The sequence below is a fragment of the Escherichia sp. WS2035 genome (assembly GCF_046487065.1).
GTDB classification, from domain to species: Bacteria; Pseudomonadota; Gammaproteobacteria; order Enterobacterales; family Enterobacteriaceae; genus Escherichia; species Escherichia coli.
Genome location: NZ_JBJQKD010000006.1, coordinates 57,672 through 115,342 on the forward strand (window position 1 = coordinate 57,672; position 57,671 = coordinate 115,342).

Annotated in this window: 48 protein-coding genes (2 of these 48 cut by a window edge); 30 read left to right on the plus strand and 18 right to left on the minus strand. The window is 51.9% G+C overall.

Annotation, left to right across the window (positions count from 1 at the left end; all coding sequences use genetic code 11):
* The 12 genes from dnaB to ACJHX4_RS11995 form a co-directional block, all read left to right on the plus strand.
* Window positions 1–1,215, plus strand: the 3' portion of a protein-coding gene (dnaB, locus tag ACJHX4_RS11940) for a replicative DNA helicase (RefSeq protein ID WP_001296639.1). 201 nt of this gene lie to the left of the window's left edge; 1,215 of the gene's 1,416 nt are visible here — the last part of the coding sequence; its start codon lies off the left edge, out of view; it ends in the stop codon at window positions 1,213–1,215.
* Between the two features lie 52 nt (window positions 1,216–1,267).
* Window positions 1,268–2,347, plus strand: a complete 1,080-nt coding sequence (alr, locus tag ACJHX4_RS11945; protein WP_001147314.1) for an alanine racemase — start codon at window positions 1,268–1,270, stop codon at window positions 2,345–2,347.
* Between the two features lie 22 nt (window positions 2,348–2,369).
* Entirely contained in the window at window positions 2,370–2,927 is a 558-nt protein-coding gene (gene pnuC / locus ACJHX4_RS11950; protein WP_000122237.1) for a nicotinamide riboside transporter PnuC, read from the plus strand.
* Complete coding sequence (locus ACJHX4_RS11955; protein WP_001523669.1) at window positions 2,924–3,928, plus strand: AAA family ATPase; 1,005 nt, start codon at window positions 2,924–2,926, stop codon at window positions 3,926–3,928. The genes pnuC and ACJHX4_RS11955 overlap by 4 nt, the downstream gene beginning before the upstream one ends.
* A gap of 81 nt (window positions 3,929–4,009) precedes the next feature.
* Window positions 4,010–5,203: an aromatic amino acid transaminase gene (gene tyrB, locus ACJHX4_RS11960; protein WP_000486956.1), complete on the plus strand. Its 1,194-nt coding sequence runs from the start codon at window positions 4,010–4,012 to the stop codon at window positions 5,201–5,203.
* 181 nt (window positions 5,204–5,384) lie between these two features.
* The gene (locus tag ACJHX4_RS11965) at window positions 5,385–8,129 is read left to right on the plus strand and encodes a 2-oxoglutarate dehydrogenase E1 component (protein ID WP_001296640.1); all 2,745 of its coding nucleotides are present in this window, start codon (window positions 5,385–5,387) and stop codon (window positions 8,127–8,129) included.
* Between the two features lie 32 nt (window positions 8,130–8,161).
* The gene (gene odhB / locus ACJHX4_RS11970) at window positions 8,162–9,316 is read left to right on the plus strand and encodes a 2-oxoglutarate dehydrogenase complex dihydrolipoyllysine-residue succinyltransferase (RefSeq protein ID WP_000570223.1); all 1,155 of its coding nucleotides are present in this window, start codon (window positions 8,162–8,164) and stop codon (window positions 9,314–9,316) included.
* Window positions 9,317–9,327: 11 nt separating this feature from the next.
* Window positions 9,328–10,746 (plus strand): dihydrolipoyl dehydrogenase, encoded by a 1,419-nt coding sequence (gene lpdA, locus ACJHX4_RS11975; protein ID WP_000103921.1) that lies wholly within the window; start codon window positions 9,328–9,330, stop codon window positions 10,744–10,746.
* 21 nt (window positions 10,747–10,767) lie between these two features.
* Complete coding sequence (sucC, locus tag ACJHX4_RS11980; RefSeq protein WP_001048626.1) at window positions 10,768–11,937, plus strand: ADP-forming succinate--CoA ligase subunit beta; 1,170 nt, start codon at window positions 10,768–10,770, stop codon at window positions 11,935–11,937.
* Window positions 11,938–11,949: 12 nt separating this feature from the next.
* A complete protein-coding gene (sucD, locus tag ACJHX4_RS11985; protein WP_000114645.1) occupies window positions 11,950–12,822 on the plus strand; it encodes a succinate--CoA ligase subunit alpha in 873 nt (290 codons plus the stop codon).
* Window positions 12,823–13,033: 211 nt separating this feature from the next.
* Entirely contained in the window at window positions 13,034–14,533 is a 1,500-nt protein-coding gene (locus tag ACJHX4_RS11990; protein WP_001304712.1) for a DASS family sodium-coupled anion symporter, read from the plus strand.
* Window positions 14,534–14,544: 11 nt separating this feature from the next.
* On the plus strand, window positions 14,545–15,618 hold the full coding sequence (locus ACJHX4_RS11995; RefSeq protein ID WP_000058085.1) for an Ldh family oxidoreductase: 1,074 nt from the start codon (window positions 14,545–14,547) through the stop codon (window positions 15,616–15,618).
* Here the strand turns inward: ACJHX4_RS11995 and ACJHX4_RS12000 are convergent.
* Window positions 15,607–16,965 (minus strand): sigma-54-dependent transcriptional regulator, encoded by a 1,359-nt coding sequence (locus tag ACJHX4_RS12000; protein ID WP_001060180.1) that lies wholly within the window; start codon window positions 16,963–16,965, stop codon window positions 15,607–15,609. The two genes, ACJHX4_RS11995 and ACJHX4_RS12000, sit on opposite strands and share 12 nt — an antisense overlap.
* Window positions 16,958–18,778, minus strand: a complete 1,821-nt coding sequence (locus ACJHX4_RS12005; protein WP_000704416.1) for an ATP-binding protein — start codon at window positions 18,776–18,778, stop codon at window positions 16,958–16,960. Before ACJHX4_RS12005 ends, ACJHX4_RS12000 begins: the two co-directional genes overlap by 8 nt.
* Window positions 18,779–19,054: 276 nt before the next feature.
* Here ACJHX4_RS12005 and aphA point away from each other — a divergent pair, with 276 nt between their 5' ends.
* The 3 genes from aphA (at window position 19,055) to ACJHX4_RS12020 (ending at window position 20,655) form a co-directional block, all read left to right on the plus strand.
* Complete coding sequence (aphA, locus tag ACJHX4_RS12010; protein WP_001226933.1) at window positions 19,055–19,768, plus strand: acid phosphatase AphA; 714 nt, start codon at window positions 19,055–19,057, stop codon at window positions 19,766–19,768.
* Window positions 19,769–19,878: 110 nt separating this feature from the next.
* The gene (locus ACJHX4_RS12015) at window positions 19,879–20,295 is read left to right on the plus strand and encodes a secondary thiamine-phosphate synthase enzyme YjbQ (RefSeq protein WP_000270369.1); all 417 of its coding nucleotides are present in this window, start codon (window positions 19,879–19,881) and stop codon (window positions 20,293–20,295) included.
* 3 nt (window positions 20,296–20,298) lie between these two features.
* Window positions 20,299–20,655, plus strand: coding sequence for an MmcQ/YjbR family DNA-binding protein (locus ACJHX4_RS12020; RefSeq protein ID WP_000153726.1), 357 nt, complete (start codon window positions 20,299–20,301; stop codon window positions 20,653–20,655).
* Between the two features lie 34 nt (window positions 20,656–20,689).
* Here the strand turns inward: ACJHX4_RS12020 and uvrA are convergent, their stop codons facing one another.
* Entirely contained in the window at window positions 20,690–23,512 is a 2,823-nt protein-coding gene (gene uvrA / locus ACJHX4_RS12025) for an excinuclease ABC subunit UvrA (protein WP_000357755.1), read from the minus strand.
* A gap of 254 nt (window positions 23,513–23,766) precedes the next feature.
* Between uvrA and ssb1 the strand changes: the two genes are divergently transcribed.
* Window positions 23,767–24,303 carry a single-stranded DNA-binding protein SSB1 gene (gene ssb1 / locus ACJHX4_RS12030; RefSeq protein ID WP_000168305.1) on the plus strand — a complete coding sequence of 179 codons (537 nt, stop codon included), beginning with the start codon at window positions 23,767–23,769 and terminating at the stop codon, window positions 24,301–24,303.
* A 98-nt stretch (window positions 24,304–24,401) separates the two neighbouring features.
* Here ssb1 and ACJHX4_RS12035 read toward each other — a convergent pair whose 3' ends face one another.
* Window positions 24,402–24,683: a YjcB family protein gene (locus tag ACJHX4_RS12035; protein ID WP_001296643.1), complete on the minus strand. Its 282-nt coding sequence runs from the start codon at window positions 24,681–24,683 to the stop codon at window positions 24,402–24,404.
* A gap of 428 nt (window positions 24,684–25,111) precedes the next feature.
* On the opposite strand from ACJHX4_RS12035, the gene pdeC reads away from it, so the two are divergent.
* Window positions 25,112–26,698, plus strand: a complete 1,587-nt coding sequence (gene pdeC / locus ACJHX4_RS12040; protein WP_001296644.1) for a c-di-GMP phosphodiesterase PdeC — start codon at window positions 25,112–25,114, stop codon at window positions 26,696–26,698.
* 2 nt (window positions 26,699–26,700) lie between these two features.
* Here the strand turns inward: pdeC and soxS are convergent, their stop codons facing one another.
* A complete protein-coding gene (gene soxS / locus ACJHX4_RS12045) occupies window positions 26,701–27,024 on the minus strand; it encodes a superoxide response transcriptional regulator SoxS (protein ID WP_000019358.1) in 324 nt (107 codons plus the stop codon).
* Between the two features lie 85 nt (window positions 27,025–27,109).
* Between soxS and soxR the strand changes: the two genes are divergently transcribed.
* The 3 genes from soxR to ACJHX4_RS12060 all read left to right on the plus strand — a co-directional run bounded on the left by soxR (window position 27,110) and on the right by ACJHX4_RS12060 (window position 31,270).
* Window positions 27,110–27,574 (plus strand): redox-sensitive transcriptional activator SoxR, encoded by a 465-nt coding sequence (gene soxR / locus ACJHX4_RS12050; protein WP_000412431.1) that lies wholly within the window; start codon window positions 27,110–27,112, stop codon window positions 27,572–27,574.
* Window positions 27,575–28,120: 546 nt separating this feature from the next.
* Complete coding sequence (ghxP, locus tag ACJHX4_RS12055) at window positions 28,121–29,470, plus strand: guanine/hypoxanthine transporter GhxP (protein ID WP_000106892.1); 1,350 nt, start codon at window positions 28,121–28,123, stop codon at window positions 29,468–29,470.
* A 150-nt stretch (window positions 29,471–29,620) separates the two neighbouring features.
* A complete protein-coding gene (locus ACJHX4_RS12060) occupies window positions 29,621–31,270 on the plus strand; it encodes a Na+/H+ antiporter (protein WP_000402206.1) in 1,650 nt (549 codons plus the stop codon).
* Window positions 31,271–31,305: 35 nt separating this feature from the next.
* On the opposite strand, the gene ACJHX4_RS12065 is transcribed toward ACJHX4_RS12060, so the two are convergent.
* Window positions 31,306–32,190: a LysR family transcriptional regulator gene (locus ACJHX4_RS12065; RefSeq protein ID WP_000354953.1), complete on the minus strand. Its 885-nt coding sequence runs from the start codon at window positions 32,188–32,190 to the stop codon at window positions 31,306–31,308.
* A 103-nt stretch (window positions 32,191–32,293) separates the two neighbouring features.
* On the opposite strand from ACJHX4_RS12065, the gene ACJHX4_RS12070 reads away from it, so the two are divergent.
* Window positions 32,294–32,704: a CidA/LrgA family protein gene (locus ACJHX4_RS12070; RefSeq protein WP_001143718.1), complete on the plus strand. Its 411-nt coding sequence runs from the start codon at window positions 32,294–32,296 to the stop codon at window positions 32,702–32,704.
* Window positions 32,697–33,386 (plus strand): LrgB family protein, encoded by a 690-nt coding sequence (locus ACJHX4_RS12075; protein ID WP_001273403.1) that lies wholly within the window; start codon window positions 32,697–32,699, stop codon window positions 33,384–33,386. The genes ACJHX4_RS12070 and ACJHX4_RS12075 overlap by 8 nt, the downstream gene beginning before the upstream one ends.
* 38 nt (window positions 33,387–33,424) lie before the next feature.
* On the opposite strand, the gene actP is transcribed toward ACJHX4_RS12075, so the two are convergent.
* The 3 genes from actP to acs form a co-directional block, all read right to left on the minus strand.
* Window positions 33,425–35,074: a cation/acetate symporter ActP gene (gene actP, locus ACJHX4_RS12080; protein WP_000832548.1), complete on the minus strand. Its 1,650-nt coding sequence runs from the start codon at window positions 35,072–35,074 to the stop codon at window positions 33,425–33,427.
* Complete coding sequence (locus ACJHX4_RS12085; RefSeq protein ID WP_001296646.1) at window positions 35,071–35,385, minus strand: DUF485 domain-containing protein; 315 nt, start codon at window positions 35,383–35,385, stop codon at window positions 35,071–35,073. The genes actP and ACJHX4_RS12085 overlap by 4 nt, the downstream gene beginning before the upstream one ends.
* A 209-nt stretch (window positions 35,386–35,594) precedes the next feature.
* Window positions 35,595–37,553, minus strand: coding sequence for an acetate--CoA ligase (gene acs, locus ACJHX4_RS12090; protein WP_000078193.1), 1,959 nt, complete (start codon window positions 37,551–37,553; stop codon window positions 35,595–35,597).
* Between the two features lie 391 nt (window positions 37,554–37,944).
* Between acs and nrfA the strand changes: the two genes are divergently transcribed.
* The 8 genes from nrfA (at window position 37,945) to gltP (ending at window position 45,976) form a co-directional block, all read left to right on the plus strand.
* Entirely contained in the window at window positions 37,945–39,381 is a 1,437-nt protein-coding gene (gene nrfA / locus ACJHX4_RS12095; protein WP_000196879.1) for an ammonia-forming nitrite reductase cytochrome c552 subunit, read from the plus strand.
* 44 nt (window positions 39,382–39,425) lie between these two features.
* Window positions 39,426–39,992, plus strand: coding sequence for a cytochrome c nitrite reductase pentaheme subunit (gene nrfB, locus ACJHX4_RS12100; RefSeq protein WP_001296647.1), 567 nt, complete (start codon window positions 39,426–39,428; stop codon window positions 39,990–39,992).
* Window positions 39,989–40,660, plus strand: a complete 672-nt coding sequence (nrfC, locus tag ACJHX4_RS12105; protein WP_000220293.1) for a cytochrome c nitrite reductase Fe-S protein — start codon at window positions 39,989–39,991, stop codon at window positions 40,658–40,660. The genes nrfB and nrfC overlap by 4 nt, the downstream gene beginning before the upstream one ends.
* Complete coding sequence (gene nrfD / locus ACJHX4_RS12110; protein WP_000195167.1) at window positions 40,657–41,613, plus strand: cytochrome c nitrite reductase subunit NrfD; 957 nt, start codon at window positions 40,657–40,659, stop codon at window positions 41,611–41,613. The genes nrfC and nrfD overlap by 4 nt, the downstream gene beginning before the upstream one ends.
* 19 nt (window positions 41,614–41,632) lie before the next feature.
* Window positions 41,633–43,351 carry a heme lyase CcmF/NrfE family subunit gene (locus tag ACJHX4_RS12115; RefSeq protein ID WP_071550262.1) on the plus strand — a complete coding sequence of 573 codons (1,719 nt, stop codon included), beginning with the start codon at window positions 41,633–41,635 and terminating at the stop codon, window positions 43,349–43,351.
* Window positions 43,344–43,727 (plus strand): heme lyase NrfEFG subunit NrfF, encoded by a 384-nt coding sequence (gene nrfF / locus ACJHX4_RS12120; protein ID WP_001032537.1) that lies wholly within the window; start codon window positions 43,344–43,346, stop codon window positions 43,725–43,727. The genes ACJHX4_RS12115 and nrfF overlap by 8 nt, the downstream gene beginning before the upstream one ends.
* Entirely contained in the window at window positions 43,724–44,320 is a 597-nt protein-coding gene (nrfG, locus tag ACJHX4_RS12125) for a heme lyase NrfEFG subunit NrfG (protein WP_000812986.1), read from the plus strand. Before nrfF ends, nrfG begins: the two co-directional genes overlap by 4 nt.
* Window positions 44,321–44,662: 342 nt before the next feature.
* Window positions 44,663–45,976: a glutamate/aspartate:proton symporter GltP gene (gene gltP / locus ACJHX4_RS12130; RefSeq protein ID WP_000789588.1), complete on the plus strand. Its 1,314-nt coding sequence runs from the start codon at window positions 44,663–44,665 to the stop codon at window positions 45,974–45,976.
* 488 nt (window positions 45,977–46,464) lie between these two features.
* Here gltP and yjcO read toward each other — a convergent pair whose 3' ends face one another.
* The 9 genes from yjcO to mdtO form a co-directional block, all read right to left on the minus strand.
* Window positions 46,465–47,154, minus strand: coding sequence for a Sel1 family TPR-like repeat protein YjcO (gene yjcO / locus ACJHX4_RS12135; protein WP_001296650.1), 690 nt, complete (start codon window positions 47,152–47,154; stop codon window positions 46,465–46,467).
* A gap of 110 nt (window positions 47,155–47,264) precedes the next feature.
* Complete coding sequence (locus ACJHX4_RS12140) at window positions 47,265–47,969, minus strand: ABC transporter ATP-binding protein (protein ID WP_000156927.1); 705 nt, start codon at window positions 47,967–47,969, stop codon at window positions 47,265–47,267.
* On the minus strand, window positions 47,956–48,792 hold the full coding sequence (locus ACJHX4_RS12145) for an ABC transporter ATP-binding protein (protein ID WP_000132446.1): 837 nt from the start codon (window positions 48,790–48,792) through the stop codon (window positions 47,956–47,958). Before ACJHX4_RS12145 ends, ACJHX4_RS12140 begins: the two co-directional genes overlap by 14 nt.
* On the minus strand, window positions 48,785–49,618 hold the full coding sequence (locus ACJHX4_RS12150) for an ABC transporter permease (protein ID WP_001131975.1): 834 nt from the start codon (window positions 49,616–49,618) through the stop codon (window positions 48,785–48,787). The genes ACJHX4_RS12145 and ACJHX4_RS12150 overlap by 8 nt, the downstream gene beginning before the upstream one ends.
* Complete coding sequence (locus ACJHX4_RS12155) at window positions 49,618–50,667, minus strand: ABC transporter permease (protein WP_001296651.1); 1,050 nt, start codon at window positions 50,665–50,667, stop codon at window positions 49,618–49,620. The genes ACJHX4_RS12150 and ACJHX4_RS12155 overlap by 1 nt, the downstream gene beginning before the upstream one ends.
* A 99-nt stretch (window positions 50,668–50,766) precedes the next feature.
* Window positions 50,767–52,335 (minus strand): ABC transporter substrate-binding protein, encoded by a 1,569-nt coding sequence (locus ACJHX4_RS12160; RefSeq protein ID WP_000592283.1) that lies wholly within the window; start codon window positions 52,333–52,335, stop codon window positions 50,767–50,769.
* Window positions 52,336–52,709: 374 nt separating this feature from the next.
* Window positions 52,710–54,857, minus strand: coding sequence for a formate dehydrogenase H subunit alpha, selenocysteine-containing (locus tag ACJHX4_RS12165; RefSeq protein ID WP_011076734.1), 2,148 nt, complete (start codon window positions 54,855–54,857; stop codon window positions 52,710–52,712).
* A 197-nt stretch (window positions 54,858–55,054) separates the two neighbouring features.
* Window positions 55,055–56,521 (minus strand): multidrug efflux transporter outer membrane subunit MdtP, encoded by a 1,467-nt coding sequence (mdtP, locus tag ACJHX4_RS12170; protein ID WP_332279029.1) that lies wholly within the window; start codon window positions 56,519–56,521, stop codon window positions 55,055–55,057.
* Window positions 56,518–57,671, minus strand: partial view of a multidrug efflux transporter permease subunit MdtO gene (mdtO, locus tag ACJHX4_RS12175; RefSeq protein ID WP_001275227.1) — the 3' portion only. The gene runs 898 nt beyond the window's last position; only the last 1,154 of its 2,052 coding nucleotides appear in the window; its start codon lies beyond the right edge, outside the window — the gene reads right to left on this strand; its stop codon occupies window positions 56,518–56,520. The genes mdtP and mdtO overlap by 4 nt, the downstream gene beginning before the upstream one ends.

Consider the following 57,671-nt stretch of genomic DNA (forward strand, 5'->3'; position numbering starts at 1 on the left):
ATCTTTACTGAAATGGCGCGTTTGCAGGAAAGCGGTAGTCCTATCGATCTGATTACCCTTGCGGAATCGCTGGAACGCCAGGGGCAACTCGATAGCGTCGGTGGTTTTGCTTATCTGGCAGAGCTGTCAAAAAATACGCCAAGTGCGGCGAACATCAGTGCCTATGCGGATATCGTGCGCGAACGTGCCGTTGTCCGTGAGATGATCTCCGTTGCGAATGAGATTGCCGAAGCCGGTTTTGATCCACAAGGGCGTACCAGTGAAGATCTGCTGGACCTTGCTGAATCCCGCGTCTTCAAAATTGCCGAAAGTCGTGCAAACAAAGACGAAGGGCCGAAGAACATCGCCGATGTGCTCGACGCAACCGTGGCGCGTATTGAGCAGTTGTTTCAGCAGCCACACGATGGCGTTACCGGGGTAAACACCGGTTATGACGATCTCAACAAAAAAACCGCTGGCTTGCAGCCGTCGGATTTGATCATCGTTGCCGCGCGTCCGTCGATGGGTAAAACGACATTTGCGATGAACCTCGTCGAAAACGCGGCGATGTTGCAGGATAAACCGGTACTTATCTTCTCGCTGGAGATGCCATCAGAACAGATTATGATGCGTTCTCTGGCGTCGCTGTCGCGTGTTGACCAGACTAAAATCCGTACCGGGCAGCTCGATGATGAAGATTGGGCACGCATTTCCGGCACCATGGGTATTTTGCTCGAAAAACGCAATATCTATATCGATGATTCCTCCGGCCTGACGCCAACGGAAGTGCGTTCCCGCGCACGCCGTATTGCCCGTGAACACGGCGGCATCGGGCTTATCATGATCGACTACCTGCAACTGATGCGCGTACCGGCGCTTTCCGATAACCGTACGCTGGAAATTGCAGAAATCTCCCGCTCGCTGAAAGCACTGGCGAAAGAACTGAACGTGCCGGTGGTGGCGCTGTCCCAGTTGAACCGTTCTCTGGAACAACGTGCCGACAAACGCCCGGTCAACTCCGACCTGCGTGAATCTGGCTCTATCGAGCAGGATGCGGACTTGATCATGTTTATCTATCGTGATGAGGTGTATCACGAAAACAGTGATTTAAAAGGCATCGCGGAAATTATTATCGGTAAACAACGTAACGGCCCAATCGGGACGGTACGCCTGACCTTTAACGGTCAATGGTCGCGCTTCGACAACTATGCGGGGCCGCAGTACGACGACGAATAATAATTATTTTATGAATTAGGTAATTAAAGCAAACACTTATCAAGGAACACAAATGCAAGCGGCAACTGTTGTGATTAACCGCCGCGCTCTGCGACACAACCTGCAACGTCTTCGTGAACTGGCACCTGCCAGTAAAATGGTTGCGGTGGTGAAAGCGAACGCTTATGGTCACGGTCTTCTTGAGACCGCGCGAACGCTCCCCGATGCTGACGCCTTTGGCGTAGCCCGTCTCGAAGAAGCTCTGCGACTGCGTGCGGGGGGAATCACCAAACCTGTACTTTTACTCGAAGGCTTTTTTGATGCCAGAGATCTACCGACGATTTCTGCGCAACATTTTCATACCGCCGTGCATAACGAAGAACAGCTTGCTGCGCTGGAAGAGGCTAACCTGGACGAGCCGGTTACCGTCTGGATGAAACTCGATACCGGTATGCACCGTCTGGGCGTAAGGCCGGAACAGGCTGAGGCGTTTTATCATCGTCTGACCCAGTGCAAAAACGTTCGTCAGCCGGTGAATATCGTCAGCCATTTTGCGCGCGCGGATGAACCAAAATGTGGCGCAACCGAGAAGCAACTCGCTATCTTTAATACCTTTTGCGAAGGCAAGCCTGGTCAACGTTCCATTGCCGCGTCGGGTGGCATTTTACTCTGGCCACAGTCGCATTTTGACTGGGTGCGCCCGGGCATCATTCTTTACGGCGTATCTCCGCTGGAAGATCGCTCCACCGGTGCCGATTTTGGCTGTCAGCCAGTGATGTCGCTAACCTCCAGCCTGATTGCCGTGCGTGAGCATAAAGCCGGAGAGCCTGTCGGTTATGGTGGAACCTGGGTAAGCGAACGTGATACTCGTCTTGGCGTAGTCGCGATGGGCTATGGCGATGGTTATCCGCGCGCCGCGCCGTCCGGTACGCCAGTGCTGGTGAACGGTCGCGAAGTGCCGATTGTCGGGCGCGTGGCGATGGATATGATCTGCGTAGACTTAGGTCCACAGGCGCAGGATAAAGCCGGGGCCCCGGTCATTTTATGGGGCGAAGGTTTGCCCGTAGAACGTATCGCTGAAATGACGAAGGTAAGTGCTTACGAACTTATTACGCGCCTGACTTCAAGAGTCGCGATGAAATACGTGGATTAATATTCGTCTCCAGGGAGGGACAATGTCTTATTCAGAAATCGCCGCGTGTCTGGCATACGCGGTTTCCGTCTGGCTGGCTGCCAGAAACAATGTGCATACATGGTGGATCGGCATAATTGGCAGCATATTGTACGGCTGGGTTTTTTGGTCCGTGCAACTCTATGCCGACGTTACGCTCCAGTTATTCTTCATCGTGACCAGCATCACTGGCTGGATCCACTGGCTGAAAGGTCAGGGTGGCGACATCTTGCCGGTGCGCCGAACGCAAGCCAGTCACTTTTTCCTTTTGTTGCTCTGTGCTGTCGTCGTGGCAGGCGGTTACGGCTTTTTACTCCACACCTTTACCAATGCTTGGGCACCCTGGCTGGATTCGTTGATTTTGACCTTCAGCGTTCTGGCACAATTCATGTTGATGGGAAGACGTATCGAAAACTGGTACGTCTGGTTAGCGGTGAATACCCTGGCGGTGCCACTGTATATGACGCGCGGTTTAAACCTGACCGCTGGCTTATATTTCCTGTTCTGGATTAACGCCTGGTATGGTTTGTATCAATGGCGCAAAGAGTTGCAAACATCATGAAGCCTTTTGCAACGGGTCTGGTGGTTGGTAAATTCGCGCCTTTGCATTGTGGTCATGAAAAGTTGATCAATACCGCACTGGCGCAATGTGAAGAACTGTTCATCATCAGTTATTCCGTGCCGGAAATGCCTGACTGTGAACCTGAAAAGCGCCTGACGTGGCTGCAAGTGCGCTTCCCGCAAGCGACGTTTTTGGTACTGACGCCAGAGCTTGTTGCGCGTTATAACTTACCTGCTATCCCGCATAACAATGCTGATGCCGACATCCACCGTCATTATGTGGCGACGCTATGCTTGCAGATATTACGTTGCCGCCCACACGCTGTATTTACTGCAGAAGACTATGGCGATGGCTTTGCTAACGTGCTGGCGCGGCGTTTTGCCCAACCCGTTGAACACGTTCGAATGGCGCGCCCAGTTGGCGATGAAGCGCCTTCGGGAACGCTTATTCGTTCCGATGTTCACCGCTATCGCTACATGTTGGCGAATGATGTTTATTACAGTTTCGTTCGCCGTATCTGTCTGCTTGGTGGCGAATCTACCGGTAAAAGCACGCTTTCAAAAGCGCTGGCGGGCGTGCTTGATACGGTGTATGTCGCTGAATTTGGCCGCGACTATTGGGAAGAAAAAAACGGTATCTTAACTGCGGATGATTTGTTGCATATCGCCTGCGAACAGGTACGCCGGGAACAACAAGCAGAAGCTAATCACTATCTTATATGTGACACGTCGCCACTCACGACCTTATTCTATGCCCTTGATCAATATGGTCATGCTCCGCAAGAACTTCACCAACTGGCGGAGCGGGAATACTCTCTGGTAGTGCTTTGCGGCGCAGAATTTCCCTTCGTGCAGGATGGCACCCGGCAAGGAGAGGTATTTCGCGCACGGCAACAGGTGTGGTATGAACAGGAATTGTCGCGCAGGAACATTCCTTATCTTTCGGTTTCGGGGCCACTGCAAGAGCGAGTGGAGCAAATTCTTCGCCAACTTCCCGACTGACTTTGAACATCCTCTCGATCTTCGCCTTCTTCCGGTTTATTGTGGTTTAACCACCTGCCCGTAAACCTGGAGAACCATCGCGTGTTTCAAAAAGTTGACGCCTACGCTGGCGACCCGATTCTTACGCTTATGGAGCGTTTTAAAGAAGACCCTCGCAGCGACAAAGTGAATTTAAGTATCGGTCTGTACTACAACGAAGACGGAATTATTCCACAACTGAAAGCCGTGGCGGATGCGGAAGCGCGCCTGAATGCGCAGCCTCATGGTGCTTCGCTTTATTTACCGATGGAAGGGCTTAACAGCTATCGCCATGCCATTGCGCCGCTGCTGTTTGGTGCGGACCATCCGGTACTGCAACAACAGCGCGTAGCAACCATTCAAACCCTTGGCGGCTCAGGGGCATTGAAAGTGGGCGCAGATTTCCTGAAACGCTACTTCCCGGAATCAAGCGTCTGGGTCAGCGATCCTACCTGGGAAAACCACGTAGCAATATTCGCCGGGGCTGGATTCGAAGTAAGTACTTACCCCTGGTATGACGAAGCGACTAACGGCGTGCGCTTTAATGACCTGTTGGCGACGCTGAAAACATTACCTGCCCGCAGTATTGTGTTGCTGCATCCATGTTGCCACAACCCAACGGGTGCCGATCTCACTAATGAGCAGTGGGATGCGGTGATTGAAATTCTCAAAGCCCGTGAGCTTATCCCATTTCTTGATATTGCCTATCAAGGATTTGGTGCCGGTATGGAAGAGGATGCCTACGCCATTCGCGCCATTGCCAGCGCTGGATTACCCGCTCTGGTGAGCAATTCGTTCTCGAAAATTTTCTCCCTTTACGGCGAGCGCGTCGGCGGACTTTCTGTTCTGTGTGAAGATGCCGAAGCCGCAGGCCGCGTACTGGGGCAATTGAAAGCAACTGTTCGCCGCAACTACTCCAGCCCGCCGAATTTTGGTGCGCAGGTGGTGGCTGCGGTGCTGAATGACGAGGCATTGAAAGCCAGCTGGCTGGTGGAAGTAGAAGAGATGCGAACTCGCATTCTGGCAATGCGTCAGGAACTGGTGAAGGTATTGAGCACAGAGATGCCAGAACGCAATTTCGATTATCTGCTTAATCAGCGCGGCATGTTCAGTTATACCGGTTTAAGTGCCGCTCAGGTTGACCAACTACGTGAAGAATTTGGTGTCTATCTCATCGCCAGCGGTCGCATGTGTGTCGCCGGGCTTAACACGCAAAATGTGCATCGCGTGGCAAAGGCGTTTGCTGCGGTGATGTGATTTTAATCAACAGGCGGATCTCTCCGCCTGTTCCTGACTCCAGCCACTCCCTACTATTTTGTCCCTTTTTTCGCCCACTTTTACATCATCTCTTTTCTATAAGTTTTTGAAAATTAGTGTTTTTAACTGTTGGTACGGATTGTGCAGTAATGCAGCTGTCTATGACCATCAGGAGAAAAACATGGAGAACATGACCTCGCCCGGCACGCTGCTTAGTGGAGATAACGCGACCTGGCTTGAAGAGTACTACCAGACCTGGTTGCGTACGCCGGAACAACTCCCGGAAGACTGGCGGCGTTTTTTTCTTTCACCTGAACTGACTGTCCAAAGCGTATCCGGTGATAACAATATCAGCGGTGCGACCTTAAAAAAACAGGCTGCGGTAATACAACTGATCAATGCCTGGCGCACGCAGGGGCATCTGCGCGCAAAGCTTGATCCACTTGGTTTGAATCCCCCGGCTGACGTTCCCTCCCTCCAGCCTGGTTTTTGGGGATTAAGCGAAGAAGACTTGTTGCAGGAGTTTAGCGTCACCTTTGGCGCACACACCACGCAAATGCCACTTAAGCAACTGCTTAACCTGCTGGAGCAAGCCTGGGCCAGTAGCCAGGCTTATGAACTTGCTCATCTGGAAAATCGTGAAGAAATCAACTGGTTGTTATCACGGATTGAGAGCAGCAATGCGCCACAAGCTGATGCCCAAACCTGTATTGCTCGTTTTGAAAAACTGATGGCGGCAGAGACGTTAGAGCGTTATCTGCATACCCGTTATGTTGGGCAGAAACGGTTTTCTCTGGAAGGGGGCGAAAGTGCAATCCCGGCGCTCGATACGCTGACAAAACGCCTGCGTGCGCAAGGTGTGGAGGAAATGGTCATTGGCATGGCGCACCGGGGAAGACTTAATGTTCTGGTTAATCTGTTGAATAAAGACCCGGCACAGCTTTTTGCTGAGTTTGAAGGCAAGCAGACGATCGGCAGTGGTTCAGGCGATGTGAAATACCACATGGGGTATTCCAGCAATCTGGAAACACCTGCCGGTTCGCTGCATGTGGCGCTGGCGTATAACCCCTCACATCTGGAGATCGTGAATCCGGTGGTGCTGGGCCAGGTGCGAGCCAGGCAGGAACGCCGTGGTGAGGATGGTCAGGCAAAAGTGGTGGGCGTACTTATTCATGGGGATTCCGCGTTGGGCGGCCTCGGCGTCAACCAAACCACGTTTAACTTATCGCAGACTCAGGGCTACGGCACTGGCGGTACGCTACATCTGGTGATTAACAATCAGATTGGCTTCACCACTTCCCGCTTGCAGGATATGCGTTCTTCACGGTACTGCACCGATATTGCCAAAATGGTAGCGGCCCCAATTATCCACGTTAATGGCGATGACGTTGACGCTGTTTGCCAGGTAATGGAACTGGCGTGCGAATGGCGAGACACCTTCCGGCGTGACATCATCATCGATATTTGCTGCTTCCGTAAGCACGGACACAACGAAAGCGATGAGCCACGTCTTACCCAGCCACAAATGTATCAGGCAGTGGATGCTCACCCTGGTACGCTCGCCCGTTATGGTGAATCTCTTGCCCGCCGCGGCCTGTTAACTCAGGCGCAACAAGATGAGATGACGGCACGCTATCGCGACTGGCTGGATAGCTGCCAGAAACGTGAACCGCAGCCTCTCAAACCTGCAATTCACTCTTTTAGCGCTAACTGGTATGGGTTGACCAACCCTCACTGGAGCGCCCCGGTATCTACGGCATTGCCTCGGCAAAAGCTGGCAGCGTATGGTGAAATCATTTCTACACTGCCACCCGATGTGGTCGCACATCCTACCATTAAACGGCAACTGGCGTTACGCCAGGATATGGCCGCAGGTACTCAGCCAGTAGACTGGGGAATGGCTGAAATGCTGGCCTATGCATCGCTTGTGGATGCGGGTGTTGGTGTGCGTCTTTCTGGTGAAGACTCAGGGCGTGGCACGTTCAGTCATCGCCATGCAGTGGTACATCATCAAACGGAAGCCCGTCGTTATCTGCCGTTACAGCATATCCGCGCTGGTCAGGCATCTTTCGATGTTTATGATTCGGTGCTTAATGAAGAAGCGCTCTTAGCCTTTGAATATGGCTATTCAACGTCTGCGCCTCAGCAACTGGTTATTTGGGAAGCACAGTTTGGTGACTTTGCCAACGGCGCTCAGGTTGCTATTGACCAATTTATCTCGTCTGGCGAAACCAAGTGGGATCGCTATAGCGGTTTAACCATTCTTCTGCCGCATGGCTATGACGGACAAGGGCCGGAGCACTCTTCCGCACGTCCTGAGCGCTGGCTGCAACTGTGCGCAGAAAACAACATGCAGGTGGTGATGCCCAGTGAGTCAGCACAAATGTTCCATTTGTTGCGCGGTCAGGCATTACGCCCAATGCGCAAACCGTTAGTGATAATGATGAGTAAGCGTTTACTTCGGTTTAAAGGCGCGATGAGCGAGCTTTGTGAATTCACTGATGACGCTTATAAACCGGTAATCACCGATCCGCAATTGCATCAGTCCCAGAAAGTTAAGCGCGTTATTTTGTGTAGCGGCCAGGTCTATTACGACGTACTGGAAGCCCGTAAGCAGCGTGAGCATGAAGACGAGGTAGCGATTGTTCGCCTGGAGCAACTCTACCCGTTCCCGGTCGCAGAACTGAATGATGTTCTGGCGAGTTGGCCGAACTGCTGCGAATGGATTTGGTTGCAGGAAGAGCCAGAAAACCAGGGCGCGTGGCGGCAGATTCGTCATGAGCTGGCGGCACTGAAAATTAACACTCCTTACTGGCAGTATGCAGGCCGCCCGGCAGCGGCAGCACCAGCGACAGGGTATGGGCGTGTACATAAACAACAAATCGACGAATTTCTTGCTGCTGCGTTTGCAGATATTCAGCCATGAAAGGCGCACAAAAATAATAAGGAGAACATTTTATGATCGAAATTACTGTCCCTGTATTACCGGAATCTGTCACGGAAGGCACGCTGACAACCTGGTGTAAACAAGAAGGCGAGCACGTAAAACGCGATGATGTGATTGCCGAGCTGGAAACCGATAAAGTCATTCTGGAAATACCGGCCCCGCACGATGGCGTGTTAAGCAATATTATCGTCAGCGAAGGTAGCACGGTCACGTCCGCGCAACTGTTGGCGCATCTTAAGCCGCAAGCTGTCATAGAAGAAACCGTCACACCAGTCACCGAAACCCTGGCGATGCCTTCCGCACGGCTGGAGGCACAGCGTAGTGGTGTCGAACTTGCTGACGTTGCGGGGAGCGGGAGAAATGGACGTATCCTGAAAGAGGATGTGCAGCGCGTTACTCCTGCACCAGCCATTCAGCCTGAACGGGTGGCGGAGATCGCGCCAGCTAAACCCTTGACACCGGGTGCTCGTCAGGAACGTCGTGAGCCGATGTCGCGCTTACGTCAGCGAATTGCTGAGCGTCTGCTGGCTTCCCAACAAAATAACGCCATTCTTACCACATTCAACGAAGTAAACATGCAGAGCGTGATGGACTTACGCGCCCGCTGGAAAGATCGTTTTGCCGAGAAGCACGGCGTGAAGCTGGGCTTTATGTCCTTCTTTGTTAAGGCCGTTACCCGGGCGCTGGAGCGCTTCCCTGTAGTGAATGCCAGCGTCGATGGCAACGAGATTATCTGGCGTGATTATTGCGATATCGGCATTGCAGTGAGCAGCAACCGCGGCCTGGTAGTGCCTGTGTTACGCAATGCGCAATCACTCTCTTTGGTGGAAATTGAACGGCAAATTGCCGAATACGCCACACAGGCACGCAATGGCAAATTGCCGCTGGAGGCGTTACAGGGCGGCACGTTCTCTATCACCAACGGCGGTACTTTTGGTTCGATGATGTCAACGCCAATCATTAACCCGCCGCAGTCGGCCATTCTTGGGATGCATGCCATCACGCCGCGCCCGGTCGCAGAAAACGGTCAGGTTGTTATTCGTCCCATGATGTACCTTGCTCTCAGCTATGACCATCGCATTATCGATGGTCAGGAAGCCGTGCATACATTGGTGGCAATACGTGAGCTACTGGAATCACCGGAACAACTGTTGCTGGATCTTTAAGGAGGGCGCCGATGAGTACAATTTTTGATGTGGCAGTTATGGGGGGGGGGCCAGGTGGTTACGTAGCGGCACTGCGGGCTGCGCAGAATGGGCTTTCCGTAGTATGTATTGATGATGGTGTTAATGCACAGGGCGAACCTTCGCCGGGCGGTACGTGTCTCAATGTCGGCTGTATTCCGTCAAAATCGTTGCTGCAATCTTCCGAACTGTACGCGCAAGTGCAGCATGAGGCGAGCATTCATGGCGTTAATGTTGACGGCGTATCTTTCAATGCAGCTGCGATGATTCAACGTAAAGACGCCATAGTAAGCCGCCTGACAATGGGCATCAGCTTGCTGTTTAAGAAAAATAAAGTGAAGCACCTGTGCGGCCTCGCAACGTTAGAATGTGCTCAGGATGAGATTTGGCAATTACGTGTAAACGATCAACACCTTCACGCCCGTAATGTAGTGATTGCAACAGGTTCTCAGCCGCGTCAGCTGCCTGGCGTTACCATTGATAATCAACAGATCCTCGACAATCGTGGCGCCCTGGCATTGAGCGAAGTGCCGCCGCGTCTCGGTGTGATCGGCGCTGGCGTGATTGGCCTTGAACTGGGGTCTGTGTGGAATCGGGTTGGTTCAGACGTCACGTTGCTGGAGATGGCGCCAACGTTCTTGCCTGCACTGGAAGCTCGCCTGTCGAACGAAGTCCGTAAAGCAATGATTGCCAGTGGGATGAAAATGCAACTGGCAGTAGAGATTGAGGCTATTGAACAACGGGATGACGGTGTGCATGTGCGCTGGCGGCAGGGTGAGAAGCGAGAAGAAAGCCGCTTCGATAAATTAATTCTTGCCATTGGACGTGTACCGCGACTTTCTGGTGTCGATCTCGTGCAACTCGGTCTTGAAGCCGATAACCGTGGCGGTATTGCCGTCGATAACTTATGCCGTACCGGGAAAGCCGGGCTGTGGGCAATTGGTGATGTCGTGCGAGGGCCGATGCTGGCGCATAAAGCGATGGCTGAAGGTGTAGTGGTGGCTGATCAAATTGCCGGACTGGTGGTAGAGCCGATTAATTTTGCGCTGATCCCTTCGGTGATTTACACCCAACCGGAAGTTGCGTGGGTAGGGGAAAACGAGGCCTCACTGAAAGCCGCTGGCAGAGTCTTTAACAAAGGAAATTCTCTGTTTGCCGGTAACGGTCGCGCCTTAGCATTAGGCCAGGAAGGTGGGCGTTGCACGTTATACAGTGATAAACACACTGACCGCGTACTTGGCGGAGCGATTGTTGGCCCGCAGGCATCGGAGCTGATTAATGAAATTGCGCTGGCGATGACTTTTAGCGCCTCTGGCGAGGATATTGCCTGTGCGATCCATGCGCATCCGACATTAAGCGAAGTCATCCACGAAGCAGCAATGGCCTTGAATAATAAAGCATTACACGGATAACACACACCACTGAGGGAATATATGAATTTACATGAGTATCAGGCCAAATCGTTACTGGCTGGCATGGGGATGCCGTGTCCAAAAGAGATAGCTATCCAACAGATTTCGCAACTGGCAGATGCCTGGCAACATATTGCTTGCCCGAGTAAAGGCGCGGTACTTAAAGCGCAGGTACATGCTGGTGGGCGCGGTAAAGCTGGCGGCGTAAAAGTGCTTAAGCAGCTGCCGGAAGCACAGGCTTTTGTACAGCAAATGTTGGGATCGCAACTGGTGACTTATCAGACCGGGCCAGAAGGACAGTATGTCAGCAGTATTTTACTGTGCGAAAACATTTATCCGGTACGCCAGGAACTCTATTTTGGCATGGTGGTGGATCGTGAAAGCCAGCGGGTCACGTTTATTGTCAGCCCGGAAGGTGGTGTGGAAATTGAAAAAGTCGCCCATGAGACACCGGAGAAAATCAGCAGTGTCAGCATTGATCCACTGACAGGCGTGCAGCCTTGCCATATCCGCGAAATGTTTGCTGTTCTGCAACTGGAACACGGACTATTTGCTGCCTTTAGTCGCCTGGTTAATCAGGCGTGGAAAGCCTTTAACGAACTGGATTTTGCCCTGCTGGAAATTAACCCTCTGGTGTTGCGGGAAACGGGCGAATTTATGTGTGCAGACGCGAAAGTATCGCTGGATGATAACGCGCTGTATCGTCACCCGGAACTCCAGGTGCTACGTGATGAAACCCAGGAAGATCCACGCGAAAGCCAGGCAGCGAAGCTTGATCTTAATTATGTCTCGCTGGACGGAAATATCGGCTGCATGGTCAATGGTGCAGGGCTGGCTATGGCAACCATGGACATCATCAAGCTATACGGTGAACAACCCGCAAACTTCCTGGATGTTGGCGGTGGCGCAACCCAGGAGCGCGTCAGTGAAGCCTTTCGGCTGATTGTTTCCGACAGCAAAGTGAAAGCCATTCTGGTTAATATTTTTGGTGGGATTGTCCGTTGCGACATGATCGCCAGAGCCATTATTCATGCTCTGAATGAGGCCAGCATCACCCTGCCTGTCGTGGTGCGTCTCTCCGGTAATAACGCCGCCGAAGGGCAGCGGTTACTGGCAGAAAGTGGTCTGACGGTGGAAGCCGTCGATTCTCTGGATGATGCCGCGAAACGCATCATTGCGTTACTGAATTAACAGGAGGTTAAGATGAGCGTTTTGATCAACAAACACACGCGGGTACTGGTGCAGGGCATTACCGGCAAAAACGGCACATTTCATACAGAGCAGGCTATTGCGTATGGCACGCAGATTGTGGGTGGAGTGACGCCTGGTAAGGGCGGGCAACGGCATCTGGATCGCCCGGTTTTTGATTCAATGAAAGATGCGATGCGACAAACTGAGGCCGATGCCAGCGTGATTTATGTGCCTGCACCGTTTGTGCTGGATTCTGTTGTTGAGGCTATTGAAGCTGGCGTCAAATTGGTTGTGGTGATCACTGAAGGTGTACCGACACTGGATATGGTGAAAGTTCGTCGGCTGCTTGACTGCCACCCGGATGTGCGGCTGATTGGGCCAAACTGCCCAGGAGTTATCACGCCGGGTGAGTGCAAAATCGGGATTATGCCTGGTGAAATCCACCGCCCAGGGCGTATTGGGATTGTTTCCCGCTCCGGTACATTAACCTACGAAGCTGTAGCGCAAACCACGGCGCTGGGACTTGGGCAATCCACCTGTATTGGTATTGGCGGCGATCCGGTTCCGGGGACTAACTTTATTGATGCGCTGCGTTTATTCGAAAATGATCCGCAAACAGACGCGGTAATTATGATCGGTGAAATTGGTGGTAATGCGGAAGAACGGGCCGCGGAATTTATTCGCCATGATATGAATAAACCGGTCGTAGGTTATATTGCCGGTGTTACTGCACCAAAAGGAAAACGCATGGGACACGCCGGAGCCATTATTTCTGGCGGTAGCGGCAGTGCAGAGGATAAATTCCGTGCGTTCGATAAAGCAGGCATGGCATGGACAAGAAACCCGGCGTTGCTTGGCGAAACGTTATGGAATGTTATTAAGTAATCCATAAATGAATATCAAGGGAGCATATCGCTCCCTTTTTTTATCTGTGTGGTAAGAGAATCACCTTTTATTTACTGTGCGGAAAACCGCGCACAAAATAAAAAGAATAAATAATAAAATCATTAAATAACAAAGCATTATTAAAAAATTAAAGATGGCATAGCTCCTGCAATAGCCAGGCAGGTTTTTTATTTTTCACAATGAGGTGAATATGTCATCAATATCACATGGCGCACCACAAAAGCGTCGAATTATCCCTAATCCCGGCCTGTGGTTGGCGATCATTGCCGGAATTATTATTACTCTTCTGCCTCTGGGCGATACCTTGCCCGTCGCCGGACAAAATATGATCGCCATTCTGGTGTTTGCCATTATTGTCTGGATCAGCGAAGCGATGGATTACACCGCCAGTGCAATTGTTATTTCCGCACTGATTATCTTTATGGTTGGTTTTGCCCCGGATATGAATCACCCGGACACGATCCTTGGCACCGCGAAAGCGCTGAAAATGACTCTGTCGGGTTTTTCTAATTCTGCTCTGGCGCTGGTGGCAGCAGCAATGTTTATCGCGGCGGCAATGACCATTACCGGGCTGGATAAACGTATTGCGCTGTTTACTATGTCGAAAATAGGTGCCAGTAGCCGCAGCATTATTATCGGTGCCATTGTGGTGACCATCGTCCTGAGCCTGGTCGTACCCAGTGCCACTGCCCGTACGGCTTGCGTGGTGCCGATTATGATGGGGGTCATTGCGGCATTTAAGGTGGATAAACATTCACGTTTAGCGGCGTCAATGATGATTGTTATCGCCCAGGCGACCAGTATCTGGAACGTTGGTATTCAAACTTCGGCGGCGCAAAACCTGCTTTCTATCGGTTTTATCAATAAAACTTTCGGCGCCGGGCATTCTGTCAGCTGGCTTGACTGGCTGTTAGCGGGCGCGCCCTGGAGCCTCACCATGTCGGTGATCCTCTATTTCCTCGCACGTAAATTGTTGCCGCCAGAAACGGAAGCTGTTGAAGGGGGGAGCGAGGCCATTAAAAAAGCACTCGCAGAGTTAGGGCCAACCACCGGTAAAGAAAAACGCTTGATCGGTATTTCGCTGTTGTTACTGCTCTTTTGGTCTACTGGCGGAAAATTACACAGTATTGATACCACCTCTGTCACCCTTGCCGGACTGGCGATTATGTTGCTGCCAGGCATCGGTGTAATGAGCTGGAAAGAGGTCGAAAAACGTGTGCAGTGGGGCACGTTGCTGATGTTTGGTATTGGTATCAGCCTGGGGTCCACGTTGCTTGATACACAGGCAGCTTCATGGATGGCGAACTATGTGGTGAAAGGTTTTGGTCTTGACGGTTTACCATCACTTGCCATCTTCGCGATTCTCGCCGCTTTCTTGATAATCATTCACCTGGGGTTTGCCAGTGCCACTGCGCTAACTGCCGCATTGCTGCCCATCCTGATTAGCCTGTTAAGCAGTCTGCCGCCAGAACTCGGCGTTAACCCGGTCGGCATGACCATTCTGCTCGCCTTCAGTGTCAGTTTTGGCTTCATCCTGCCGATTAACGCGCCACAAAATATGGTGTGTATGGGTACGGATACCTTCACGCCACGCCAGTTTACCCGTGTGGGACTGTACCTGACGGTAATCGGCTACCTGTTGTTGCTACTGTTTGCCGCCACCTGGTGGAAAATTTTAGGTCTAATGTGAGGAAACCAACGATGTCATTACAAATTGCTGTTGAAAAAGTGCGTTGGTTAGCTGCCGGGCTGCTGGAACTTAATGGCTGTGATGCCGATATCGCTCAGGATGTGGCGGAACATATGATTGAAGCGGAACGTTATGGCTTTGCCAGCCACGGCGTCACGCTGCTACCGAAATATCTGGAAAATATCGCTCGTGGCGATGTAACCGCGAATGCCCGCCCGGAATGCTTAACAAGTGAAGGTAATTTACAGCGTTTTCATGCCCACAATGGCTTTGGTCAACACGCCGGAAAAGTGGCGGTAAATGCTGCCATCGAACAAACAAAACACCGCGGTTTTTGCCTGTTAACGTTGTGCCATGCGCATCATTTAGGGCGTATGGGGCATTACGGGCAAATGGTTGCTGATCAAGGCCTGGCGATGCTGGCCATGAGTAACGTCACCGGGCGTCCTGCACTGGTCGCCCCGTGGGGCGGTGCGGAACCGCGTATGACCACTAACCCTTTCTGCTTTGCCTGGCCGTTCAGTGATGGGCGTCCGCCGATTCTGGTTGATTTTGCCACCAGTAGCATGGCGCTAAATAAAGCACGGGTAATGTCGTCCACCGGGAAGCAGGCCGCGCCGGGACAATTGATTGATGCACAGGGGAATCCAAGCAATGATCCTGGGGTGTTATTCAGCAATCCTCCAGGGGCGTTACTGCCATTTGGTGAGCATAAAGGATTTGGCCTGGCACTGATGATTGAAATGATGGCGGGGATCTTATCTGGTGGTGACACGATCGCCGAAGATCATCAGACGGATGGATCTGCGCATAATCATCTTTTTGCGTTGATTATCGATCCTGATCAATTCACCGATCTGGCAGGGGAGAAAGGGCAGTTCTTTGCGGATTATCTGTTAGCTACGCAGCCTCAACCTGGCGGCAATCCGGTGATTTACCCCGGTATGCCAGAAGCTGCCAACCGGGAACGCAATGCGAAGATGATTACGATCCCGGTATCATTCTGGTCCTGGGTAGTTGAACATTACGCCCGCAAAGGTATCGATTTGGGGTTACATCCTCAGGAATCAGCATTAGCTGGATGATTCTGGTCGATAAACTTGCGGTTGAATCTGATGTTTGTTGAGTTTGTCATATAAAGTCTTGCGCGGCAGCTGTAATAGCCGCGCTGTCAAACTGACCTGGCCTTCCGTTTGTCGCAGCATATCTTCGATTAACTTTTTCTCGAAAGCATCAATGCAGGCGGTAAGACCACTCTCTTCTTGCTGAGTCATTGGCACTGGCTGGTGGTGGGTCAGTAAACCGAGAACAAAACGCTCTGCATTGTGTTTAAGTTCACGTACATTGCCAGGCCAACTTTGTGACTGCAACCAGGCCAGTAACATGGGAGAAATATCAGGCAGAGGACGATTATATTTTTGTGCCGCCTGACTGGCGAACCAGTAAAACAGTTCAGGGATATCTTCTCGTCGCTGGCGTAGAGGTGGAATATTCAGGCTAACCACATTCAGACGATAATAGAGATCGAGACGAAACAGATGTTCTTCGCTGCGACGCAGTAAATCTTCCTTGGTCGCTGCAATAACACGGCAATTCACCGGAATTAATTGATTGGCACCTAATCGTTCAATGGTTCTTTCCTGCAATACACGTAGCAGTTTTACCTGCATTCCTGATGGCATTCCCTCTATTTCATCGAGAAATAACGTACCACCATTTGCATGTTCAATTTTTCCAATACGCTTTTTAACCGCACCGGTAAATGCGCCCGCCTCATGACCAAATATTTCGCTTTCAAACAACGTTTCTGGTAAGCCTGCACAGTTTAAGGCAACAAACTGCCCCTGACGGCGGGTACTCCAGTGATGCAGCATTCTGGCGACGACTTCTTTACCACAACCTGTTTCACCATAAATAAGGACATCGGCACCGGTATCTGCGACATTAAGGATCATTTTACGCAGTTGCTGCATCTGCGGACTACGACCAATCAGCACCGGGCCATTTTCCTGTTGCAGATTCGCCAGTAATTGCTGATTTTCTAAAACCAATCGCCGTTTTTCTACCGCTCTGGCAATAATACTCAATAATTTATCTGAGCTACTTGGTTTCTCAATGAAATCGAATGCACCATTACGCATGGCATCCACCGCCATTTCCACGTCACCGTGTCCGGTAATTAAAATAACCGGAATTTTGCTATCCATTTCGTTGATGTAACTGAGGAGCTCTAGTCCTGATATTCCAGGTAACCTGACATCGGTCAGTATAATAATGTTGGCCTGACTTTGAATAAGGGGAATACTGTGTTCTGCATCGCAACAGGAAATAACGCGATAACCAGCCAGCGTGAGCGTTTGTTCACAGGCAAAACGTACATCGTCACTATCCTCAATATAAACTATAGTAATTTCACTGAATTTATTATTCATGTTTTTCTCCCCATTCAGGCCAGGTTAATGTCATTACTGCGCCGCCTTCAGGATGATTACTGGCGTGGAGTGCGCCGTTCGAATTTCGGACAATTTCGCTGACTATTGCCAGTCCCAACCCCATTCCTCTACGTTTAGTGGTAAAAAATGGTTCAAATATGCGATCGACAACTTCAGGTGCAAAACCGCCACCGCTGTCTTTAATGGTAATAATAACTTTGTTATTTGCCTGGCGAATGGCGATATCCAGTCGTTTGTAAGAGCTACCTTCCATAGAATCTAAGGCGTTGCTAATTAAATTACTGAATATCTGTTCAAGACCGAGTTCATCGCAATTGACAAATAACGGCATGGATGGGGCTTTTATTCGTCGCTCAATGTTATTTTTCTCCATGCTGTGATTAAGTAACGCCACGGCGCTATACATCACTTTGATGACATCGGCAGAACCTTTAGGTACGCGATGGCGCGAGGCAAATGCTTTAAGTTCGGAAATGAGCTGCGTCATCCGCTCAATCACGGAAATAATGTGTTTCAGATTCTGTTCAACCTGTGGATACATCTCTTTTTTTAGCATAGTACGCGCGTTATCAGTAAGTGCGTGAATGGCGGCTAACGGTTGATTTTGTTCATGGGCAATTTCGGTTGCCATCTGTCCAAGCGCCGCCAGTTTGCTGGACTCTGCCAGTTCACTACGCGTAATTTGTAATACTTGTTCAGCCTGACTGCGCTCTTTTATCTCCTGTATTAATTTTTGATTGATCAATTCCAGGGCAGATGTACGCTCTTTAACCTGTTTTTCTAATGTTTCATTCGCCAGTGTTAATAATTGTTGTGCATGAGATCGCATTCTCCAGTATTTAATAAATAACAAAAACAGCAGGTAAATAATTAGTGTAATGACTAACGAAATAGCCCATGACCAGTACAGGTTATCTAAGGGGACCATAATTGTCATTTTCCAGTTAAATTCTGGAATGGCTATTTGTTGCGTATAATATTGCGGGAATAAACAGAGTTGTTCTTTTTTATCTTTCAGGAAAGTAAAATTGCTCACGGTATAACAGGGATAATAATCCGCCGGTAAAAGATTGTCGAGACTATATTGGCGGGTAGATTGTAGTTTTTGTTTTGCCTGAACAGGTAACGGTTGCAGTGTTCGCATTCGCCATGGCGATTTTGAACTTAAAAATATAATCCCATGTTCATCATTCACGATAATATTTTCAGGACCTTCGGCCCATGCTTTTTCAATTTCATTAAGACTTATTTTTACTACTACAACACCGACAATTTTTCCTTTATCTTTTATACTTGTAGAGAGGAAGAATCCCGGTGTATTCGTAGTGCTACCAATACCGTAAAAGCGTCCATTTAAGCCAGACATGGCGTGTTTATAATAGGGGCGATAGCTATAATTTTGCCCTACATAGCTGCCGGGGTCCTGCCAGTTACTAGAAGCGATGGCCTTACCTTGGGTATCCAGAATAAATATTGCTGCGGTTTTGAGTTGAGTATTGAAATGTGCAATTCGTTGATTGAGTTCGCTGGACGTCATATCGTCAGGCGTAATTACCGCCTGACGGATGATATGGTCTGTTGAGAGCATATAGGGTAAAACATAAAATTGCTCGATGGTGGAATATAATGTGGACTTATACATTTCAAGCCGCATTTTATCGGTACCGGACAAGGTATTAAAACGCAAGTGCAAAAAAGCGATTGAAACCGCGAGCATGATAAGAAAAAGTGAAATGCTTGTAATGTGAAATCGCCATTTGTTCTTAAATATATAATTCCACGATATTTTCATTCATCATCCATTGAATGCATTTATATTTATCATCAGTATATTCCCTGAACAATGTTTGCGAGAACCAAAAGAGTGCCATTGTGTGAATGTGTAAGCAGAATAACCGTGGCAATGTGTGGTTTATCGCACAGGTATTCCAAATGTGATCATGCTCTTTTTATGTGACAAATCCGCAGATAATCCTTCCTTTCCCCTGCGGTTGGCGTTATGGTCAGATGGTTTTTTCAACAAACGCACAATAATAAGTTTCAACTTACTGACTATTTAGGGAAAAATATGCGCAAGATCACACAGGCATTGAGTGCCGTTTGCTTATTGTTCGCTCTAAACAGTTCCGCTGTTGCCCTGGCCTCATCTCCTTCACCGCTTAATCCGGGTACTAACGTAGCCAAACTCGCTGAACAGGCACCAATTCATTGGGTTTCGGTTGCACAAATTGAAAATAGCCTCGCAGGACGTCCGCCAATGGCGGTGGGGTTTGATATCGATGATACGGTACTTTTTTCCAGTCCGGGTTTCTGGCGCGGCAAAAAAACCTTCTCACCAGAAAGCGAAGATTATCTGAAAAATCCTGTGTTCTGGGAAAAAATGAACAATGGCTGGGATGAATTCAGCATTCCAAAAGAGGTCGCTCGCCAGCTGATTGATATGCATGTACGCCGCGGTGACGCGATCTTCTTTGTGACTGGTCGTAGCCCGACCAAAACAGAAACGGTTTCAAAAACGCTGGCGGATAATTTTCATATTCCTGCCACCAACATGAATCCGGTGATCTTTGCGGGCGATAAACCAGGTCAAAATACAAAATCGCAATGGCTGCAGGATAAAAATATCCGAATTTTTTATGGTGATTCCGATAACGATATTACCGCCGCACGCGATGTTGGCGCTCGTGGTATCCGCATTCTGCGCGCCTCCAACTCTACCTACAAACCCTTGCCACAAGCGGGTGCGTTTGGTGAAGAGGTGATCGTCAATTCAGAATACTGACAGAGCGGGAGAGCGTAATACTCTCCCGAATGCTGTTTTTTTAATCACACCTTTATCCTTTCGCTGTCTTGCTGCAAACTGATTAAGAGAGTTTTATCAAGGAGCAGCACATGTGGTATCAAAAGACGCTCACGCTTAGCGCCAAATCTCGTGGGTTTCATCTGGTAACGGATGAAATTCTGAATCAGCTGGCTGATATGCCGCGCGTTAACATCGGTTTACTGCATCTGTTGCTGCAACATACCTCCGCCTCTCTGACACTTAATGAGAACTGCGATCCCACCGTACGCCACGACATGGAGCGTTTTTTCCTCCGCGCCGTTCCCGACAACGGAAATTATGAGCATGACTATGAGGGAGCAGACGATATGCCTTCTCATATCAAATCCTCAATGCTGGGAACATCGCTTGTATTGCCGGTGCATAAAGGGCGTATTCAGACCGGCACCTGGCAAGGCATCTGGCTGGGGGAACATCGCATCCACGGCGGATCGCGTCGCATCATCGCGACACTTCAAGGGGAGTAAAAAATGACCATTTTGGAGTTGCTACAATATTGCATGGCAAAACCAGGCGCAGAACAGAGCGTGCATAACGACTGGAAAGCGACGCAGATCAAAGTGGAAGATGTGCTGTTTGCGATGGTGAAAGAAGTAGAAAATCGCCCAGCTGTTTCGCTGAAAACCAGCCCGGAGCTGGCGGAGCTGCTACGTCAGCAGCACAGCGATGTGCGTCCAAGCCGCCATCTGAACAAAGCACACTGGAGCACCGTGTATCTCGACGGATCGCTGCCGGATTCGCAAATCTATTATCTGGTGGATGCGTCTTATCAGCAGGCGGTGAATTTGCTGCCGGAAGAAAAACGTAAATTGCTGGTGCAACTCTGAAAGAAGAAGGCCGCTCAGAAAGCGGCCTTAACGATTACAGCATCGGCTTGAGGAAGCGCGCCGTATGCGAAGCTTCGCACTCTGCGACGGTTTCTGGCGTACCGGAGACGAGGATTTCGCCGCCCCCACTGCCGCCTTCTGGTCCCAGGTCGACAATCCAGTCAGCGGTTTTGATCACGTCGAGATTGTGCTCAATTACCACAATGGTATTGCCCTGATCGCGCAGTTTATGCAGTACGTCGAGCAGTTGCTGAATATCGGCGAAGTGCAGACCGGTGGTCGGCTCGTCGAGAATATACAGCGTCTGCCCGGTGCCGCGTTTTGACAGCTCACGCGCCAGCTTCACGCGCTGGGCTTCACCACCAGAAAGTGTGGTTGCGGACTGACCCAGACGAATATACGTCAGACCAACGTCCATCAATGTTTGCAGCTTACGTGCCAGAGCTGGCACCGCATCAAAGAACTCACGCGCCTCTTCGATGGTCATATCCAGCACTTCGTGGATGGTTTTGCCTTTGTACTTAATCTCCAGCGTTTCACGGTTATAGCGTTTGCCTTTGCACTGGTCGCACGGTACGTAAATGTCCGGCAGGAAGTGCATCTCCACTTTGATCACGCCGTCGCCCTGACAGGCTTCGCAGCGTCCGCCGCGAACGTTAAAGCTGAAACGTCCTGGCGTATAACCACGCGCACGGGATTCCGGTACGCCCGCAAACAGTTCGCGCACAGGCGTAAACACGCCGGTATAGGTCGCCGGGTTAGAACGCGGAGTACGACCAATTGGGCTTTGGTCGATATCGATCACTTTATCGAAATGCTCCAGCCCCTGAATATCGCGATACGGTGCTGGTTCGGCGATGGTCGCACCATTCAACTGGCGTTGGGCAATTGGGAACAGTGTGTCGTTAATCAGCGTTGATTTACCGGAACCTGAAACTCCGGTAATGCAGGTAAACAGACCCACCGGCAGCGTCAGCGTCACGTCTTTCAGGTTGTTGCCGCGTGCGCCCGTCAGTTTCAGCACTTTTTCCGGATTTGCCGGAACGCGTTTCTTCGGCACCTCAATCTTGCGTTTACCGCTCATGTACTGCCCGGTCAACGACTCAGGCACCGCCATTATTGCTTCCAGCGGACCTTCCGCGACGACTTCACCGCCGTGAACACCCGCACCCGGACCGATATCGATCACATGATCAGCGGCGCGAATCGCGTCTTCGTCGTGCTCCACCACAATCACGGTATTACCGAGATCGCGCAGATGGATAAGCGTACCCAGCAGGCGCTCGTTATCGCGCTGGTGCAGGCCGATAGACGGCTCATCCAGCACGTACATCACGCCAACCAGGCCTGCACCAATCTGGCTCGCCAGACGAATACGCTGGGCTTCACCGCCGGAAAGTGTCTCTGCTGAGCGGGAAAGTGTCAGGTAATTCAGGCCGACGTTAACGAGGAATTTCAGACGATCGCCGATCTCTTTAAGGATTTTTTCTGCAATCTTCGCCCGCTGACCTGCGAGTTTGAGATTGTTGAAGAATTCCATCGCATGACCGATGCTCATGTCGGAGATGGCGGGCAGCGGCGTATTCTCGACATACACGTGGCGTGCTTCCCGACGCAGACGGGTTCCTTCGCAGCTGGCGCACGGACGATTGCTGATAAACTTGGCTAATTCTTCACGTACCGCGCTGGATTCCGTCTCTTTATAACGGCGCTCCATATTGTGCAGCACGCCTTCGAACGGATGACGACGAATGGAGGTATCGCCACGATCGTTCATGTATTTGAATTCAATATTTTCTTTGCCAGAACCGTACAACACCACTTTATGCACGTTCGCGCTCAGGCTGCCCCACGGCGCTTCGACGTCGAACTTATAGTGATCTGCCAGCGATTTCAGCATCTGGAAATAATAGAAGTTGCGGCGATCCCAGCCACGGATCGCACCGCCAGCCAGCGATAATTCCGGATTCTGGATCACGCGGTCAGGATCGAAATATTGCTGTACGCCAAGTCCGTCACAGGTCGGGCAGGCTCCCGCCGGGTTGTTAAATGAAAACAGGCGAGGTTCCAGCTCGCGCATACTGTAACCGCAAATCGGGCAGGCAAAGTTGGCGGAGAACAGCAGCTCTTCCGCTTTCGGGTCGTCCATATCCGCCACTACCGCGGTACCACCGGAAAGCTCCAGCGCGGTTTCAAACGACTCGGCAAGACGTTGGGTAAGATCGTCACGCACTTTGAAGCGATCAACCACCACTTCAATGGTATGTTTCTTTTGCAGTTCCAGTTTCGGCGGATCGGAAAGATCGCAGACTTCGCCATCAATACGAGCACGGATGTAACCCTGGCTTGCCAGGTTCTCCAGCGTTTTGGTGTGTTCGCCTTTGCGCTCTTTAATGATTGGCGCGAGCAGCATCAGACGCTTGCCGTCCGGCTGGGACAACACGTTATCCACCATCTGACTGACGGTTTGCGCCGCCAGCGGTACATCGTGGTCCGGGCAGCGCGGCTCACCAACGCGAGCGTACAGCAGACGCAAATAGTCGTGGATTTCGGTGATTGTCCCCACCGTAGAGCGCGGGTTATGAGACGTCGATTTCTGCTCAATTGAGATGGCAGGAGAAAGCCCCTCAATATGGTCGACGTCCGGCTTCTCCATCAGTGACAGAAACTGCCGCGCGTAGGCGGAAAGGGATTCAACGTAACGGCGCTGCCCTTCGGCATATAAGGTGTCGAAAGCGAGCGAGGATTTGCCAGAACCCGAAAGCCCGGTCACGACAATGAGCTTGTCGCGGGGGATAACGAGGTTGATGTTTTTGAGATTATGGGTGCGGGCGCCCCGAACTTCGATCTTATCCATTCACCTTTCCCGGATTAAACGCTTTTTTGCCCGGTGGCATGGTGCTACCGGCGATCACAAACGGTTAATTATGACACAAATTAACCTGAATGAATATACAGTATTGGAATGCATTACCCGGAGTGTTGTGTAACAATGTCTGGCCAGGTTTGTTTCCCGGAACCGAGGTCACAACATAGTAAAAGCGCTATTGGTAATGGTACAATCGCGCGTTTACACTTATTCAGAACGATTTTTTTTCAGGAGACACGAACATGGCCAGCAGAGGCGTAAACAAGGTTATTCTCGTTGGTAATCTGGGTCAGGACCCGGAAGTACGCTACATGCCAAATGGTGGCGCAGTTGCCAACATTACGCTGGCTACTTCCGAATCCTGGCGTGATAAAGCCACCGGCGAGATGAAAGAGCAGACTGAATGGCACCGCGTTGTGCTGTTCGGCAAACTGGCAGAAGTAGCCAGCGAATATCTGCGTAAAGGTTCTCAGGTTTATATCGAAGGTCAGCTGCGTACCCGCAAATGGACCGATCAATCCGGTCAGGATCGCTATACCACAGAAGTCGTGGTGAACGTTGGCGGCACCATGCAGATGCTGGGTGGTCGTCAGGGTGGTGGCGCTCCTGCAGGTGGCAATATCGGTGGTGGTCAGCCGCAGGGCGGTTGGGGTCAGCCTCAGCAGCCGCAGGGTGGCAATCAGTTCAGCGGCGGCGCGCAGTCTCGCCCGCAGCAGTCCGCTCCGGCAGCGCCGTCTAACGAGCCGCCGATGGACTTTGATGACGATATTCCGTTCTGATTTGTCTTTAAAACAATAGGGTATATTGTTTTAAGGTGGATGATTAAAGCATCTGCCAGCCATAAAAAAGAAGCCTCCGTTATGGAGGCTTCTACATATCAAGTCAAAATCATTGGCCATTGTGGCGGTGTCTGATTCATCTCTTCTATCATCACCGACTCGATGTTGTGCCAGATGGCGGTGATATCCGCCATTGTGATGCCAAGCAACCCCATTGCGAACCAGCAGGCGGAAACTACGCCCAAACCGCTGCTGATCACTGCAAGCCCGACATAATCAGCCCGACGAAAACGGATGTTGAGCGTGCTGGCCAGAAACATCATTACGGCACTAAGAAGTTGCCAGCGAAGAAGAACCACGCCAGTGGTGAGGGTAGCCATCAAACAATTCCTCGAAAAAGAGCTGATGCCCTGGACAGCGCGGCGTTGTTCACGGGAGGCGTGATACACTCTGGCTATCGCGGGGCTTGCAGAACACAAAAATGAAACACTCTGTTTGTTTCATGAATTTTGTGAACTATATCACAATTGGTTGTTTGTTAGCCAGATTAGGCCGTGACTTTTATTGCCGTACAGATTATGTGTTTTTTCAGCGGCATTAAGGGTATATCTTCCCGCCGCCTCTGCATTCCTGAAGGTGATTAATTTTTAAGATCAATGAATTATCGTCATCCTGGTGACGATTAAAAAGGTCTCAATTTTATATCAGGCAAAAGTGCTATTTATACCGTAAGATTTATCTAAAGACGTCGGTAGCCAGGGTTTCACCTTGCAATAACCGGGTATAAACAGGCAGGGAATTGATAGCAATGAGTCATCGTGCACGACACCAATTACTGGCGTTTCCGGGCATTATCTTTTTAGTTCTCTTTCCCATCATTCTGTCGCTATGGATTGCCTTCTTTTGGGCAAAATCAGAAGTGAATAATCAGCTCCGAACTTTTGCTCAGCTGGCGTTGGATAAATCTGAGCTGGTCATTCGTCAGGCAGATTTAGTGAGCGATGCAGCTGAACGCTATCAGGGGCAAGTTTGCACTCCAGCCCATCAAAAGCGAATGTTGAATATTATTCGTGGCTATCTTTATATTAATGAATTGATTTATGCTCGTGATAACCATTTTTTATGCTCATCGCTGATAGCGTCTGTAAATGGCTATACGATTGCACCGGCCGATTATAAGCGTGAACCTAACGTTTCTATCTATTATTACCGTGATACGCCTTTTTTCTCAGGCTATAAAATGACCTATATGCAGCGGGGGAATTATGTAGCGGTCATTAACCCTCTCTTCTGGAGTGAAGTGATGTCTGATGATCCGACATTGCAATGGGGTGTGTATGATACGGTGACGAAAACCTTTTTCTCGTTAAGCAACGAGGCCTCGGCAGCAACGTTTTCTCCGCTGATTCGTTTGAATGATTTAACCGTACAACGAAATGGCTATTTATATGCGACAGTTTATTCGACAAAACGCCCAATTGCGGCCATTGTTGCGACTTCATATCAACGTCTTATAACCCATTTTTATAATCATCTTATTTTTGCGTTGCCCGCCGGTATTTTGGGGAGTCTTGTTCTGCTATTACTCTGGCTACGTATTCGACAAAACTATTTGTCTCCCAAACGCAAATTGCAACGCGCCCTCGAAAAACATCAACTTTTCCTTTATTACCAGCCAATAATCGATATCAAAACAGAAAAATGTATCGGCGCTGAAGCGTTGTTACGTTGGCCCGGTGAGCAGGGGCAAGTAATGAATCCGGCAGAGTTTATTCCGCTGGCAGAAAAGGAGGGGATGATCGAACAGGTAACTGATTATGTTATTGATAATGTCTTCCGCGATTTGGGCGCGTATCTGGCAACACATGCCGATCGCTATGTTTCTATTAACCTGTCAGCCTCCGATTTTCATACCTCACGGTTGATAGCGCGAACCAATCAGAAAACAGAGCAACATGCGGTGCGCCCGCAGCAAATTAAATTTGAAGTGACTGAACATGCATTTCTTGATGTCGACAAAATGACGCCGATTATTCTGGCTTTCCGCAAGGCCGGTTACGAAGTGGCAATTGATGATTTTGGTATTGGCTACTCTAACTTGCATAACCTTAAATCATTGAATGTCGATATTTTGAAAATCGATAAATCGTTTGTTGAGACGCTGACCACCCACAAAACCAGTCATTTGATTGCGGAACACATCATCGAGCTGGCGCACAGCCTGGGGTTAAAAACGATTGCTGAAGGTGTCGAAACTGAGGCGCAGGTTAACTGGCTGCGCAAACGCGGCGTGCGCTATTGCCAGGGATGGTTCTTCGCGAAGGCGATGCCGCCGCAGGTGTTTATGCAATGGATGGAGCAATTACCCGCGCGGGAATTAACGCGCGGGCAATAAAACTACAGGCGGTGGCGATAATCGCTGGGAGTGCGATCAAACTGCCGACGGAAAACGCGGGAGAAGGTCTGCTGAGAGACATAACCCAGGTCCATTGCGATATCAAAAATCGGACGCTCGGTGGTGCGCAACTCAACGGCGGCCAGTAACAGACGGCGCTGGCGAATGTAATCGCCAAGCGTCTGATGCGTCACCGTGCGGAACATCCGTTGCAAGTACCACTTTGAATAGCCAGATTTTTTTGCGACGACATCAATGTTAAGCGGCTGGTCAATATGCTCGTCAATCCATGCGATAAGATCCTGAATAATTTTCTGATGGGACATAAATCTGCCTCTTTTCAGTGTTCAGTTCGTTAATTCATCTGTTGGGGAGTATAATTCCTCAAGTTAACTTGAGGTAAAGCGATTTATGGAAAAGAAATTACCCCGCATTAAAGCGCTGCTAACACCCGGCGAAGTGGCGAAACGCAGCGGTGTGGCGGTATCGGCGCTGCATTTCTATGAAAGCAAAGGGTTGATTACCAGTATCCGTAATAGCGGCAATCAGCGGCGATATAAACGTGATGTGTTGCGATATGTCGCAATTATCAAAATTGCTCAGCGTATTGGCATTCCGCTCGCAACCATTCGTGAAGCGTTTGGCGTGTTGCCAGAAGGGCATACGTTAAGTGCGAAAGAGTGGAAACAGCTTTCGTCCCAATGGCGAGAAGAGTTGGATCGGCGCATTCATACCTTAGTGGCGCTGCGTGACGAACTGGATGGATGTATTGGTTGTGGCTGCCTTTCGCGCAGTGATTGCCCGTTGCGTAACCCGGGCGACCGCTTAGGAGAAGAAGGTACCGGCGCACGCTTACTGGAAGATGAACAAAACTAAAGCGCCACAAGGGCGCTTTAGTTTGTTTTCCGGTCTTTGTCTTTCTCTCTATCCCGCTGGTACACAGGAGGGTTTCCCCCGACGTCAACACACCTCATTCGAGCACGTGGTGGAGGTTCCGGTTGGTGTTGATGCTTTAATTGTATGTTACCGGCGTTTCTTCGCCAGTGTAAAAGTACACTTTTTAGCCGCAATATTTTTGTCATCTCAGACGATTTTTTATCGCAATCCTGAACGGTATACGGCTCGATAACGCTGCAATCTTGCGCATCGACGATAACGTTTGCGCATCAATTGCCTGGTTTTTCATCGTCAAGACAATAAAAGAGAAAAAAGCAGCAAACTTCGGTTGAAAAAGCCGCTATGATCGCCGGATAATCGTTTGCTTTTTTTACCACCCGTTTTGTATGCGCGGAGCTAAACGTTTGCTTTTTTTGCGACGCAGCAAATTGTCGCAAACCTGGAGCAGGAAGATAACGTTTCGCTGGCAGGGGATTGTCCGCCACGCATCTTGACGAAAATTAAACTCTCAGGGGATGTTTTCTTATGTCTACGCCATCAGCGCGTACCGGCGGTTCACTCGACGCCTGGTTTAAAATTTCACAACGTGGAAGCACTGTCCGTCAGGAAGTGGTTGCCGGGTTAACAACGTTTCTGGCGATGGTCTACTCGGTTATCGTCGTTCCAGGCATGTTGGGTAAAGCGGGCTTCCCGCCTGCGGCAGTTTTCGTTGCAACCTGTCTGGTTGCCGGACTCGGTTCTATCGTGATGGGTCTGTGGGCTAATCTGCCGTTGGCGATTGGTTGCGCCATCTCTCTGACGGCGTTTACCGCATTCAGTCTGGTGCTGGGGCAACATATTAGCGTACCTGTCGCGCTGGGTGCCGTGTTCCTGATGGGTGTGCTGTTTACGGTAATTTCTGCCACGGGTATCCGTAGCTGGATTTTGCGCAACTTGCCGCACGGTGTGGCGCACGGCACGGGGATTGGTATCGGTCTGTTCCTGCTGCTCATTGCCGCTAATGGTGTCGGTCTGGTGATTAAAAACCCGCTTGATGGTCTGCCCGTCGCGCTGGGGGATTTTACGACCTTTCCGGTGATGATGTCGTTGGTGGGGCTGGCAGTGATTATCGGCCTGGAAAAACTGAAAGTCCCTGGCGGCATTCTGCTGACCATTATCGGTATCTCAATTGTCGGTTTGATCTTCGATCCTAACGTCCATTTCTCCGGCGTTTTCGCCATGCCTTCATTGAGCGATGAAAACGGCAATTCACTGATAGGCAGCCTGGACATTATGGGCGCGCTGAATCCTGTAGTCCTGCCAAGTGTTCTGGCACTGGTGATGACGGCAGTATTTGATGCCACCGGAACTATCCGTGCCGTCGCCGGTCAGGCGAACCTGCTGGATAAAGATGGGCAGATCATCGACGGCGGGAAAGCACTGACCACCGACTCCATGAGCAGCGTTTTTTCTGGCCTGGTGGGTGCAGCTCCGGCAGCGGTATACATCGAGTCTGCGGCGGGTACGGCGGCGGGCGGTAAAACCGGTTTGACGGCTATCACCGTTGGCGTGCTGTTCCTGCTGATTCTGTTCCTCTCTCCGCTCTCTTACCTCGTTCCGGGGTACGCAACGGCTCCGGCGCTGATGTACGTTGGCCTGCTGATGCTGAGCAACGTGGCGAAAATCGACTTTGCTGATTTTGTTGATGCGATGGCGGGTCTGGTTACGGCGGTATTCATCGTGCTGACCTGTAACATCGTAACAGGCATCATGATTGGCTTCGCGACTCTGGTGATTGGTCGTCTGGTTTCCGGCGAATGGCGCAAGTTGAACATCGGTACGGTCGTTATTGCCGTGGCGCTGGTGACCTTCTATGCGGGTGGCTGGGCTATCTAATCTTACATAGGATTCTGAAAACGGGTGGCAATGGCTGCCCGTTTTTATTTTCTCCGCACATTGTGTGAGCTTTTGCGATATTCTGAAAAAATGAGAATTCAGGCATAACGCCTTTCTCAGATCATAAAAAACATCGCAAACAGGGAACGCATGGAAATCTTCTTCACCATACTGATAATGACCCTCGTGGTCTCGCTGTCCGGGGTGGTCACTCGTGTCATGCCCTTTCAGATCCCGCTTCCGCTTATGCAAATCGCCATCGGTGCGCTACTGGCGTGGCCGACGTTTGGTTTGCATGTGGAGTTTGATCCTGAACTCTTTTTAGTCTTGTTTATCCCGCCGTTGCTGTTCGCTGATGGTTGGAAAACGCCGACCCGTGAATTTCTCGAACATGGGCGAGAGATTTTCGGCCTCGCGCTGGCGCTGGTGGTGGTCACCGTGGTCGGCATTGGCTTCCTTATTTACTGGGTGGTGCCGGGCATTCCGCTGATCCCCGCCTTTGCGCTGGCTGCGGTGCTTTCTCCGACCGATGCTGTAGCGCTCTCCGGGATTGTTGGCGAGGGGCGCATCCCGAAAAAAATCATGGGCATTTTGCAGGGCGAAGCGTTGATGAATGACGCCTCCGGCCTGGTGTCGTTGAAGTTTGCCGTGGCAGTGGCGATGGGGACAATGATCTTCACCGTCGGCGGTGCGACGGTCGAATTTATGAAAGTGGCAATAGGCGGTATTCTCGCCGGTTTTGTGGTGAGCTGGCTGTATGGTCGCTCGCTGCGATTCCTCAGCCGCTGGGGCGGTGATGAACCCGCGACGCAGATCGTTCTGCTGTTCTTGCTGCCATTCGCTTCTTATCTGATTGCGGAACATATTGGCGTTTCCGGCATCCTCGCTGCGGTTGCCGCCGGGATGACCATCACCCGCTCCGGTGTGATGCGCCGTGCGCCGCTGGCAATGCGCCTGCGCGCAAACAGCACCTGGGCGATGCTGGAATTTGTCTTTAACGGCATGGTGTTCCTGCTGTTAGGTCTGCAGTTGCCGGGGATTCTGGAGACGTCGCTGATGGCGGCAGAAATCGATCCTAACGTCGAAATCTGGATGCTGTTTACCGATATTATTCTGATATATGCGGCGCTGATGCTGGTCCGTTTCGGCTGGCTGTGGACGATGAAAAAGTTCAGCAACCGCTTCCTGAAGAAGAAGCCGATGGAGTTTGGTTCGTGGACTACACGAGAAATCCTGATCGCGTCTTTCGCCGGGGTGCGTGGGGCGATCACTCTGGCCGGTGTGCTCTCTATCCCGCTTCTCTTGCCGGATGGTAACGTCTTCCCTGCGCGCTATGAGTTGGTGTTCCTGGCGGCTGGCGTCATTCTCTTCTCGTTGTTTGTCGGCGTGGTGATGTTGCCTATTCTGCTACAACACATAGAAGTCGCGGACCATTCGCAACAATTGAAAGAGGAACGTATTGCACGAGCGGCAACGGCAGAAGTGGCGATTGTGGCGATCCAGAAAATGGAGGAGCGTTTGGCGGCGGATACCGAAGAGAATATCGATAACCAGCTGCTCACAGAGGTTAGTTCTCGCGTCATTGGTAACCTGCGTCGTCGCGCCGATGGACGTAATGATGTAGAAAGTTCAATCCTGGAAGAGAACCTGGAGCGTCGCTTCCGTCTGGCGGCATTGCGTTCTGAACGTGCTGAACTGTACCACCTGCGCGCCACGCGGGAGATCAGTAACGAAACGCTGCAAAAATTACTGCACGATCTCGATTTGCTTGAAGCGTTGCTGATTGAGGAAAATCAGTAATCTGCATGGTTGGCGGGCGAGCCCGCCAACCCGACTTACTCTGGCGTTAACCAGTATCCTTCACAACAGCTCAGCCACGCGTGGGCAGAGTGGGAAAGGTAAACGCCCTCACGCCAAATCATTCCTAATTTCCAGCTTAGTTCGCTTTCCAGCGGTAGCCATTTTAAGGTGTTTTTATCTAATCGCTGGCAAATGGGTTCCGGCAATATGGCTATTCCGACACCGGCCTGAACCATCGCGGCGAGAAAATCCCATTGCCCGCTGCGAACTGCAATTCTCGGCTTAACGCCATGTTCATCGAATAACTTCATCAATTGCTTACTTAAGGCAAAATCTTCGTTATAGATAAGTAGAGGATGTTCCGCCAATGTCTCCGGTGAGACGGCATCACATTCAAGCCATTTACCTGAATGTGGCGTCAGTACACATAGTGGATGACTAAACAGCGATAACGTTGTCAGGCCGCTTTCTTCTACTGGCAGGGCTGTCAGTGCCATATCCAGTTCACCGTTCATCACCGCTTGTTGTACCGTCAGACCACCAAACTCCGAAATTTTCAATTCTACGCCGGGGTAACGCTGGCGAAAAAGGCCAATCGGCCCGGCCATCAACATCCCAACCATCGGCGGGATTCCCAGCCGCAAAACGCCGGTTTTAAGCTGATTGATATCGCTAAGCTCAGCTTCCAGTTGCCGAAACTCAGCCAGTAAAGCCAGCCCGCGCTCAAATACGACGCGACCAGTATCAGTGAGAAGCAGCCGACGACCATCGCGGATCAACAATATACAGTTCAGCTCATCTTCGAGATTCTTCAGCATCTTGCTGATAGTTGGTTGGGTGACAAACAACTTCTCCGCTGCGCGGGTGAAGCTTTGCTGGCGCACGACTTCGACAAAATAACGCAGCGTTCTGATATCCATAACTATTCCCTTTGACTATACCTGCAATGATTTTAATTCATTTCAGTCAGGGGCGAGCGCTCTCTATACTTACCATTCTGTTTTATTTTCAGGATATCCTCTCATGCCCGTGGCGCTTCGCCGCATTACCCCTGCCGTAGTGCAATCTATCCAGGTATTTTTTCAGGTTGTGCTGTATGCAGGTTTATTTATTTTTGCGCAGTATCTCGTCTCCTGGCTGCATTTGCCGCTGCCTGCCAACCTGGTGGGGATGATCCTGATGCTGGCGCTGATTGTTTGTCGCATTCTTCCTCTGCAATGGGTTCGAGCCGGGGCGCGTTGGCTATTGGCCGAAATGTTGCTGTTTTTTGTCCCTGCCGTGGTGGCTGTGGTGAACTATGCACAACTATTACTGGTGGATGGCTGGCGTATTTTTGCTGTGATCGCGCTGAGTACGGTGATGGTGCTGGGCACGACTGCCTGGGTAGTGGAAAAAGTCTATCGCTATGAAATGCGCAGGTTAAACCGTGGCTAATTTTCAGCTAAGTATGCTCTGTCTGGCAATTACGCTAGTTATCTATTTTCTTAACAAACGCCTTTATCGCCGCTTTCGTAAATTGCCATTGATGCCTCTGGTGCTGACGCCTACGCTACTGGTTATGCTGCTGGTTTTTGGCAATATTTCCTGGCAAAACTATATTGGCGAAGCGCACTGGTTACTATGGCTATTAGGTCCGGCCACCATCGCCTTTGCGGTACCAGTGTATGACAATCGGGCGATCATTAAGCGTCACTGGATGTCGTTGACGGCAGGCGTACTGACGGCAACGGTGGTGGCAGTGACCAGCTCAGTGTGGCTGGCGCGATTGTTTACCCTGCCAGATGAGATCCAGCGTAGCCTGGCGGTGCGTTCGGTCACTACGCCATTTGCTTTGGCAGCGAGCCAGTCGCTCGGCGGACAGCCTGATCTGGTGGCGCTGTTTGTGGTGGTCACCGGTGTGTTTGGCATGGCGATTGGCGACGTGTTGTTTTTACGTCTCTCTATTCGCGAAGGGATGGCGAAAGGTGCTGGATTCGGCGCGGCATCTCATGGTGCCGGGACTGCGCGGTCGTATGAACTGGGTCAACAAGAAGGCGTAGTTGCAAGCCTGGTCATGATGCTTTCAGGTGTATTGATGGTATTGGTTTCGCCGCTGGTGGCCAGGATGATGTTCTGAAGAAATTCCCCGATCAAGCGACCGGGGAAGGGGAGAGATTAATGCGCGCGGCCCTGCTCAACGCCAAAGCCAGTCTGGGAGCGGATAAACTGCGCACGGAACAGTTCACGCTCGCGCGCACCTTCCGCTGAATTATCCGTTGCCGAGAAGAACCAGATACCGAGGAATGCCACGCTGATAGAGAACAGCGCCGGGTATTCATACGGGAAAATGGCTTTTTCGTGACCGAGGATCTGTACCCAAATCGTCGGGCCGAGGATCATCAGCACCACCGCAGTAATCAGTCCTAACCAGCCGCCCAGCATTGCGCCACGGGTAGTCAGTTTCGACCAGTACATGGAAAGCAGAATGATCGGGAAGTTACAGCTCGCCGCGATGGCAAACGCCAGCCCCACCATAAAGGCGATGTTCTGATTCTCAAACAGCACGCCGAGGATAATGGCAATCACACCGAGGATCAGTACGGTGATTTTCGATACCCGCAGCTCTTCACGTTCGGTCGCACCTTTTTTGAAGACGTTAGCGTACAGGTCGTGAGACACCGCCGATGCGCCCGCCAGCGTCAGACCCGCAACCACCGCAAGAATGGTGGCGAAAGCAACCGCTGAAATAAAGCCGAGGAACAGGTTGCCGCCCACCGCATTGGCCAGGTGAACTGCTGCCATGTTGTTACCACCAATCAGATGGCCCGCCGCGTCTTTATATTCCGGATTCGCACCGACCAGCATGATCGCGCCAAAGCCGATAATAAAGGTCAGGATGTAGAAGTAGCCCATAAATCCGGTGGCGTAGAACACGCTCTTACGTGCTTCGCGGGCATCGCTGACCGTAAAGAAGCGCATCAGAATATGCGGCAAGCCCGCCGTACCAAACATCAGTCCTAGCCCCAAAGAGAGCGCGGAGATAGGATCTTTCACCAGCCCGCCCGGCTTCATGATGTCGACACCTTTCGGGTGTACCGCCATCGCTTCGCTGAACAGATTGTTGAAGCTAAAGCCGACGTGTTTCATCACCATAAAGGCCATAAAGCTGGCACCGAACAGCAACAGCACGGCTTTAATAATTTGTACCCAGGTGGTCGCCAGCATGCCGCCGAACAGGACGTACATCATCATCAGCACGCCGACCAGCACTACCGCAATGTGATAGTTAAGGCCAAACAGCAGCTCGATCAGTTTACCTGCGCCCACCATCTGGGCGATAAGGTAAAGCGCCACCACCACCAGAGAACCACAGGCCGAAAGAATACGAATCGGCCCTTGTTTCAGACGGTAAGAGGCCACATCGGCAAAGGTGTAGCGACCGAGGTTACGCAGACGTTCGGCAATCAGGAACAGAATGATCGGCCAGCCCACCAGGAAGCCCAGCGAGTAAATTAAGCCGTCATAGCCGGAGGTAAACACCAGCGCGGAGATCCCCAAGAATGAGGCGGCGGACATATAGTCCCCGGCAATCGCCAGCCCGTTCTGAAAACCGGTGATATTGCCGCCTGCGGTGTAGTAGTCATTACGCGAACGTACGCGTTTTGACGCCCAGTAGGTAATGCCGAGCGTAAACACGACGAAAATCAGGAACATAATAATCGCCTGCCAGTTCGTTGGCTGGCGCTCTACGGCCCCGCTAATAGCATCCGCGGCGTTAGCTGCGAAAGGGAGTGTGGCGGCAAGCGCCGTCAGAACTCTTTTCATGATGCTTGTACCTCATGCAGGACTTCATTATTAAGACGGTCGAATTCGCCGTTCGCCCGCCAGATGTAGATACCAGTGAGAACAAAGGAGATCACAATTACCCCGACACCGACTGGAATACCGCGTGTGACGCTGGTGTTCGGATTCAGCGGGGTGCCCAGCCAGCCGGGCGCGAAGGCGATCAGTAAAATAAAGCCGATATAAACTGCCAGCATAATAATCGACAGGATGGTGGCAAACCGTTGCCGTTTTTCGACTAACTCCCTGAAATGCGCATTGTCTTCTATCCGCTGATAAATCGTACCATTCATCACAGATTCTCCAGAGGTAATGTAGGGATTGTTTTAATTCCCGCTCCCTTATGGGAGAAGGTTAACGCTTGGGTAACCCTTGCCGAATGTAGGCCGGATAAGGCATTCACGCCGCATCCGGCGCTTGTTGTCGGATGCGATGCTGGCGCATCTTATCCGACCTACAGCCGTTGCCAGATGTAGGTCGGAGCGCATCCGACAATTGTGGGTTACGATGGCATCGCGATGGCCTGCTTCTCTTCAAGCAGCTTCTCGACTACGCCAGGATCGGCAAGCGTCGAGGTATCGCCCAGGTTGCTGGTATCGCCCGCCGCAATTTTGCGCAGAATACGGCGCATAATTTTGCCGGAGCGGGTTTTAGGCAGGGAGTCGGTCCAGTGCAGCACGTCTGGCGTCGCCAGCGGGCCAATCTCTTTACGCACCCAGTTGCGGACTTCTGCGTACAGTTCTGGTGACGGTTCCTCCCCGTGATTAAGCGTGACGTAGGCGTAGATCGCCTGACCTTTAATATTGTGCGGAATACCGACCACAGCGGCTTCGGCAATTTTCGGATGCGCCACCAGCGCCGACTCAATCTCTGCCGTCCCCAGGCGGTGACCGGAGACGTTCAGCACGTCGTCCACGCGCCCGGTGATCCAGTAATAGCCATCTTCATCACGACGCGCGCCGTCGCCGCTGAAATACATATTTTTGAAGGTGGAGAAGTAGGTCTGCTCAAAACGTTCGTGATCGCCAAACAGCGTACGCGCCTGACCCGGCCAGGAGTCGGTGATCACCAGACTGCCTTCGGTGGCCCCCTTCAGCGGGTTACCTTCGTTATCGACCAGCGCCGGTTGCACGCCGAAGAACGGACGTGTTGCCGAACCGGCTTTCAGCTCGGTAGCGCCAGGCAGTGGTGTGATCATGAAACCGCCAGTTTCGGTCTGCCACCAGGTGTCGACCACCGGGCATTTCTCGTTGCCGATCTTCTTCCAGTACCACTCCCACGCTTCCGGGTTAATTGGCTCGCCCACGGAACCGAGAATGCGCAGCGACGAACGGTCGGTGCCTTCGATCGCTTTATCGCCTTCCGCCATCAGCGCGCGAATCGCCGTGGGCGCGGTATAGAGAATATTGACCTGATGCTTGTCCACCACCTGCGCCATACGGGCAGGCGTCGGCCAGTTCGGTACGCCTTCAAACATCAGCGTGGTCGCGCCGCAGGCCAGCGGGCCATACAGCAAATAACTGTGTCCGGTAACCCAGCCCACATCGGCGGTGCACCAGTAGATGTCGCCCGGATGATAATCAAAGACATATTTAAAGGTCAGCGCCGCGTACACCAGATAACCGCCGGTAGTGTGCAGCACGCCTTTTGGCTTACCGGTAGAACCGGAGGTATAGAGAATAAACAGCGGATCTTCGGCGTTCATCTCTTCCGCCTGGTGCTGATCGCTGGCTTGCTCAACCAGGTCGTGCCACCACAGGTCGCGCCCTTCCTGCCAGTCAATTTTTCCGCCAGTACGCTTCAGTACCACCACATGCTCTACGCTGGTGACGTTCGGGTTTTTCAGCGCGTCATCAACGTTTTTCTTCAGCGGAATACTACGCCCGGCACGCACACCTTCGTCGGAAGTGATCACCAGTCGTGAACTGGAGTCGATAATGCGTCCGGCAACGGCTTCCGGCGAGAAGCCGCCGAAAATCACCGAATGTACCGCGCCAATGCGGGCGCAGGCCAGCATCGCGACCGCGGCTTCCGGTACCATCGGCATATAAATCGCAACTACGTCACCTTTTTTAATGCCCAGTTCGAGCAGGGTATTGGCGAAGCGGCAGACGTCGCGGTGCAGCTCTTTATAGCTAATATGTTTGCTCTGGCTGGCGTCGTCGCCTTCCCAGATGATGGCGGTACGATCGCCGTTTTCTTGCAGATGGCGGTCAAGGCAGTTTGCCGCCAGATTCAGCGTGCCGTCCTCGTACCATTTAATGGACACATTACCGGGGGCAAAGGAGGTGTTTTTCACCTTCTGGTACGGTGTGATCCAGTCGAGAATTTTTCCCTGTTCGCCCCAGAAGGTATCTGGTGCGTCAATAGATTGTTGATACATCGCCTCGTACTGCTGAGGGTTTATCAGGCAACGGTCTGCGATGTTGGCAGGAATGGTGTGTTTGTGAATTTGACTCATGCTTTTGTTCTCCTTGTAGGATGTTAATAATATGTGGCATAAGCGTTAAATGTAGGGGTATTGGCAGTTTTGTTTAGTATTTGGGCGACAGATCACGCAAAAGTAGAATTGTGCAAATAAACGGCAGGGTAATTTTTGAAGGTCAGCAACAAAAGTTGATTAATTCTTTGAGGAACATGCAGTTATGCATGTTGTTGAAAAAGAGGAAGATACCGACTAACTCTAAAGTGGTATTTTACATGCACTTACAATTGATTAAAGACAACATTCATAGTGTGGTTATTTGTTACACATAGGGGCGAGCAATGTCATGACAGTGTAGGTGCGGTTACTGTCGTGAAAAACAATAAAAACCGCCATTGCAACAATGGCTCAATTCGGATGAAGCCCTATGACAAGGATAAAAATAAACGCACGCCGTATCTTCAGCTTATTGATTCCTTTTTTCTTTTTCACTTCTGTTCACGCTGAACAAACGGCTGCTCCCGCAACACCTGTAACTGTGGAAGCGAAGAATGAAACCTTTGCCCCGCAGCATCCCGATCAATATCTCTCCTGGAAAGCTACCTCGGAACAGTCAGAGCGTGTTGACGCCCTGGCGGAAGATCCACGGCTGGTGATCCTGTGGGCGGGGTATCCCTTCTCGCGCGATTACAACAAGCCGCGTGGACATGCCTTTGCTGTGACCGATGTGCGTGAAACCTTGCGTACCGGTGCGCCGAAAAACGCTGAAGATGGTCCGCTACCGATGGCGTGCTGGAGTTGTAAAAGCCCGGATGTGGCGCGTCTGATCCAGAAAGACGGCGAAGATGGCTACTTCCACGGTAAATGGGCGCGCGGCGGCCCGGAAATCGTCAACAACTTAGGTTGTGCCGATTGCCATAACACCGCCTCACCAGAGTTCGCCAAAGGCAAACCGGAGTTAACCCTTTCCCGTCCGTATGCGGCTCGCGCGATGGAAGCCATTGGTAAACCTTTTGAGAAAGCCGGACGTTTCGACCAGCAATCGATGGTTTGCGGTCAGTGCCATGTGGAGTATTACTTCGACGGCAAAAACAAAGCGGTTAAATTCCCGTGGGATGACGGCATGAAAGTCGAAAATATGGAGCAGTATTACGACAAAATTGCCTTCTCTGACTGGACTAACTCCCTGTCGAAAACGCCAATGCTGAAAGCGCAGCACCCGGAATATGAAACCTGGACAGCGGGCATTCACGGCAAAAACAACGTGACCTGTATCGATTGCCATATGCCAAAAGTGCAGAACGCCGAAGGCAAACTCTACACCGACCATAAAATTGGTAATCCGTTTGATAACTTCGCCCAGACTTGTGCGAACTGCCATACCCAGGACAAAGCTGCCTTGCAAAAAGTGGTCGCGGAACGTAAGCAGTCGATTAACGACCTGAAAATCAAGGTTGAAGATCAACTGGTTCACGCTCACTTCGAAGCGAAAGCGGCGCTGGATGCAGGCGCAACGGAAGCCGAAATGAAGCCGATTCAGGACGATATCCGTCATGCCCAGTGGCGTTGGGATTTGGCGATCGCTTCCCACGGCATTCATATGCACGCACCGGAAGAAGGTCTGAGGATGCTCGGTACGGCGATGGATAAAGCGGCGGATGCACGCACCAAACTGGCGCGCCTGCTGGCGACCAAAGGCATTACCCATGAAATCCAGATCCCGGATATCTCGACCAAAGAGAAAGCCCAGCAGGCCATTGGCCTGAACATGGAGCAAATCAAGGCCGAGAAGCAGGACTTCATCAAAACGGTGATCCCGCAGTGGGAAGAGCAGGCACGTAAAAACGGTCTGTTAAGCCAATAACCCCGTTCCGCCTCGCAAGGGGCGGAAAACACAATGGAGTGAATATGAGCGTATTACGTTCGTTATTAACTGCCGGGGTGCTGGCGTCGGGCCTGTTGTGGAGCCTGAACGGAATTACCGCTACCCCTGCGGCGCAGGCATCTGGTGATCGCTACGAAGTTACCCAGCAGCGTAACCCGGATGCCGCCTGTCTGGACTGTCATAAGCCAGATACCGAAGGTATGCATGGCAAACATGCTTCCGTTATCAACCCGAATAACAAACTGCCGGTCACCTGCACCAACTGTCACGGCCAGCCATCACCGCAACACCGCGAAGGGGTGAAAGATGTGATGCGCTTTAACGAGCCGATGTACAAGGTTGGAGAGCAGAACAGCGTCTGTATGTCCTGCCATCTGCCGGAACAGTTGCAAAAAGCATTCTGGCCGCACGATGTCCACGTAACCAAAGTGGCGTGCGCCAGCTGCCATTCCCTGCATCCACAGCAAGATACGATGCAGACGTTAAGTGACAAAGGACGGATTAAGATTTGCGTCGATTGCCACAGCGATCAGCGCACCAATCCGAACTTTAACCCGGCGTCTGTTCCGTTGCTTAAGGAGCAGCCATGACCTGGTCTCGTCGCCAGTTTCTCACCGGCGTCGGTGTGCTGGCCGCCGTCAGCGGCACCGCAGGGCGCGTGGTGGCGAAAACGTTGAATATCAATGGGGTGCGTTACGGCATGGTGCATGACGAGTCGTTATGCATCGGCTGTACCGCCTGTATGGATGCTTGTCGGAAAGTGAACAAGGTGCCGGAAGGCGTCTCGCGCCTGACGATTATTCGTAGCGAGCCGCAGGGCGAATTTCCTGATGTGAAATATCGCTTCTTCCGTAAGTCTTGCCAGCACTGCGATCATGCGCCGTGCGTTGACGTCTGCCCGACCGGTGCGTCTTTTCGCGACGCTGCCAGTGGGATTGTCGATGTTAATCCGGATCTCTGCGTCGGTTGTCAGTACTGCATCGCCGCCTGTCCGTACCGCGTGCGCTTTATCCATCCGGTCACGAAGACGGCGGACAAATGCGATTTCTGCCGTAAGACCCATTTGCAGGCCGGTAAGCTGCCCGCGTGCGTTGAAGCTTGCCCGACGAAGGCGCTGACGTTTGGCAATCTGGACGATCCCAACAGTGAGATTTCGCAACTGCTGCGCCAGAAGCCCACTTACCGCTACAAGCTGGCGCTGGGCACCAAACCGAAGCTGTACCGCGTACCGTTTAAATACGGGGAGGTGAGCCAATGACGCAGACTTCCGCATTTCATTTTGAATCGCTGGTGTGGGACTGGCCGATTGCCATCTACCTGTTTTTGATTGGTATTTCTGCCGGTCTGGTGACACTGGCCGTGCTGTTACGTCGCTTCTACCCGCAGGCAGGCGGTGCAGACAGTACGTTGCTGCGCACCACGCTGATTGTCGGGCCTGGCGCGGTGATCCTCGGTCTGTTGATCCTCGTCTTCCACCTGACAAGACCGTGGACCTTCTGGAAGCTGATGTTCCACTACAGTTTTACCTCGGTGATGTCGATGGGGGTGATGCTGTTTCAGCTTTACATGGTGGTGCTGGTGCTGTGGCTGGCGAAAATCTTTGAACATGATTTGCTTGCCCTGCAACAACGCTGGTTGCCGAAGCTGGGGATCGTGCAAAAGGTCTTGAGCCTGCTGACGCCCGTTCATCGCGGACTGGAAACATTGATGCTGGTGCTGGCGGTGTTGTTGGGGGCTTATACCGGCTTTCTGCTGTCGGCGCTGAAATCGTATCCGTTCCTCAATAACCCGATCCTGCCGGTGCTGTTCCTCTTCTCCGGCATCTCGTCCGGTGCGGCGGTGGCGCTGATCGCCATGGCGATACGCCAACGCAGTAACCCGCATTCCACGGAAGCGCACTTTGTACACCGTATGGAAATCCCCGTGGTATGGGGTGAAATCTTCCTGCTGGTGGCGTTTTTTGTCGGTCTGGCGCTGGGCGATGACGGTAAAGTGCGTGCGCTGGTGGCGGCATTGGGCGGCGGTTTCTGGACGTGGTGGTTCTGGCTTGGTGTCGCCGGGCTGGGGCTGATTGTGCCAATGTTGCTCAAACCGTGGGTCAATCGCAGTTCCGGCATTCCTGCCGTGCTGGCGGCATGTGGGGCCAGCCTGGTCGGCGTGTTGATGCTGCGCTTTTTCATTCTCTACGCCGGGCAGTTAACGGTGGCGTAAGCCAGAACAGAGGTGGTTTCTGGACGTATTCCTTCCTGAAGTCGGTTTTCTGGCGTTGTTGTTAAGTCTCGGGGTCAACGTGTTGATCCCGTTGACGGCCTTCGCGGGAGTGCGGTTGCGCTGGCCTGCCATGATGCGACTCACTTGCATCGGCATTCTGGCGCAGTTCGCGCTCCTGCTGCTCGCCTTTGGCGTACTGACGTATTGTTTTCTCATCAGCGATTTCTCGGTTATTTATGTCGCCCAACATAGCTATAGCCTGCTGTCGTGGGAACTCAAACTGGCGGCGGTGTGGGGCGGTCATGAAGGTTCGCTGTTGCTTTGGGTGCTGCTGCTTTCCGCCTGGAGCGCGCTGTTTGCCTGGCATTACCGGCAGCAAACCGATCCGCTATTTCCGCTGACGCTAGCCGTTTTATCTCTCATGCTCGCCGCACTGCTACTGTTTGTGGTGCTGTGGTCCGATCCCTTCGTGCGGATATTTCCACCAGCAATCGAAGGCCGCGATCTCAATCCGATGCTGCAACATCCCGGTCTTATCTTTCATCCACCGCTGCTTTATCTCGGCTACGGCGGTTTGATGGTGGCGGCGAGCGTGGCGCTGGCGAGTTTACTGCGCGGCGAGTTTGATGGTACCTGCGCCCGAATTTGCTGGCGTTGGGCACTACCTGGCTGGAGCGCATTAACAGCGGGGATCATCCTCGGTTCCTGGTGGGCCTATTGCGAACTGGGCTGGGGCGGCTGGTGGTTCTGGGATCCGGTGGAAAACGCCTCTTTACTACCCTGGCTTTCTGCCACAGCGCTGCTGCACAGTTTATCCCTGACACGCCAGCGGGGGATTTTCCGCCACTGGTCGCTGTTGCTGACGATAGTTACTCTGATGCTGTCGCTGCTGGGCACGTTGATTGTCCGTTCTGGCATTCTGGTTTCGGTTCATGCGTTCGCGCTGGATAACGTCCGCGCCGTGCCGTTGTTCGGCCTGTTTGTACTGATTAGCCTTGCGTCTCTGGCTCTGTATGGCTGGCGAGCGCGGGACGGTGGCCCGGCGGTGCGTTTTTCGGGGTTATCGCGGGAAATGTTAATCCTCGCTACGCTGTTGCTGTTTTGCGCAGTGCTACTGATCGTGCTGGTGGGAACGCTTTATCCGATGATTTACGGCCTGCTGGGCTGGGGACGCCTCTCCGTTGGCGCGCCGTATTTTAACCGCGCGACGTTACCGTTTGCTCTGTTGATGCTGGTGGTGATTGTGCTGGCGACGTTTGTCTCTGGCAAACGCGCGCGGCTTCCGACGCTGCTGGCGCATGCGGGCGTGCTGTTATTTGCCGCGGGGATCGTGGTTTCCAGCGTCAGCCGTCAGGAGATCAGCCTGAATTTACAGCCGGGTCAGCAGGTGACGCTGGCAGGATACACCTTCCGTTTTGAGCGCCTCGATCTGCAAGCCAAAGGCAATTACACCAGCGAAAAAGCGATAGTGGCACTGTTTGACCATCAGCAACGCATTGGTGAATTAACGCCGGAGCGGCGTTTTTACGAAGCACGCCGTCAGCAAATGATGGAACCCTCGATTCGCTGGAACGGCATCCATGACTGGTATGCGGTCATGGGAGAGAAAACCGGAGCGGATCGTTACGCATTTCGTTTGTATGTACAAAGCGGTGTGCGCTGGATCTGGGGGGGAGGATTGTTGATGATTGCGGGCGCATTGTTAAGCGGATGGCGGGGAAGGAAGCGCGATGAATAAAGGGCTTCTCACGCTACTGCTGTTATTTACCTGTTTTGCGCGCGCTCAGGTTGTAGACACCTGGCAATTCGCTAATCCGCAACAACAGGAACAGGCGTTAAATATTGCCAGCCAGTTACGTTGTCCGCAGTGCCAGAATCAGAACTTACTGGAATCCAATGCGCCGGTGGCAGTCAGTATGCGCCATCAGGTTTACACCATGGTGGAAGAGGGGAAAAGTGAAGTCGAAATCATTGGCTGGATGACCGAACGCTACGGAGATTTTGTTCGCTATAACCCACCGTTAACGGGTCAGACTCTGGTGTTGTGGGCGCTGCCAGTAGTGTTGTTACTGCTGATGGCACTGATCCTCTGGCGAGTGAGGGCGAAGCGATGAAACAGCCCCAAATACCGGTGAAAATGCTGACAACACTCACGATTTTGATGGTATTTCTCTGTGTCGGCAGTTATCTGTTAAGTCCAAAATGGCAGGCGGTACGTGCGGAGTATCAGCGTCAGCGCGATCCGCTGCATCAGTTTGCCAGCCAGCAAACCCCGGAAGCGCAGCTTCAGGCATTGCAGGATAAAATCCGTGCTAATCCACAAAACAGCGAACAGTGGGCGTTACTGGGCGAGTATTATCTGTGGCAAAACGATTACAGCAATTCGCTGCTGGCGTACCGTCAGGCGTTGCAACTACGTGGTGAGAACGCTGAACTGTATGCGGCGCTGGCGACGGTGCTGTATTACCAGGCCAGCCAACATATGACCGTCCAGGCTCGCGCAATGATCGACAAAGCCCTCGCGCTGGACTCTAACGAAATCACCGCTCTGATGCTGCTGGCTTCCGATGCGTTTATGCAGGCGAATTACGCGCAAGCCATCGAACTATGGCAAAAAGTGATGGATCTCAACTCACCCCGGATCAACCGGACACAGCTGGTCGAGTCGATTAATATGGCGAAATTGTTGCAGCGGAGATCAGATTAATCATCTGGTGATGAAGATTATGTTATTGAGCTGCATAAAAAATAATCGAATGAACATATAATCAAAAATAATCACTAATCAGTATTATTGCAGATTAAACAAATAAAAATCCTTCTATAACAAATGGTTATTCATTAATCCTGCCATAAACTCGCGTTATTATGCATTAATGCAGCGAAAAGCTCTGTTGTTAAAGGGTTGCGCAACATACCGCGCAAATGATACTGATCATAAGCGTTAAAAAAATCTACAAACCAACGCAACACAATTCATGCCCTGGCAGTATGTCACGTTCTCGCGTTTCTGAACGGGGAACGGCGCTCCATTGAGGAAGTTATTCTGATGAAAAATATAAAATTCAGCCTGGCCTGGCAGATTCTGTTTGCTATGGTGCTGGGCATTCTCCTGGGAAGCTACCTGCACTACCATAGCGACAGCCGCGACTGGCTGGTCGTCAATTTGCTCTCTCCGGCGGGTGATATCTTCATCCATCTGATCAAAATGATTGTTGTGCCGATTGTGATCTCCACGCTGGTGGTGGGTATCGCGGGTGTTGGTGATGCCAAACAGCTCGGGCGTATTGGTGCGAAAACCATTATCTACTTCGAGGTGATCACCACCGTCGCCATCATTTTGGGGATCACTCTGGCGAACGTCTTCCAGCCCGGTGCCGGGGTGGATATGTCGCAGCTGGCGACCGTCGATATCTCGAAATATCAGAGCACTACGGAAGCGGTACAAAGCAGTTCCCACGGCATTATGGGCACGATTTTGTCGCTGGTGCCGACGAACATCGTGGCGTCGATGGCGAAAGGCGAAATGCTGCCGATCATCTTCTTCTCGGTGCTGTTTGGTCTGGGGCTTTCATCCCTGCCCGCGACGCATCGTGAACCGCTGGTGACCGTTTTCCGCTCCATCTCTGAAACCATGTTTAAAGTGACTCACATGGTGATGCGTTATGCGCCGGTGGGTGTGTTTGCGCTGATTGCGGTGACGGTGGCTAACTTTGGTTTCTCTTCTCTGTGGCCACTGGCGAAACTGGTGCTGCTGGTGCATTTCGCCATTCTGTTCTTCGCGCTGGTCGTACTGGGAATTGTGGCGCGCCTGTGCGGGTTAAGTGTCTGGATCCTGATTCGTATTCTGAAAGATGAGCTGATTCTGGCGTACTCTACTGCCAGTTCTGAAAGCGTGCTGCCGCGAATTATTGAGAAGATGGAAGCCTACGGTGCACCGGCGTCGATCACCAGTTTCGTGGTGCCGACCGGTTACTCTTTTAACCTTGATGGTTCGACGCTGTATCAAAGTATTGCCGCTATTTTCATCGCTCAGCTGTATGGCATTGACCTGTCCATCTGGCAGGAAATCATTCTGGTGCTGACGCTGATGGTGACCTCGAAAGGGATTGCTGGCGTGCCGGGCGTGTCGTTTGTGGTGCTGCTGGCAACGCTGGGTAGCGTAGGTATTCCGCTGGAAGGTCTGGCGTTTATTGCCGGTGTTGACCGTATCCTCGATATGGCGCGTACTGCGCTGAACGTGGTGGGTAATGCGCTGGCGGTGCTGGTGATTGCCAAGTGGGAACACAAATTTGACCGTAAAAAAGCGCTGGCCTACGAGCGTGAAATGTTGGGCAAATTTGATAAAACAGCAGATCAGTAATTGAAGATTGCCGGGGGGATATCCACCCGGCAATGTGTGGATGCCTGACTGAGTAATAGCCTGATGTAGCGTGATTTTTGTAGGTCGGATAAGGCGTTTACGCCGCATCCGACATCAACGCCTGATGCGACGCTTAACGCGTCTTATCAGGCCTACGCCAGACAGCGCAATAGCCTGATTTGGCGTGATTTTTGTAGGTCGGATAAGGCGTTTACGCCGCATCCGACATCAACGCCTGATGCGACGCTTGCCGCGTCTTATCAGGCCTACGCCAGACAGCGCAATAGCCTGATTTGGCGTGATTTTTGTAGGTCGGATAAGGCGTTTACGCCGCATCCGGCATCAATGTCTGATGCGATGCTGACGTGTCTTATCAGGCCTACGTCAGACAGCGCAATAGCCTGATTTGGCGTGATTTTTGTAGGTCGGATAAGGCGTTTACGCCGCATCCGACATCAATGCCTGATGCGACGTTTGCTGCGCCTACCTTAACCGTTAGTTAATTTTTCAAACTCTTCACAACCGGTATCAAATCCTTCCATACAGCTCAGATTCAACCAGTGCAGCGCCTTTTGTTTATTCTTCTCGATAAAACCCTCTTCACCGTTTAAGAACATCATTCCCGCCCAGTATTCGGAATAACCGGTTCGGGAAATCGCAGAGCTACGTTTGAAATACCAGGTTGCTTTGTCATCGTCGGCCTTAATGCCCACGCCGTTGGCGTAAATCAAACCAAGCAGCATTTGGGCATCGACGGCAGAGTCGTTCTCCAGATCTTCCGAGGCGTTTTCTAACAGCGAAATCGCCTTTGGATAATCCGGTTTACCCGCTTGCGTATTTACCAGAATATGCGCCAGCGTTACTTCACCTTCTTTACTGCCCGCTTGCGCTGCTTTCTCGGCAAGCACTTTTGCTTGTGGATAGTCCAGACTGACCGGATTGGTGATTTTGATCTGCGCCAACAGCGCGCAGGCATCGGCATCACCGCTGTCGGCGGCTTTCTGTGCCCAATATTCGGCTTTGCTCAAATCGCCGGAGCTAAACCAGCTGTCGGCAAGAAAATATTGTGCGCGTCGGTCTCCGGCCTCTGCTGCCTTTAAATACTGGCTGCCAGGCTCGGAGTCGTTCGCGTGGGCAAAGAATGTCAAAAACAACATCAAAGTGATAATTTTTTTCATTTTGATAATGAAGTTTGGTAGGGGAGAGACAGTATAAAGTGTTCGGGTGGACAAAAAAACAACTGTAAAAAGACCTGAAAGCAGAATGAATTAATGCAATGTCAGGTTTTTTAATCCATCCGATGTTCCCCCTTTTCCATGGCGTCGCGATCAAAAAATCGCTGAATTTTTCCCTCGGACATCAATGCCGCTCGATCAGACATATGCGCGATGACATCGGCATCGTGACTGACCAGCAGATATGTCATTTGGTGTTCCAGCTTAAGTTGATTCAACAAATTAAGGATTTCCGCTTGTACCGACATATCCAACGCCGAGGTGGGTTCATCCAGCAGAAGAAGTTGTGGTCGTAACAACAGGGCGCGAGCAATAACCACACGTTGCCGTTGACCACCGGAAAGCTGGTGTGGGTAGCGACGAGCGGCGTCGAAAGGCAAGCCAACCTGTTCCAGTGCAGTCTGGACGCGTTTTTCTATTTCTCTTTCGCCACGAATTTTGAGTGGTTCAGCCAGCGTTCGCCACAGAGTATGATTGGGATGCAACGAGGCATAGGGATCCTGAAACACCATTTGCACATTGCGGCGGAGATCGCCCTGAAAACGCATTCCTGGTTTGATGGTGTGCCCAAACAGTGACACCTGACCGTGCCAGTCGCGCTGTAATCCAGCAATTACGCGCAAAATCGTGGATTTTCCGCAGCCTGATTCGCCAATTAAACTAAATGTCTCTCCGGCATTAACCGAAAAACTGGCGGCAGAAACTGCGGTTTTCTCAGCAAAAGTCACCTGTAAGTGATTAATTTCAACAATCGTCATGGTATTTCTCCGGCGTCATTGCCGTCCTGTCCAGCGTCGGCAGCATCTGCCCGTAAGTTTGTGCATTTGGGCGGCAAGTCCACAGTGTGCGCGTGTAAGGATGCGTTGCTGTAGGTAGCGCAGCAGCGTGCATTTCATCCACCTTATTTCCCTGATACATCACCAGCACCCGATGGCAAAATTGGGCAACTAATGGCAGGTCGTGACTGATCAGCAACATTGCCATCTGACGTTGTTCACACTGGGTAACCAGCAGTTCCAGAATCTGATTACGCAGGCGCACATCTAGTGCTGATGTTGGCTCATCGGCAATCAATACCCGGGGATCGTTGATGAGCGCAATTGCAATCATCACTCGCTGCCCCATGCCGCCAGAAAGTTCACGAGGATAGCTTTGCAGTACTCGCGTATTGAGGCCGACAGCCTGAATTGCGGTGTTTATTTTCTCTTCTTTCTCGCGGCGGTTCAGACGTTGATGGAGCGTAAGCGCCTCTTCCAGTTGCGCTTTTACTGTCTTTACTGGATTAAGCGCGTAACGCGGATCTTGCAATACCATCGCGATATCGTTACCGCGCAACTGTTGCCATCCACGCGCGTTAAGGGTGAGTGCATCACGCCCCAGAATGTTAAGTGTGTCCGCGGTTACTACACCCGGTTTACGCACCAGCCCCATCAGGGCGCGGGCGGTCATGGACTTACCTGAACCCGACTCACCGACCAGCGCCAGACGTTCATTGCCTAATGTAAAACTGACATTGTTGACGACCCGGGACTCCGGATAATCGACGCAGAGATTGTTGATACTAAGACGTGAGTCAGTCATGTTGAGGCTCCAGAACATCGCGCAAGCCATCACCCAGCAGATTAAAGGCCAGACTGGCAATTAAGATAATTGCGCCGGGAGCGGCGGCAATCCACCATTGATCAAAAATGACCTGCATACCGTCGGCGATCATGGCTCCCCATTCCGCCATTGGCGGGCGAGCACCAAGCCCAAGAAAACCCAGACCAGCAGCCGCCAGAATGATACCCGCTAAATCCAGCGCCAGACGGACAATGGCAGATGGCAGGCACAATGGCAAAATATGACCAGCCAGCAGACGCCTGCCGCGGATGCCCATCATTTCTGCGGCGGCAAGATAATCACTGTGTCGCAGACGTTGGATCTCACTCCGTGCCTGACGCGCATAAGCAGGCCAGGTGGTTAATGCAAGGGCCAGTGCGCCGTTAACCAGCCCCGGCCCCAGCATGGCAACAAAAGCAAAAGCCAGAATTAAACGCGGCATTGACATTACTATGTCAGTAAAACGCATCAGCACGCGTTCCAGCCAGCCGCCGTAGTACCCGGCTAAAATGCCAATCAGCAGACCGACCGGGAGTGTAATGATTGTCACCAATGCCACCAGCCCCAGTGCCGGGCGGCTGCCGTAGATTAAACGTGAAAGTAGGTCTCGCCCGTAACTGTCAGTGCCGAGCCAGTGCTGACGACTCGGTGCTTGTAATCGCGCCGCCGCATCCTGCCAGTTAGGATCGTGAGGTGCCAGCCACGGCGCGAAGAGCGCAATTAGCATCAATAACAGGATAATTATCAACCCGCAAAACGCGGCGGGTGAATGGCGTAAACGGCGTAAAAAGAGAAACATCGGCATCAGCGTAACCTCGGATCGGTCAGCCGGACCAGCAGGTCGGTTAAGTTATTTATCAACACAAAGCAGACGCCAATCAGCAGCGTTCCTCCCATGATTGCTGTGGTATCACCCGCGAAGAGCGCTGTAGTGAGGTAGCGCCCAATACCTGGCCATGAAAAGACGGTTTCTGTCAGTACCGCGCCTTCCAGCATTGATGTATAGGCGAGGGCGATAACGGTGAGCAAGGTGCCGCGAATGTTGGGTAAAACATGACGTAGCAAAATTGTCATCTCGCTGGCCCCTTTGGCGCGCGCCAGCAGAATATATTCTTTATTCATTTCGCCAAGACAGGCGGAACGAGTCAGGCGCGTAATACTGGCGAGCGAGAAGTACGCCAGTAATAAAACCGGAAGTATCAAATGGTTGATTGCATTGGTAAATGCCTCGCGATCGCCAGAAAGCCACGTATCAATCAGCGCAAATCCGCTGCGGGGTTCTATGGTGAATTGATAAATATCATCCAGCCTGCCCGGCCCGGCACTCCATTGCAGTCTGGCGTAGAACAGCGCCAGCATCAGCAGACCAAGCCAAAAAACAGGGACGGAATTTCCCAGTAGAGTTAATGTTCGCACGGTGAAATCCAGCGGAGAACCGACATAACGGGCGCAAAGTACACCCGCAATGACGCCGACAACAGCACCGACAATAAGCGCCAACGTTGCCAGTTCAATGGTCGCCGGGAATGCTGATAGCAAGTCCTGGAGTACTGGTTGCCCGGTGGAGCTGGCGATGCCCAGATCGCCGTGTGCCAGATTCATCAGGTAATGCCAGAACTGGACGGCTAACGGCTGATCCAATCCTAACTGGTGGCGTACCTGATCATAGGTGGACTGGCTGGCGTGATCGCCAACGATTTGTAGTACGCGATCGACCGGTGAGAGAGCCGAAAGCGCAAAGGTAATCAGCAGCAGGCCGAGTAGCGTCAGAGCAACGGTAAACAGCCCTTGCAACAGCGCGAGCAGAGGGCGTTTGCCTCGCCATCTTGCGCGAGTGGAAAAAACGACAGACATGATCTTTCCATACAGTGATAAATCAGCGGCTGGCCTGCAATACAGGCCAGCCCTGGTACCGCGCCCGGTAACATGGCTGGACGCGAGTTGCATACAGGGTTATTTGGTTACCTGATCAAACCAGACCATATCGGCATTCAACCCTTGTTGATACCCCTGCACATTATCACGCATGACAATTTGCGTTTTGCCTTGATCAATAAAGACATACGGGGAACTACGTTGTAGTTCTTGTTGCATTTTCTTATACAAATCAAGACGTTTAGTGCTATCAGGTTCAGCGATGGCCGCCAGCGTTTCTTTGTTCAGTTCCGGGATTTTCCAGCCGTTTAACCCGGCAACGGTGCTGGATTTGCCATCGTTATAGGCGAAAGAGCTGGCGTTGGAATGTGCGTCAAAATAATCAGGCAACCACATACGAATGGCCCCCTGATGCTGGTGGGCGCGAACGCGAGAGTAGACCTGACTCCCTGCGGCTGGCAGCAAATCAACTTTTACACCGCCCTGAGCAAAGCTGGCCTGAATTGACTGCGCGATGGTAATAAATGGCGGTTTATTTTCGACATCAAGCGTGAAGTGCGGGTCTTTGATTCCGGCTTTAGCGAGGATCTCTTTTGCTTTGGCTGGATTAAAGGTAAACGGTGTTTCTTCCAGTGCTCCAGGAAAGCCCACGGGCAGGAAACTCTGATGGGTAAAATATTGTCCTTTTAAGAGATTTTTGGTGATGCCGTCGTAATCGACCAACCAGCGAGCGGCCTCCCAGAACGCAGGATTACTCATCAGCGGGTTATCCTTGTTACCGGTATTGAAGGCCAGGTAGTTCTGTTCGGCGGAGGCAATGCTCATCACTTTTACGCCAGGTTTACCCTGTAATGCATCGATTTGATCGGCTCCCAGATCACGAGCCATATCAGCATCACCTTGTTGGATCAGCAGGCGACGTGTTGCCGGATCGGGAACATTTTTGATGATGACGCTTTTCAGTTTCGGGGCGCCGGTTGGTGAGCTGGCGTTGGCTTCCATCACGATGGCCTGATGCGGTTGGTAAGTACGCATTTTAAACGCGCCGCTGCCAGCGGAATGCATCTTCAGCCATTCATTACCAAAGTCGTTATTTTTGGCGTTTGGCGCAACCAGCTTCTCGTCAACAATTGAGGCGATTGGTGTGGAGAGAATATTCAGTGCCAGAGCCGGGCTGACGTCGGCACTCCATTGCACCTGGACGGTATGGTCATCGATTTTCTTCAACTGGCTGGCGATATTTTCCGGCTGCCATCCCAGCACATTGAGAATAAACGCACCGGATTTATTCAGTGTGACAGCCCGGACATAAGAGTAAATCACATCTTCCGGGCGTACCGGATTACCAGAGGCAAATTTCGCATCGCTTTTCAGTTTTATGGTTAGCGTTTTGGCTGCGGGGTCAGCCTGCCAACTTTCCGCCAGAATCGGAGTAATTTTCGTCGGATCATTACGGTCCGGTTGCACTACGCGTTGATACAGACTTGGTACAGTCTGAATACTTGAGAGTTCATTAGCTTCTGCCGGGTCCAGGCTCACAATATCATCCAGCCCCTGGGCTACAACCAACGTATTAGGCGGTGTAGCGGCAACGGTTGTGGCGGAAATTGTGCTTAAAACCAGTAAAGGTAATAGTTTTTTAATCATATGCTTCCCAATCCCTGAAATTACTTTGAGGTTATTAATATTCTATCAGACGGGGTTTTGTTGCATTAATCGCGCCAAAATATCCCGTTAATAGAACGAGTTAAACGGTCGATGATTTCTCACCTTACCGAAATTTGGTTCATCAAATGTAAAGTATTATTACGTTAGGCCGCGATGAGAATTGAGTAAAGATAATTCTCATTTGCAATCGTGACTGGAATAGAAGAACAACCGAGAAGACGTCGCTAATAACCAGGATAGGCTGGTTTGACTGCGCAGGTATGTATAAAAAAATCCGGAAACAGAGAGTCGTTTCCGGATTGATACAAAGGCGTTGGGTAATATCACCGCTTTTAACGTGAGTTTAAGCGGTATTACGCCAGTGCCGCTTCGCGCAGGCGAGTTTTCAACTTGTTGTACTCGTCAATCACGTACTGCTCGGCGGCGCGCTGATCGGCGATCGGCTCGACGCGCACGGCGCAGTATTTGTATTCCGGCGTTTTCGTAATCGGGCTTAAGTTTTCGGTCACCAGCTCGTTACAGGCACCAATCCACCACTGGTAGGTCATGTAAATCGCCCCTTTGTTCGGACGATCGCTGACCTGCGCACGGGTGATAATTTTGCCTTTACGCGAGTGCACCCAAACCAATGCCTCATCTTCAATACCCAGACGTTTGGCGTCTTCGGTATTGATTTGTGCGTAGCCAGGTTCATCAGCCAGCGCCGCCAGTGCCGCACAGTTACCGGTCATCGAACGGCAAGAGTAGTGACCAACTTCACGCACCGTTGACAGTACCATCGGGTATTCGTCGGTGAGTTTGTCGATTGGCGCTACCCAGTCGCAGGTGAAGAACTGCGCCAGACCGTTCGGGGTATCAAACTTCTCTTTAAACAGATAAGAAGTCCCCTGATCGGCATCTGAAGTATCGCGGCAAGGCCACTGAATGAAGCCCAGTTCGCCCATTTTCTCGTAAGTCGCACCGTAGAAATCCGGGCACAGATGACGCAACTCATCCCAGATCTCCTGGGTGTTGTTGTAGTGCATCGGATAACCCATACGAGTGGCAATTTCACTGATGATTTGCCAGTCCGTTTTCAGATCCCACTTCGGCTCAACCGCCTTGAAGAAACGCTGGAAGCCACGGTCAGCCGCAGTAAACACGCCTTCATGCTCGCCCCACGACGTTGACGGTAAAATGACATCCGCCGCCGACGCGGTTTTGGTCATAAAGATGTCCTGAACGATAACCAGTTCCAGATCTTCAAAGGCTTTACGTACTGCCGACAGTTCCGCGTCAGTTTGCAGCGGATCTTCGCCCATAATGTACGCCGCTCTCACTTCACCATGCGCCACGCGGTGCGGCAGCTCGCTGATACGATAACCGGTATGCGCTGGCAGGCTCTCTACGCCCCAGGCTTTGGCAAATTTCTCGCGGTTAGCCGGATCTTTCACGTACTGATAGCCCGGATACGTATCCGGCAGCGCGCCCATATCGCAGGCACCCTGCACGTTGTTCTGACCACGAACCGGGTTTACACCCGCATGTGGCTTACCGAGGTTACCGGTCAGCATCGCGAGGCTGGTCAGAGAACGCACGGTTTCCACGCCCTGATAGAACTGGGTTACCCCCATGCCCCACAGGATGGCGGCGCTTTCTGCCTGGGCATACATCCGCGCCGCCTGACGAATCTCACTGGCGCTGACGCCGGTGATATCTTCAACCGACTCCGGCGTGTAGCCTTCAACGATTTTACGATACTCTTCAAAGCCTTCTGTACGGGAAGCGACGAACGCTTTGTCGTACAGATTTTCTTCAATAATGACATGGCCCATCGCATTCAACAGCGCGATGTTCGAGCCGTTTTTCAGTGCAATGTGCATGTCAGCAATGCGCGCGGTTTCAATTTTGCGCGGATCGCAGACGATAATTTTCGCCCCGTTACGTTTAGCGTTAATTACGTGATTCGCCACGATTGGGTGGGAATCCGCCGGGTTATACCCGAAAACGAACACTAAATCGGTATTATCAATTTCGTTAATAGCATTGCTCATTGCGCCATTACCGACCGATTGGTGCAGACCTGCAACCGATGGGCCGTGTCAGACACGAGCGCAGCAGTCAACGTTATTGGTACCAATAACGGCGCGCGCAAATTTTTGCATTACATAGTTGGTTTCGTTACCCGTACCGCGCGAGGAGCCGGTCGTCTGGATGGCATCCGGACCGTACTTCTCTTTGATGGCGCTCAGGCGCTCGGCAACGTAATTCAGTGCCTCATCCCAGGAAACAGGTTCGAGTTTGCCGCCACGCTGGCGACGGATCATGGGGGTTTTCAGGCGCGGGGTCAGGATCTGGGTATCGTTAATGAAGTCCCAGCCATAATAACCCTTCAGACACAGGGTACCCTGGTTGGTTTTCCCCTGCGCTGCCTCCGCCCGGACGATTTTGCCGTTATCGACGACCAGGTTGATTTTGCAACCTGATGCGCAATAGGGGCAAACCGTGACGACTTTTTTCATCGGTCTCGCTCCAGTTAATCAAATCACGCATACGCGCTCTCGACTACAGTATGCATCTTTTATGCCACATTTTATTTGGGGTCATTCCCTGATATTACGGGCACTATTTATTCAAAACTCTGACGAAAAACAGGCTGTCGTCAGTTTTGACGTGACGAAACGAAATACCGCGTGACAGCCATCACGCGGTAGACATTTTATTTTTTCTCGACGACGGGAGCCGCCTGATACCCGCCGCCCAGCGATTTCATCAACTGAATGCTTTGGATCACCCGGCGGCTGTCCAGCATCAGTAATGACATCTCTTCGGCAAGCACTGGCAACCGGGCTTCGGTGGCCTGTAAGCGGCTGGTTAAGCCGCGTTGGTAGGCGGCCTCGGCTGCGCGCTGGGTGAAGCGCGTTGCTTCTACGCGTTCAGCCTGCATCTCTCGCTCGTCGTTGAGCGTTTGCAGACGTGTGCCGTTGACGGCAACGTCACGCACCGCGTTCAGTACTGACTGGTTGTAACGTTCAATCATCATGTTGCTGGCGGCGCGAGTGCCTTCGAGATTGGCATTCAACCGTCCACCGTCAAACAGCGGCAATTTCAGACCTGGGATAAAGTTGAACTGGCGACTGGTTTTTTTGAATAAGGTATCCAGGTGGATAGAATCCAGGCCGAAAAACGCTTTGATATCAAAGCTCGGATAGAACAGCGCCCGCGCGGAATCCACCTGATCTAATGACGCCTGAACATACCAGCGCATGGCTTGCAGATCCGGGCGTCTGGCGAGCAACTCATAAGAGAGTGTCGCCGGAATACCGGTCTGGACTTGCGGTAATGCCACCGGTTTGATCTCCGGCATATCGCTGGCTCCCGCGCCAATCAATGCACGCAGAGATTCTCGCGTTTCGGTGATTTGCCCTTTGACGGCAGCAATTTGTTTATCGACCGCCAGAATCTGTGCCCGCGCGCCGTGGAAAGGCACTTGCGCTTCCAGACCGTGCGCCACTTTACTCTGGTGCGCTTTCACCGCGTAATCAATCACATCGCGAGTTTGTTCTAACAGATCGAGCATCTGATAGCTGGCCTGCATACTGTAATAAAGCTGCGCTACGCCCGTGGTCAGCGATAGCTCTACTGCTGCGGTTTCTGCCAGCGCGGCATTATGCGCGCTAATGGCGGCAGCAACCGCTGAGCGATGCACACCCCACAAATCGAGATCCAGTCCGGCAAACAAACCGACTGTGGCTTCCGTATAGTACGGCCCGTCCATACCCAGTGCTGGCGCATCCATCGCATAAGGGCTTAAAAAGCCGTTCGCCGAGACGCGTTGGCGGTTGAGCATCCCTAACGCTGCGACCTGTAATTGTGAACCGGCATCTAACAAATCGGCCTGGGACTGCGCTTTTTCTTCCCGCAGTTTCGCTTCGGCGAGGGGGTGTGAACCATTTAGAGTCCGTTGGATCAGCGCATCCAGCTGCGGGTCATTGAGTTGTTTCCACCACTGCGCCTGCGGCCAGCCGGAGCTGGCAAGATGAATATCATCGGCCAGTTTGATTTGTTCCGGTTTGAGCTGTTGATGAGGCGCAGAATCCTTACGTACCAGGGCACAGCCGGAAATCAGCGTCGTGCTGCCGAGAATGCTGCACAACAGCAGACGTGAAAGTTGACGATTGATCATTGTGTGGCTCCTTGTGCCTGTTCCTTGGCGGGCGTTAATGCCGGGGCTGTCCAGTCTGGCAAGCGGGCGAAAAGCTGGCAGACGTGTTGCTCCTGTTTTAATAAGGTGGGCAGGATGGCCTGCGAGGCGGGTGTTTCTTCAAGCGTTATTTGAGGAGAACGGCTGAGTGCGGTTGCCAGACCAGCGGCGTATTTCTCCAGTGCGTCGGCAAACTGACCTGCTCTGTCCGGCTGTAGTGCGTTATCCAGCGCCTGCGCCGAGTTCCAGGTGGCATCCCAGGCGTGAAGAATATCGCGGCCCTGACGAATAACCGTTTGCGAACGTTCAATCAGTAAGGCGCGTTCTTCGCTGTCCAGTTGACGCTCCAGCACCACGCGTTGGCACATCTCTTCACAGGCATTAAACGCCGCATGCAGACCTATGCGAATTTGCAGATAAGTGCGCAGAGCCGTGACTTCCTGCTGGCGTGGGATCCGCATTACTTTACTCAACATACCCAGCGCGCCAGCCAGTTTTTGCGGCAGCGTGCGCGCTTCGCTTTCAGGCCAGACAAAGGTGTAAATCACCGCCGACACCACGGTACCAATGATGATACCCAGAGCGCGATCGCGAATTTCCACCAGGTCGTACACCGGGCCAAAAACGTTTTCGAGCGTGGCGAGCGCGAAGGTGACCACCATCTGTGTGCCGATATAAGAAGAGCGTTCAGAGCTGGTGGCAATCCATGCGCCCAACAGGAAAATCGGTGCCAGCACAAACAGCAATTCGACAATATTGTCCAGCCAGGGCATGACCAGTAGCGTGAATAACAGCGCCAGAATCGCGCCGCAAAAGGCCCCGCCAAAACGCAGCACCATCTTCTGGTACGACGAACCGACATTTGGATTAGCGACGATCACGCAGGTCAGCATACAGGTGTGAATGCCTTCCCAGTCCACGCCGCTGTAGAAGGTGTAACAGATCAAACAGGCGAGCAGCGTTTTTACCGCGTAGCGCATATAGTCTGGATTGGTAAAAGCGTCGGCGACTATTGATGGCGGTTTGGTGGCGGGCGTTGGCGGCGTATTCGGGTCCATCTGACCCAGTTGCAACAATGTCTGGCAGATATTCTCCAGGTTACATTCCCGTGCCGCCATCGCTTCACTTTCAG

Coding starts and splice junctions, on each gene's coding strand:
- alr (WP_001147314.1), top strand. CDS start 1,268: ATGCAAGCGGCAACTGTTGTGATTAACCGCCGCGCTCTGCGACACAAC.
- pnuC (WP_000122237.1), top strand. CDS start 2,370: ATGTCTTATTCAGAAATCGCCGCGTGTCTGGCATACGCGGTTTCCGTC.
- ACJHX4_RS11955 (WP_001523669.1), top strand. CDS start 2,924: ATGAAGCCTTTTGCAACGGGTCTGGTGGTTGGTAAATTCGCGCCTTTG.
- ACJHX4_RS11965 (WP_001296640.1), top strand. CDS start 5,385: ATGGAGAACATGACCTCGCCCGGCACGCTGCTTAGTGGAGATAACGCG.
- odhB (WP_000570223.1), top strand. CDS start 8,162: ATGATCGAAATTACTGTCCCTGTATTACCGGAATCTGTCACGGAAGGC.
- lpdA (WP_000103921.1), top strand. CDS start 9,328: ATGAGTACAATTTTTGATGTGGCAGTTATGGGGGGGGGGCCAGGTGGT.
- sucC (WP_001048626.1), top strand. CDS start 10,768: ATGAATTTACATGAGTATCAGGCCAAATCGTTACTGGCTGGCATGGGG.
- sucD (WP_000114645.1), top strand. CDS start 11,950: ATGAGCGTTTTGATCAACAAACACACGCGGGTACTGGTGCAGGGCATT.
- ACJHX4_RS11990 (WP_001304712.1), top strand. CDS start 13,034: ATGTCATCAATATCACATGGCGCACCACAAAAGCGTCGAATTATCCCT.
- ACJHX4_RS11995 (WP_000058085.1), top strand. CDS start 14,545: ATGTCATTACAAATTGCTGTTGAAAAAGTGCGTTGGTTAGCTGCCGGG.
- ACJHX4_RS12000 (WP_001060180.1), bottom strand. CDS start 16,965: ATGAATAATAAATTCAGTGAAATTACTATAGTTTATATTGAGGATAGT.
- ACJHX4_RS12005 (WP_000704416.1), bottom strand. CDS start 18,778: ATGAAAATATCGTGGAATTATATATTTAAGAACAAATGGCGATTTCAC.
- aphA (WP_001226933.1), top strand. CDS start 19,055: ATGCGCAAGATCACACAGGCATTGAGTGCCGTTTGCTTATTGTTCGCT.
- ACJHX4_RS12015 (WP_000270369.1), top strand. CDS start 19,879: ATGTGGTATCAAAAGACGCTCACGCTTAGCGCCAAATCTCGTGGGTTT.
- ACJHX4_RS12020 (WP_000153726.1), top strand. CDS start 20,299: ATGACCATTTTGGAGTTGCTACAATATTGCATGGCAAAACCAGGCGCA.
- uvrA (WP_000357755.1), bottom strand. CDS start 23,512: ATGGATAAGATCGAAGTTCGGGGCGCCCGCACCCATAATCTCAAAAAC.
- ssb1 (WP_000168305.1), top strand. CDS start 23,767: ATGGCCAGCAGAGGCGTAAACAAGGTTATTCTCGTTGGTAATCTGGGT.
- ACJHX4_RS12035 (WP_001296643.1), bottom strand. CDS start 24,683: ATGGCTACCCTCACCACTGGCGTGGTTCTTCTTCGCTGGCAACTTCTT.
- pdeC (WP_001296644.1), top strand. CDS start 25,112: ATGAGTCATCGTGCACGACACCAATTACTGGCGTTTCCGGGCATTATC.
- soxS (WP_000019358.1), bottom strand. CDS start 27,024: ATGTCCCATCAGAAAATTATTCAGGATCTTATCGCATGGATTGACGAG.
- soxR (WP_000412431.1), top strand. CDS start 27,110: ATGGAAAAGAAATTACCCCGCATTAAAGCGCTGCTAACACCCGGCGAA.
- ghxP (WP_000106892.1), top strand. CDS start 28,121: ATGTCTACGCCATCAGCGCGTACCGGCGGTTCACTCGACGCCTGGTTT.
- ACJHX4_RS12060 (WP_000402206.1), top strand. CDS start 29,621: ATGGAAATCTTCTTCACCATACTGATAATGACCCTCGTGGTCTCGCTG.
- ACJHX4_RS12065 (WP_000354953.1), bottom strand. CDS start 32,190: ATGGATATCAGAACGCTGCGTTATTTTGTCGAAGTCGTGCGCCAGCAA.
- ACJHX4_RS12070 (WP_001143718.1), top strand. CDS start 32,294: ATGCCCGTGGCGCTTCGCCGCATTACCCCTGCCGTAGTGCAATCTATC.
- actP (WP_000832548.1), bottom strand. CDS start 35,074: ATGAAAAGAGTTCTGACGGCGCTTGCCGCCACACTCCCTTTCGCAGCT.
- ACJHX4_RS12085 (WP_001296646.1), bottom strand. CDS start 35,385: ATGAATGGTACGATTTATCAGCGGATAGAAGACAATGCGCATTTCAGG.
- acs (WP_000078193.1), bottom strand. CDS start 37,553: ATGAGTCAAATTCACAAACACACCATTCCTGCCAACATCGCAGACCGT.
- nrfA (WP_000196879.1), top strand. CDS start 37,945: ATGACAAGGATAAAAATAAACGCACGCCGTATCTTCAGCTTATTGATT.
- nrfB (WP_001296647.1), top strand. CDS start 39,426: ATGAGCGTATTACGTTCGTTATTAACTGCCGGGGTGCTGGCGTCGGGC.
- nrfC (WP_000220293.1), top strand. CDS start 39,989: ATGACCTGGTCTCGTCGCCAGTTTCTCACCGGCGTCGGTGTGCTGGCC.
- nrfD (WP_000195167.1), top strand. CDS start 40,657: ATGACGCAGACTTCCGCATTTCATTTTGAATCGCTGGTGTGGGACTGG.
- nrfF (WP_001032537.1), top strand. CDS start 43,344: ATGAATAAAGGGCTTCTCACGCTACTGCTGTTATTTACCTGTTTTGCG.
- nrfG (WP_000812986.1), top strand. CDS start 43,724: ATGAAACAGCCCCAAATACCGGTGAAAATGCTGACAACACTCACGATT.
- gltP (WP_000789588.1), top strand. CDS start 44,663: ATGAAAAATATAAAATTCAGCCTGGCCTGGCAGATTCTGTTTGCTATG.
- yjcO (WP_001296650.1), bottom strand. CDS start 47,154: ATGAAAAAAATTATCACTTTGATGTTGTTTTTGACATTCTTTGCCCAC.
- ACJHX4_RS12140 (WP_000156927.1), bottom strand. CDS start 47,969: ATGACGATTGTTGAAATTAATCACTTACAGGTGACTTTTGCTGAGAAA.
- ACJHX4_RS12145 (WP_000132446.1), bottom strand. CDS start 48,792: ATGACTGACTCACGTCTTAGTATCAACAATCTCTGCGTCGATTATCCG.
- ACJHX4_RS12150 (WP_001131975.1), bottom strand. CDS start 49,618: ATGCCGATGTTTCTCTTTTTACGCCGTTTACGCCATTCACCCGCCGCG.
- ACJHX4_RS12155 (WP_001296651.1), bottom strand. CDS start 50,667: ATGTCTGTCGTTTTTTCCACTCGCGCAAGATGGCGAGGCAAACGCCCT.
- ACJHX4_RS12160 (WP_000592283.1), bottom strand. CDS start 52,335: ATGATTAAAAAACTATTACCTTTACTGGTTTTAAGCACAATTTCCGCC.
- mdtP (WP_332279029.1), bottom strand. CDS start 56,521: ATGATCAATCGTCAACTTTCACGTCTGCTGTTGTGCAGCATTCTCGGC.